The organism is Streptomyces sp. NPDC093801 (genome assembly GCF_040701585.1).
GTDB lineage: Bacteria > Actinomycetota > Actinomycetes > Streptomycetales > Streptomycetaceae > Streptomyces.
The window spans coordinates 1-57,365 of the sequence record NZ_JBFBDP010000012.1 but is presented as its reverse complement, the minus strand read 5'-3'; the positions used below and the strand labels follow the sequence as shown (position 1 = coordinate 57,365).

49 protein-coding genes and 1 pseudogene (1 of these 50 running past the window's edge) are annotated in these 57,365 nt (G+C 72.5%); 33 read left to right on the top strand and 17 right to left on the bottom strand.

Annotated features, from left to right (window positions below):
• From gatA to AB0469_RS15735, 4 genes are all read left to right on the top strand, one after another.
• A protein-coding gene (gene gatA, locus AB0469_RS15750) for an Asp-tRNA(Asn)/Glu-tRNA(Gln) amidotransferase subunit GatA (RefSeq protein WP_366452094.1) crosses the window boundary here: on the top strand, positions 1 to 746 show its final stretch. It extends 760 nt beyond the left edge of the window; only the last 746 of its 1,506 coding nucleotides appear in the window; the start codon falls outside the window, past its left edge; it ends in the stop codon at positions 744 to 746.
• Positions 747 to 808: 62 nt separating this feature from the next.
• A complete protein-coding gene (locus AB0469_RS15745) occupies positions 809 to 988 on the top strand; it encodes a hypothetical protein (protein WP_344165909.1) in 180 nt (59 codons plus the stop codon).
• Between the two features lie 16 nt (positions 989 to 1,004).
• Positions 1,005 to 2,516: an Asp-tRNA(Asn)/Glu-tRNA(Gln) amidotransferase subunit GatB gene (gatB, locus tag AB0469_RS15740; RefSeq protein ID WP_079429905.1), complete on the top strand. Its 1,512-nt coding sequence runs from the start codon at positions 1,005 to 1,007 to the stop codon at positions 2,514 to 2,516.
• 83 nt (positions 2,517 to 2,599) lie between these two features.
• Complete coding sequence (locus tag AB0469_RS15735; RefSeq protein ID WP_366451947.1) at positions 2,600 to 3,121, top strand: hypothetical protein; 522 nt, start codon at positions 2,600 to 2,602, stop codon at positions 3,119 to 3,121.
• A gap of 12 nt (positions 3,122 to 3,133) precedes the next feature.
• Here AB0469_RS15735 and AB0469_RS15730 read toward each other — a convergent pair whose 3' ends face one another.
• The 3 genes from AB0469_RS15730 to AB0469_RS15720 are packed head-to-tail and all read right to left on the bottom strand — an operon-like array spanning position 3,134 to position 5,787.
• A complete protein-coding gene (locus tag AB0469_RS15730; RefSeq protein ID WP_366451946.1) occupies positions 3,134 to 4,663 on the bottom strand; it encodes a protein kinase in 1,530 nt (509 codons plus the stop codon).
• A gap of 60 nt (positions 4,664 to 4,723) precedes the next feature.
• Positions 4,724 to 4,966: a DUF397 domain-containing protein gene (locus AB0469_RS15725; RefSeq protein ID WP_366451945.1), complete on the bottom strand. Its 243-nt coding sequence runs from the start codon at positions 4,964 to 4,966 to the stop codon at positions 4,724 to 4,726.
• Positions 4,963 to 5,787 (bottom strand): helix-turn-helix transcriptional regulator, encoded by an 825-nt coding sequence (locus AB0469_RS15720; RefSeq protein WP_366451944.1) that lies wholly within the window; start codon positions 5,785 to 5,787, stop codon positions 4,963 to 4,965. The genes AB0469_RS15725 and AB0469_RS15720 overlap by 4 nt, the downstream gene beginning before the upstream one ends.
• A gap of 158 nt (positions 5,788 to 5,945) precedes the next feature.
• Between AB0469_RS15720 and AB0469_RS15715 the strand changes: the two genes are divergently transcribed.
• Positions 5,946 to 6,752, top strand: a complete 807-nt coding sequence (locus AB0469_RS15715) for an alpha/beta hydrolase (protein ID WP_366451943.1) — start codon at positions 5,946 to 5,948, stop codon at positions 6,750 to 6,752.
• Here AB0469_RS15715 and AB0469_RS15710 read toward each other — a convergent pair.
• From AB0469_RS15710 to AB0469_RS15695, 4 genes are all read right to left on the bottom strand, one after another.
• On the bottom strand, positions 6,727 to 7,314 hold the full coding sequence (locus tag AB0469_RS15710) for a GNAT family N-acetyltransferase (RefSeq protein WP_366451942.1): 588 nt from the start codon (positions 7,312 to 7,314) through the stop codon (positions 6,727 to 6,729). The two genes, AB0469_RS15715 and AB0469_RS15710, sit on opposite strands and share 26 nt — an antisense overlap.
• Positions 7,311 to 9,359 carry a penicillin acylase family protein gene (locus AB0469_RS15705; RefSeq protein ID WP_366452093.1) on the bottom strand — a complete coding sequence of 683 codons (2,049 nt, stop codon included), beginning with the start codon at positions 9,357 to 9,359 and terminating at the stop codon, positions 7,311 to 7,313. Before AB0469_RS15705 ends, AB0469_RS15710 begins: the two co-directional genes overlap by 4 nt.
• 85 nt (positions 9,360 to 9,444) lie before the next feature.
• A complete protein-coding gene (locus AB0469_RS15700; RefSeq protein ID WP_366451941.1) occupies positions 9,445 to 9,957 on the bottom strand; it encodes a DinB family protein in 513 nt (170 codons plus the stop codon).
• Positions 9,958 to 10,065: 108 nt separating this feature from the next.
• A complete protein-coding gene (locus AB0469_RS15695) occupies positions 10,066 to 10,857 on the bottom strand; it encodes a GNAT family N-acetyltransferase (protein WP_366451940.1) in 792 nt (263 codons plus the stop codon).
• A gap of 54 nt (positions 10,858 to 10,911) precedes the next feature.
• Between AB0469_RS15695 and AB0469_RS15690 the strand changes: the two genes are divergently transcribed.
• From AB0469_RS15690 to AB0469_RS15665, 6 genes are all read left to right on the top strand, one after another.
• Complete coding sequence (locus AB0469_RS15690) at positions 10,912 to 11,364, top strand: signal peptidase I (RefSeq protein ID WP_366451939.1); 453 nt, start codon at positions 10,912 to 10,914, stop codon at positions 11,362 to 11,364.
• Between the two features lie 115 nt (positions 11,365 to 11,479).
• Positions 11,480 to 13,711, top strand: a complete 2,232-nt coding sequence (locus tag AB0469_RS15685; RefSeq protein WP_366451938.1) for an MMPL family transporter — start codon at positions 11,480 to 11,482, stop codon at positions 13,709 to 13,711.
• A gap of 27 nt (positions 13,712 to 13,738) precedes the next feature.
• A complete protein-coding gene (locus AB0469_RS15680) occupies positions 13,739 to 14,293 on the top strand; it encodes a GNAT family protein (RefSeq protein WP_366451937.1) in 555 nt (184 codons plus the stop codon).
• A gap of 103 nt (positions 14,294 to 14,396) precedes the next feature.
• Positions 14,397 to 15,053 (top strand): hypothetical protein, encoded by a 657-nt coding sequence (locus AB0469_RS15675; protein ID WP_366451936.1) that lies wholly within the window; start codon positions 14,397 to 14,399, stop codon positions 15,051 to 15,053.
• 190 nt (positions 15,054 to 15,243) lie between these two features.
• Positions 15,244 to 15,408 carry a hypothetical protein gene (locus tag AB0469_RS15670; protein WP_366451935.1) on the top strand — a complete coding sequence of 55 codons (165 nt, stop codon included), beginning with the start codon at positions 15,244 to 15,246 and terminating at the stop codon, positions 15,406 to 15,408.
• Between the two features lie 80 nt (positions 15,409 to 15,488).
• Positions 15,489 to 18,527 carry an AAA family ATPase gene (locus tag AB0469_RS15665; RefSeq protein WP_366451934.1) on the top strand — a complete coding sequence of 1,013 codons (3,039 nt, stop codon included), beginning with the start codon at positions 15,489 to 15,491 and terminating at the stop codon, positions 18,525 to 18,527.
• On the opposite strand, the gene AB0469_RS15660 is transcribed toward AB0469_RS15665, so the two are convergent.
• From AB0469_RS15660 to AB0469_RS15650, 3 genes are all read right to left on the bottom strand, one after another.
• Positions 18,524 to 18,790: a DUF6191 domain-containing protein gene (locus AB0469_RS15660; RefSeq protein WP_366451933.1), complete on the bottom strand. Its 267-nt coding sequence runs from the start codon at positions 18,788 to 18,790 to the stop codon at positions 18,524 to 18,526. The two genes, AB0469_RS15665 and AB0469_RS15660, sit on opposite strands and share 4 nt — an antisense overlap.
• A gap of 30 nt (positions 18,791 to 18,820) precedes the next feature.
• Complete coding sequence (locus tag AB0469_RS15655) at positions 18,821 to 20,044, bottom strand: PQQ-dependent sugar dehydrogenase (RefSeq protein WP_366451931.1); 1,224 nt, start codon at positions 20,042 to 20,044, stop codon at positions 18,821 to 18,823.
• A gap of 129 nt (positions 20,045 to 20,173) precedes the next feature.
• A complete protein-coding gene (locus tag AB0469_RS15650; RefSeq protein ID WP_366451930.1) occupies positions 20,174 to 21,181 on the bottom strand; it encodes an aldo/keto reductase in 1,008 nt (335 codons plus the stop codon).
• 85 nt (positions 21,182 to 21,266) lie between these two features.
• Between AB0469_RS15650 and AB0469_RS15645 the strand changes: the two genes are divergently transcribed.
• From AB0469_RS15645 to AB0469_RS15615, 7 genes are all read left to right on the top strand, one after another.
• Complete coding sequence (locus AB0469_RS15645) at positions 21,267 to 22,214, top strand: 2-hydroxyacid dehydrogenase (RefSeq protein WP_366451929.1); 948 nt, start codon at positions 21,267 to 21,269, stop codon at positions 22,212 to 22,214.
• A gap of 282 nt (positions 22,215 to 22,496) precedes the next feature.
• Entirely contained in the window at positions 22,497 to 25,379 is a 2,883-nt protein-coding gene (locus AB0469_RS15640) for an EAL domain-containing protein (RefSeq protein WP_366451928.1), read from the top strand.
• 228 nt (positions 25,380 to 25,607) lie between these two features.
• The gene (locus tag AB0469_RS15635) at positions 25,608 to 27,494 is read left to right on the top strand and encodes an acetolactate synthase large subunit (protein ID WP_366451926.1); all 1,887 of its coding nucleotides are present in this window, start codon (positions 25,608 to 25,610) and stop codon (positions 27,492 to 27,494) included.
• Positions 27,495 to 27,526: 32 nt separating this feature from the next.
• Positions 27,527 to 28,051, top strand: a complete 525-nt coding sequence (ilvN, locus tag AB0469_RS15630; RefSeq protein ID WP_042816067.1) for an acetolactate synthase small subunit — start codon at positions 27,527 to 27,529, stop codon at positions 28,049 to 28,051.
• Positions 28,052 to 28,177: 126 nt separating this feature from the next.
• Positions 28,178 to 29,179 (top strand): ketol-acid reductoisomerase, encoded by a 1,002-nt coding sequence (gene ilvC / locus AB0469_RS15625; protein ID WP_042816069.1) that lies wholly within the window; start codon positions 28,178 to 28,180, stop codon positions 29,177 to 29,179.
• Positions 29,180 to 29,488: 309 nt separating this feature from the next.
• On the top strand, positions 29,489 to 31,078 hold the full coding sequence (gene serA / locus AB0469_RS15620; RefSeq protein WP_366451925.1) for a phosphoglycerate dehydrogenase: 1,590 nt from the start codon (positions 29,489 to 29,491) through the stop codon (positions 31,076 to 31,078).
• Between the two features lie 122 nt (positions 31,079 to 31,200).
• Positions 31,201 to 31,788 carry a TetR/AcrR family transcriptional regulator gene (locus AB0469_RS15615; RefSeq protein WP_366451924.1) on the top strand — a complete coding sequence of 196 codons (588 nt, stop codon included), beginning with the start codon at positions 31,201 to 31,203 and terminating at the stop codon, positions 31,786 to 31,788.
• 48 nt (positions 31,789 to 31,836) lie between these two features.
• On the opposite strand, the gene AB0469_RS15610 is transcribed toward AB0469_RS15615, so the two are convergent.
• Complete coding sequence (locus AB0469_RS15610) at positions 31,837 to 33,282, bottom strand: helix-turn-helix domain-containing protein (protein WP_366451923.1); 1,446 nt, start codon at positions 33,280 to 33,282, stop codon at positions 31,837 to 31,839.
• A gap of 199 nt (positions 33,283 to 33,481) precedes the next feature.
• Between AB0469_RS15610 and AB0469_RS15605 the strand changes: the two genes are divergently transcribed.
• Positions 33,482 to 34,408: a proline dehydrogenase family protein gene (locus AB0469_RS15605; protein WP_351890552.1), complete on the top strand. Its 927-nt coding sequence runs from the start codon at positions 33,482 to 33,484 to the stop codon at positions 34,406 to 34,408.
• Between the two features lie 30 nt (positions 34,409 to 34,438).
• Positions 34,439 to 36,070, top strand: coding sequence for an L-glutamate gamma-semialdehyde dehydrogenase (gene pruA / locus AB0469_RS15600; RefSeq protein ID WP_366451922.1), 1,632 nt, complete (start codon positions 34,439 to 34,441; stop codon positions 36,068 to 36,070).
• An 80-nt stretch (positions 36,071 to 36,150) separates the two neighbouring features.
• On the opposite strand, the gene AB0469_RS15595 is transcribed toward pruA, so the two are convergent.
• From AB0469_RS15595 to AB0469_RS15585, 3 genes are all read right to left on the bottom strand, one after another.
• A complete protein-coding gene (locus AB0469_RS15595) occupies positions 36,151 to 36,852 on the bottom strand; it encodes a nitroreductase family protein (protein ID WP_366451921.1) in 702 nt (233 codons plus the stop codon).
• A 477-nt stretch (positions 36,853 to 37,329) separates the two neighbouring features.
• The gene (locus tag AB0469_RS15590; protein WP_366451920.1) at positions 37,330 to 39,360 is read right to left on the bottom strand and encodes a phosphocholine-specific phospholipase C; all 2,031 of its coding nucleotides are present in this window, start codon (positions 39,358 to 39,360) and stop codon (positions 37,330 to 37,332) included.
• Between the two features lie 119 nt (positions 39,361 to 39,479).
• On the bottom strand, positions 39,480 to 40,493 hold the full coding sequence (locus tag AB0469_RS15585) for an NADP-dependent oxidoreductase (RefSeq protein ID WP_366451919.1): 1,014 nt from the start codon (positions 40,491 to 40,493) through the stop codon (positions 39,480 to 39,482).
• A 99-nt stretch (positions 40,494 to 40,592) separates the two neighbouring features.
• On the opposite strand from AB0469_RS15585, the gene AB0469_RS15580 reads away from it, so the two are divergent.
• From AB0469_RS15580 to AB0469_RS15560, 5 genes are all read left to right on the top strand, one after another.
• Positions 40,593 to 41,489 carry a LysR family transcriptional regulator gene (locus AB0469_RS15580; RefSeq protein WP_366451918.1) on the top strand — a complete coding sequence of 299 codons (897 nt, stop codon included), beginning with the start codon at positions 40,593 to 40,595 and terminating at the stop codon, positions 41,487 to 41,489.
• Between the two features lie 259 nt (positions 41,490 to 41,748).
• Positions 41,749 to 41,880: a hypothetical protein gene (locus AB0469_RS15575; protein WP_366451917.1), complete on the top strand. Its 132-nt coding sequence runs from the start codon at positions 41,749 to 41,751 to the stop codon at positions 41,878 to 41,880.
• Between the two features lie 83 nt (positions 41,881 to 41,963).
• Positions 41,964 to 43,004 (top strand): 3-isopropylmalate dehydrogenase, encoded by a 1,041-nt coding sequence (locus AB0469_RS15570; protein WP_366451916.1) that lies wholly within the window; start codon positions 41,964 to 41,966, stop codon positions 43,002 to 43,004.
• A 223-nt stretch (positions 43,005 to 43,227) separates the two neighbouring features.
• Positions 43,228 to 44,313 carry a branched-chain amino acid aminotransferase gene (locus AB0469_RS15565; protein WP_366451915.1) on the top strand — a complete coding sequence of 362 codons (1,086 nt, stop codon included), beginning with the start codon at positions 43,228 to 43,230 and terminating at the stop codon, positions 44,311 to 44,313.
• 256 nt (positions 44,314 to 44,569) lie between these two features.
• On the top strand, positions 44,570 to 45,001 hold the full coding sequence (locus AB0469_RS15560) for a hypothetical protein (RefSeq protein ID WP_366451914.1): 432 nt from the start codon (positions 44,570 to 44,572) through the stop codon (positions 44,999 to 45,001).
• An 88-nt stretch (positions 45,002 to 45,089) separates the two neighbouring features.
• On the opposite strand, the gene AB0469_RS15555 is transcribed toward AB0469_RS15560, so the two are convergent.
• Complete coding sequence (locus tag AB0469_RS15555) at positions 45,090 to 46,532, bottom strand: cytosine permease (RefSeq protein ID WP_366451913.1); 1,443 nt, start codon at positions 46,530 to 46,532, stop codon at positions 45,090 to 45,092.
• A gap of 156 nt (positions 46,533 to 46,688) precedes the next feature.
• Here AB0469_RS15555 and ureA point away from each other — a divergent pair, with 156 nt between their 5' ends.
• The 6 genes from ureA (at position 46,689) to AB0469_RS15525 (ending at position 54,282) form a co-directional block, all read left to right on the top strand.
• Positions 46,689 to 47,408 (top strand): urease subunit gamma, encoded by a 720-nt coding sequence (gene ureA / locus AB0469_RS15550; RefSeq protein WP_366451912.1) that lies wholly within the window; start codon positions 46,689 to 46,691, stop codon positions 47,406 to 47,408.
• 56 nt (positions 47,409 to 47,464) lie between these two features.
• Entirely contained in the window at positions 47,465 to 49,147 is a 1,683-nt protein-coding gene (locus tag AB0469_RS15545; protein WP_366452092.1) for an urease subunit alpha, read from the top strand.
• 35 nt (positions 49,148 to 49,182) lie between these two features.
• Positions 49,183 to 50,238 carry an agmatine deiminase family protein gene (locus AB0469_RS15540; protein ID WP_366451911.1) on the top strand — a complete coding sequence of 352 codons (1,056 nt, stop codon included), beginning with the start codon at positions 49,183 to 49,185 and terminating at the stop codon, positions 50,236 to 50,238.
• 39 nt (positions 50,239 to 50,277) lie between these two features.
• On the top strand, positions 50,278 to 50,892 hold the full coding sequence (locus tag AB0469_RS15535) for a TetR/AcrR family transcriptional regulator (RefSeq protein ID WP_366451910.1): 615 nt from the start codon (positions 50,278 to 50,280) through the stop codon (positions 50,890 to 50,892).
• 332 nt (positions 50,893 to 51,224) lie between these two features.
• The gene (gene cimA, locus AB0469_RS15530; RefSeq protein WP_366451909.1) at positions 51,225 to 52,847 is read left to right on the top strand and encodes a citramalate synthase; all 1,623 of its coding nucleotides are present in this window, start codon (positions 51,225 to 51,227) and stop codon (positions 52,845 to 52,847) included.
• A 67-nt stretch (positions 52,848 to 52,914) separates the two neighbouring features.
• A complete protein-coding gene (locus AB0469_RS15525; protein ID WP_366451907.1) occupies positions 52,915 to 54,282 on the top strand; it encodes a hypothetical protein in 1,368 nt (455 codons plus the stop codon).
• 20 nt (positions 54,283 to 54,302) lie between these two features.
• On the opposite strand, the gene AB0469_RS15520 is transcribed toward AB0469_RS15525, so the two are convergent.
• Positions 54,303 to 54,935 carry a YceI family protein gene (locus AB0469_RS15520; protein WP_366451906.1) on the bottom strand — a complete coding sequence of 211 codons (633 nt, stop codon included), beginning with the start codon at positions 54,933 to 54,935 and terminating at the stop codon, positions 54,303 to 54,305.
• A gap of 251 nt (positions 54,936 to 55,186) precedes the next feature.
• Between AB0469_RS15520 and AB0469_RS15515 the strand changes: the two genes are divergently transcribed.
• Entirely contained in the window at positions 55,187 to 56,770 is a 1,584-nt protein-coding gene (locus AB0469_RS15515) for an acyl-CoA carboxylase subunit beta (protein ID WP_351884198.1), read from the top strand.
• A gap of 24 nt (positions 56,771 to 56,794) precedes the next feature.
• Positions 56,795 to 56,995: an acyl-CoA carboxylase subunit epsilon gene (locus AB0469_RS15510; RefSeq protein WP_366451905.1), complete on the top strand. Its 201-nt coding sequence runs from the start codon at positions 56,795 to 56,797 to the stop codon at positions 56,993 to 56,995.
• Between the two features lie 154 nt (positions 56,996 to 57,149).
• On the opposite strand, the pseudogene AB0469_RS15505 reads toward AB0469_RS15510, so the two are convergent.
• Positions 57,150 to 57,365 (bottom strand): annotated as a pseudogene (locus tag AB0469_RS15505) (ATP-binding protein); the annotation flags it as partial.

Below are 57,365 nucleotides of genomic sequence, written 5' to 3'. Positions count from 1 at the left end.
TCGAGGCCGCCCGCAACGGCTCCGTCGCGGGCATGCGCGTCGGCGTGGTCAAGCAGTTCCGCGGCGAGGGCTTCCAGGCCGGCGTCACCCAGCGCTTCGACGAGTCGGTGGAGCTCCTCAAGGAGCTCGGCGCCGAGATCGTCGAGGTGGACTGCCCGTCCTTCGACCTCGCGATGGCCGCGTACTACCTGATCGCGCCGTCCGAGTGCTCCTCGAACCTGGCCCGCTTCGACGCGATGCGCTACGGCCTGCGCGTCGGCGACGACGGTACGAGGTCCGCCGAGGACGTCACCGCCCTGACCCGCGAAGCCGGCTTCGGCGACGAGGTCAAGCGCCGCGTCATCCTCGGCACGTACGCGCTCAGCTCCGGCTACTACGACGCGTACTACGGCTCCGCCCAGAAGGTCCGCACGCTCATCACGAAGGACTTCGAGAAGGCCTTCGAGCAGGTCGACGTGATCGTCTCCCCGACGACCCCGACGACCGCCTTCGCCATCGGTGAGCGCACCGACGACCCGCTGGCGATGTACCTCGCGGACATTTGCACCATCCCGACCAACCTGGCCGGCAACTCCGCCATGTCGCTGCCCTGCGGCCTGGCCCCGGAGGACGGTCTCCCGGTCGGTCTGCAGATCATCGCCCCGGCGATGAAGGACGACCGTCTGTACAAGGTCGGCGCGGCCGTCGAGGCCGCCTTCGTCGAGCGCTGGGGCCACCCGCTGCTTGAGGAGGCTCCGTCGCTGTGAGTTCGAGTGCGCTGTCCAAGGCCAAGGGCTTCAAGAAGTCGAAGACCGGGACCTACCTGTCGATGGGCACCACCGCCTTCGGTGCCTTCAGTGTGATCAAGCAGGTGCGCAAGGCCCGCACCGAGCACGACACGCTCCAGCTCGTCGACGCCGTCGTGTCCGCCGCCGCCATCGTCACCGGGCTCGCGATCCTGTACCGCGAGCTGAAGCGCCTGGGCGACGACGACGTCCTGCTGGGCTGAGAGGGAAAGTTTCACCGTGACCACCTTCACCGAACTGCTGTCGTACGAAGACGCCCTCGCGTCGTACGACCCCGTCATGGGCCTCGAGGTCCATGTCGAGCTCGGCACCAAGACCAAGATGTTCTGCGGCTGCTCCACCGAGCTGGGCGCCGAGCCCAACTCGCAGACCTGCCCCACCTGCCTCGGTCTCCCCGGCTCGCTGCCGGTCGTCAACGCGATCGGCGTCGAGTCCGCCGTCAAGATCGGCCTCGCGCTGAACTGCGAGATCGCCGAGTGGTGCCGCTTCGCCCGGAAGAACTACTTCTATCCGGACATGCCGAAGAACTTCCAGACCTCCCAGTACGACGAGCCCATCGCCTTCAACGGCTACCTGGACGTCCAGCTGGAGGACGGCGAGGTCTTCCGCGTCGAGATCGAGCGCGCCCACATGGAGGAGGACACCGGCAAGTCGCTGCACGTCGGCGGCGCCACCGGCCGTATCCACGGCGCGTCCCACTCCCTGCTGGACTACAACCGCGCCGGCATCCCCCTCATCGAGATCGTCACCAAGCCGATCGAGGGCGCCGGCGAGCGTGCCCCCGAGGTCGCCAAGGCGTACGTGGCCGAGCTCCGCGAGGTCATCAAGGCGCTCGGCGTCTCCGAGGCCCGCATGGACAAGGGCCAGATGCGCTGCGACGTGAACCTGTCGCTGCGCCCGAACGGTACGAAGGAATTCGGCACCCGTTCGGAGACGAAGAACGTCAACTCGCTGCGCTCCGTCGAGCGCGCTGCCCGCTTCGAGATCCAGCGCCACGCGGCGGTGCTCTCGTCCGGCGGCTCCATCGTGCAGGAGACCCGGCACTTCCACGAGGAGGACGGCTCTACCACGGCCGGCCGCATCAAGGACAACGCCGAGGACTACCGGTACTTCCCGGAGCCCGACCTGGTCCCCGTCGCCCCGGCCCGCGCCTGGGTCGAGGAGCTGCGCGCCGCCCTCCCGGAGATGCCGCGCGTGCGCCGCAACCGCCTCCGCGAGGAGTGGGGCGTCAGCGAGCACGACATGCAGTCCATCCTCAACGCGGGCGCGGTGGACTCCATCGTCGCCACGATCGAGGAGGGCGCCGACTCGGCGGCCGCCCGCAAGTGGTGGATGGGCGAGCTCGCCCGCAACGCCAACGAGCAGGGCGTCTCGGTCGACGAGCTGCCGATCACCCCGGCCCAGGTGGCCCGTGTCGCGGCCCTGGTCGCGGCCGGCGACCTGAACGACAAGCTGGCCCGCCAGGTCATCGAGGGCGTCCTCGCCGGCGAGGGCACCCCGGACGAGGTCGTCGAGAAGCGCGGCCTGAAGGTCGTCTCGGACGAGGGCGCGCTCGGCGCGGCCGTGGACGAGGCCATCGCGGGCAACGCGGCCATCGCCGACAAGATCCGCGGCGGCAAGATCGCCGCCGTCGGCGCCCTGGTCGGTGCGGTCATGAAGACCACCCGCGGCCAGGCCGACGCGGCCCGCGTCAAGGAGCTCATCCTGGAGAAGCTCGGCGTCTCCGAGTAGGTTCAGGCGGCTGTCAGGCGGCGGCCCGTACCGATCGACCCGATCGGTGCGGGCCGCCCCCGTTTGTGCGGAGGGGGATACGGGTGGAGATCGGAGCGATGGTCATCGCCGTGGTGGGTGTGGCGGGGACCCTGGGGGGTGCCCTGCTCACGCAGCGGGGCGCGGAGCGGACGAAGCGGCGGGAGATAGAACTCGTGCGCGCGCACGAGGACGTTCGGGAGAACCTGGCCCTGCGGCGCGGCTGCTACACGGCCCTCAACCGCGACTCCCGGCAGTTCACCACCGCCCTCAACCGCCACCTGCACGTCATGCGGGAGGGCGGGGTCGAGGACGCGGACCGGGAGGCGCTCGACGCGGCGAAGGCCGCCCACCGGGACACGTACTCCGAGGCGCAGATGATCGCCCCGGACGACGTCCTCGCTCCCGCGACCGACGCCAACCACGCGCTGAACCTGGTCTACGGCCAGGTCAAACGCCTGGAGCGGGGCGAGCCCGAGGCGGGCGAGACGATGGAGACGGTCTCCCGGGCCCAGCAGGAGGTCTGGGACCTGCTCCGGGAGATGCGCGCGGCCATGCGGGCGGACCTCGGGGTGGCGTCCGACTGAATCCGCCGCCCGCTACTTCTTCAGGGTGGGCGTGCCCAGGACGAGCCGGCCCATCCCGCAGGTGTTCCCCGGGTCGACGTAGGAGATGTCGAGGCGCTTGCCGTTCGAGACGTCGAGCGACAGGGGCTTCGGCGATCCGACGCGCAGGGTGCCGCTCCACACGGATTTCCCGTCCACCTCCACGGTGACGCGGGCGTTCGCGTGCGTCGAGGCGTCGTCGACGCCGGCGACCATGGTCAGCGTCTTCCAGCCGCCGCCCAGGTCGTAGGATGCCGCCCCGTCGCAGATCTTGTAGGGTCCGGCAGCCACCAGGGCGGAGTCGTAGCGCTGGGAACCGAGCGTGCCGTCGCCCGCCTCGAACCAGGCGTACTCGCTCTTGGCGACCGGTGTCAGGGTGGTGAGCGAGACTCCGCCCGGGTCGGACGCGGCAGGGGGCGGAGAGGGCGATCGGGAGGAGGACGGGGCACTCGGCTTCGTGCCTCCCGCGCCGTCCGGGCCGCCGTCGGTCCCACCCCCGCCCCCGCCCCCGAACAGCTTCATGCCGGTGAGTGCGAGGGCCGCCAGGAGCACCGCGCCCGCCGCCGCCATCAGTACCGGGCGCCGGTGTTCCGGCGTCCGCGTCGGCCGCGCGTCCTGGATCTCGCCCAGCGGGAGGGAGACCACGGCCTGGCGCACCTCCTGCACCCACCCGACCAGGCTCAGCGGCCGCTCCTCGGGGTCGGTGGCGCAGAGCGAGACGACCCGCGCCCGCCGATCGGCGCCCAGGGCCGCGATCTGCGGCAGCTCCGCCATCGCCTCGGCCAGCAGGCCCGGGGTGCGGGGCGGCGACTCCCCGCTCAGCAGGAAGTACGCGATGGCGCCGAAGGCGTACCGGTCCGTGGCCGGGGTGCGCCTGCCGTCGAAGACCTCGGGGGCCGCGTAGCCGGGGGTGAACCAGATCTCGGCCGTCCGGTGTTCGGCGGTCAGCTTGCTGAGGCCGAAGTCCACCAGCGTGGCCTGCCCGTCGGCGTCGACCATCACGTTGCCGGGGGAGAGGTCACCGTGGACCACCTGGCGCCCGGAGGGGGTGGCCTTCCCCGAGTGCAGCCAGTCCAGCACGTCGGCGAGCTGCTCCAGCGTCCGCATCACCTCGCGCCGCCCGGCGGGGGTGGAGAGGTCCCGCTCGGTCCGCCAGTCGCGCAGGTCGAGCCCGTCCACCTGGTTCATGACCAGCACCAGGGACCGCCCGGACAGGCCGGAGGCCTCACCCGCAGGGTGGATCGGCGGGCCCTCGAAGTGCTCCCGCACGCCGACGACCCCGGGCCGGTGGACGAAGCGCAGCAACTCCGCCTGCTCGTTCCACTTCTGGCTGATCCGGGCGAACTCCTCGGACGAGATCGTCGTCTTGGAGTCGAGCACCTTGACGACGACGGGCTCGGCCCCGCCCGCCAGCTCGATCTCCGCGAGATGGATCACGGCCTCGCCGCCGCGCCCGATGGACCGCAGCAACCGGTACCGGTCGGGTGCCGAGTCTGGGCCGATGTAGAGCTTCTGGCTGGTCAAGCCGCCCCCAGTGCCAGTCAGTTGAGTGGAGATCAGCTTGGCTGGCCGGAGCGGGCGGGGTCAATGGGAATCGGTGGTCCCGAGGAAGGCGGACCAGGCGGCGGGGGCGACGGTGAGGACGGGACCGCCGGTCACCTTGGAGTCCCGGACGTGGACGGCGGCGGGGTGGGCGGCCACCTCGACGCAGTCGCCGCCGGCGTCACTGCTGTGGCTCGACTTCCGCCAGTTGTAGGCGACTTCGAAGCAAGCGCCACCCGCGTCACTGCTGTAGCTCGACTTGAACCAGGCCAGTTGGTGGGTCATGACTCTCCTAGCAGGTCGTCCAGCAGGCTCTTGCTGTGCTCGATGGAGAGCGCCTGCGAACGCAGCATCCCATACTTGAGATGGAGGAGATGGACCTCGTCCGGGTCGTCCTGGAGGAAGCTGACGTGCTGTCCCTCCAGGTAGCCGAGCTGGTCGTGATCAGGGGTCTCCAGCAGCACCATGGGTCCCGCCAGCCCCGCATGAGTCTCACGGTTGGTGCGCATGATCTGGAGTCCTACGAAGGGGAGTTCGGCCATCTCGCGCAGGTGGCGCAGCTGTCCGCGCAGGATTCCCCGACCACCGATCGGACGCTCCACCAGGGACTGCTCGATCATGAAGTGCATGAGCGGCGGTTGCGGTTTGCGTTGGAAGAGGTTCTGGCGGGCGATCCGGTCTTCGGTCTGCTGGGTGATCTGGTCGGCGGGCATCGGCGGGTAGAAGTTCGAGAAGACCGCCTCCGCGTACTCCGGGGTCTGGAGCAGTCCCGGGATCGAGGCGTTCTGGTACGAGAGCAGGCTCAGCGCCTCTTCCTCGTGCTCCATGTACTCGCGGGCGAACGCCGGATATCGCTCCCGCCGAGGGATCGCGGCGGCCGCATGGTGCAGCACGCCGTTCGAGTCGAGGTGGTTGTCGAGGACCTCGGCCATCCGTACGGACAGCGGCCTGCGGCCCTGTTCAACGGAGGCGATGGACTCGACGTCGCAGAAGGCCAGTTCGGCCAGTTGTACCTGGGTGTACCCGGCGCGCTTGCGCTGATGGGCCAGCAGGACGCCGACGACCTTCCAAGAGGCGTTGCGCTGGGGCCTGTTGCTCTGGGGCATGCCGGACACTTTTCCCTCTCTCGGCCCGGCTGACCCGCGAACCGCCCGTACGCCACCCGTACAGAACCTGTGTACTGGCTATTTCTGTAGTGATCGCTAGTAAATCTATGTATCGTTCAATCAGTAACGACCGCTACAGAAATGTCGAGGGGACTGCCGTGTCCGTCATCACGACCGCCACCGCCACCTACGCCCGCACCGTCCGCAAGGAGAGCGGCGGTCCCGGTCTCCTGCTCGCCCACGGAGGCGGCGGCGCCGTCGAGAGCAACTTCGGGGCGATCCTCGACGAGCTCGCCGCCGAGCACAGCGTCGTCGGCGTCGACTACCCCGGCACCGGCGGAACTCCGAAGTCCAAGGAGCCGCTCCGGCTGGACGAGCTGGCCGATCAGCTGGTGGCCGCCGCCGATGACGAGGGGCTGGAGACGTTCGCCGTGCTCGGGTACTCCCTCGGCGGGAACGTCGCGCTGCGGATCGCCGCCCGGTACCCCGAGCGGGTGACCGCGCTCGTCCTCACCGCCACCTTCGTGCACGCCGGGAACCGGCTGAAGCTGGTCGGCGACCTGTGGTCGGGGCTGGCGGCGCGGGGTGAGAACGAGCTGCTGGCGCGGCTGATGGTGCCGCTGGCGCTCAGCCCGGCGGCGCTGGAGGGGCTGGCCCCGGAAGAGGTCGAGGAGTTCGTGCGGGCGACCGCCGCGTCCGTGCCCGCGGGCACGGTGGACCAGGTCGACCTGATCAAGGGGGCCGACCTGCGCGCGGAGGCGGCGGGAGTCTCCGTACCGGCCCTGGTGATCGCGACCACCGAGGACCGGCTCGTGCCCCTGGAGCTCCAGCGCGAGCTGGCCGGGGCCGTGCCGGGCGCCCGGTACGCGGAGCTGCCCACCGGGCACCTCCCCTTCGCCGAGCGCCCGGACGAATGGGCCGCGCTGATCACGGAGTTCCTCAGTGAGCGGCGGCAGGCCGGCTGAGGAAGGCCAGGCGGGCGGGCTTGGCCGGGAGGTGGACCTCGGGGAGGTCGATCTCCGGGAGTTCCACCTCCGGGCCGAGCTCGAAGCCGGTGCGCTCCAGCAGCGCGATGGCCTTGGCGTTGCGGGCGTCGGGCTCCCCGACCACCCGCAGCGCGCCCGCGTCGGTGAACAGGTAGGTCAGGAAGGCCTCCATCAGGGCGCCGGTGAAGCCGTGCCGGGCGGCGCCCCGGCTGGGGCCGAGCAGCAGGTGCACGCCGACGTCCCCCGGCCGGACCTCGTAGCACTCGCTGACCCGGTCCTCGGCGCAGTCGTACGTCTGGAACAGCGCGACCTGCTCCCCGTCCAGGCCGACCATGAACGCGTGGTGGGTGGTGCGGCGGTCCACGTCCTCGTAGATCTCCCGCACCAGCTCGCGGCTGGCTCCGCCCATGCCCCAGAAGCGGGCCCGCTCCTCGGTGACCCAGCTGTGGATCACCTCGGCGTCGGCGGCGGGGTCGACGGGGGTGAAGGAGACCGTGCCGAAGCCCTCGACGGGGTGGGTGTAGACGGCGGTGCGGGTCATGAGGGTTCCTTGGTGAGGCGGGTCCAGTCGGTGACGACCGGGACGAGTTCGCAGCGGGCCCAGAGCGGGAGCTGGTCGCGGTGGTGGGGGGAGCCGGTGACGCCGTCGGCGCCGAGCGGGACCGCCCAGAGGCTGTGGTCGCGGTCGGCGAGGTCCCAGACGTAGCGGGCCGCCGAGGCGCGGGCGACGGTGTCCGTGACGCCCGGGACGGAGGAGGTGGCGTTGACGCAGTCGTGGTCGCCGCCCAGGCCGGGCCAGACGGCCTCCGGGTCCGGGACGGCCTGCCAGGGGGTCAGCCGGTGCGTCCGCGACCACGGGGCTTCGGGGGCGTCGGCCGCCGCCGTCTCCTCCAGGGCGGCGCGGACGTGCGCCGCGCGGTCCAGCTCGGGCAGGAGGGGCGTGGCCAGCAGGCCTTCGAGGGCGTAGCCGACGCGGGGGACCAGGTACAGCCAGGGGCGGAACACCTCCGGGCCGCCGGGCGCGCCGGCCAGGTCCGCGAAGACGGGGTCGGCCGCCAGGCGGCGTACGACGGCCGTGCGGAAGGCCGCGAAGACGGCGGCGTCGGTGCTGTCCGCCTCCATGTGCCGGTCCCAGGCCAGCAGCCGCTCGCGGAGCCGGGCGGCGGCGGGGGAGAGGGTGCCCGGGCCGGGCAGCAGGGCGAGCAGCGGGGCGGCGGAGGCCAGGTGGGTGTCGCGGTGGACCTCGGCCATCGCCTTCGGGGACCAGTCGGCGGAGGCGTCGAGCAGGGCGCGGATCCGGTCGGCGCGGTGCGGGGGCGCGAACTCCACGCCGAGGGGGGAGGCGATGCCGCGCGCGTTCGCCATCACGGCGGGGCCCCGGACGGGTTCGGCAGGGGTCTCGGCCCAGCCCCGCCAGGCGTGGCGGGCGTCCCAGGCGGGCACCGGGCGCAGCCGGTTGGCGGCCTCGCGCAGCGGTACGGCGCCGGCGACGCGGTGCAGCAGGCCGCCCCCGGTGTCGGCGGCGTGCACGACGTTGACGGGCTCGGCCCAGCCGTCGAGGGCGCGGTCCACGTCGGCGACCGTGCGGGCGCGCAGCAGCGCGGGCAGGACGGCGAAACCCAGGTCGGCGCGGACGCGGGGCGGGTAGCGCAGGGAGAGGACGGCGGAGCCGTCGTTGACGATCACCGGGCCGCGGGCGGTCTCCAGGACCTCGACCTCGACGTCCTCGCCGCCGGCCACGGTGATGGTCTCGGTGTGGCGGGCGACCGGCTGCCAGTCGCCGTCGGGTCCCAGTGCCTCGACGCCGTAGGCCGCGGGGCGCAGCCGCTCGGTGTACAGGTCCTGGTAGTCGGCCATGGCGTTGGTGATGGCCCAGGCGACGGATCCGGTGTGGCCGAAGTGGGCGAGGCCCGGGACGCCGGGGACGGCCAGGCCGAGGACGTCGTACTCCGGGCAGGCCAGGCGGATCTGCTGGTAGACGCCCGGGTCCTCGATGAACCGGTGCGGGTCGCCCGCGATGATCGCCGCGCCGCCGGCGGTGCGGTCGCCCGGGACCAGCCAGCCGTTGCTGCCGGCGGTGCCGGGGCCGTCGGTGGCGAAGAGGGTGGCCGCGTCGTCGCCGAGGGCGCGGGCGACGCGGTCGCGCCAGAGCTTGGTGGCGAAGCCCGCGAAGAGGATGTGGGTGCCGGTCCAGATCGAGAGCGGGACCCACGGTTCCCAGGGGGCGGGGGTGTGGCCGGCCGCCGCGAAGCGGTCGTCGCGGGCCGTGCCCTCGGCCAGGCCCGCGTTGACCCCGTCGACGTAGGCGCCGACCCAGGCCGCCGTGTCCGCGTCCAGGGCCTCGAAGCACCGGCGGGCGGTGTCGTCGAGGCGGGCCTGGCGGGCGAAGCGGTCCCAGGGGACGCAGTCGGCCCCGAGGAAGGAGGCGCTGGAGCCCTGGGCGCGGTGCCGCTCCACCTCCAGCTGCCAGGCCCGGTCCCGGGCGGTGACCCGGCCCTGGGTGTAGGAGAGGCGGAGCGGGTCGGACGCGCGCAGGTGCGGGATGCCCCAGCTGTCGCGGTAGACCTCGTAGGCCTCGGTGGTCACAGCGCTCACGCTCTTCCCCCAGTGTCTTAGGTTAGGCTGACCTAACTATAAGGGTGTCCGGGGGAGTGCCCGCCGCCAGGTCCGGTCAGGCGCCGACGGTGCCGTCGATCGCCTCCCGCAGGAAGTCCGCGTGGCCGTTGTGGCGGGCGTACTCGTGGATCATGTGCAGCATCACCAGGCGCAGCGAGGCGTCCTCCTCCCACCTCGGCACGTACGCCGTCACCTCCAGGGACTCGGCCGCCGCCTCCACCGTGCGGGAGTGCGCCACCTCCGCCTCCCAGGCGGCGAAGGCCTCGGCGCGGGTCGCGCCGGAGGCGTCGTAGGCGGCCTGGAAGTCGCGGCTGTCCGACCACAGGTGGGGGACCTCCGTGTCCCCGCCGATCGTGCGGCGGAACCACTGGCGCTCCACCTCGGCCATGTGCCGGACCAGGCCCAGCAGGGAGAGGGTGGAGGGCGGGGAGGCCCGGCGGCGCAGTTCCTCGTCGGTGAGTCCGTCGCACTTCCAGGCGAGGGTGGCCCGGTGGAAGTCGAGGAAGGCGCGGAGGGTCTCGCGTTCGTCCCCGGTCAGGGGCGGTCCGATGCGTTCGGTGGTGTCCATGGGTGTGATCCTTCCGCCCTTTCGGCGGCCCGGGAAGCGAATTCCCGGCCCGGGCCGGCGGCCCGCCAGCGGGGGAGCCGTCCGCCCCGGCGGCGGCCGTACCCGTCCTCAGCCCTGCCAGATGTACGGGACGGTGACGCCCAGCACGCCGAAGCCCAGGCGCTCCAGGATCGGCCGGCTGTCGTCCGAGGCGTCGACCTGGAGGTAGGGGATCCCGCGCTCGGCCGCGATCCGGGCGCGGTGGGCCACCAGCAGGCGGTAGATGCCCCGGCCCCGCCAGTCCGGGTCGGTGCCGCCGCCCCACAGGCCGGCGAAGTCGCTGCCCGCCCGGACCTCCATCCGGGCCGAGCTGACCGGGACCTCCCCGGCCATCGCCACCACGACCTCGATCGACTCGGGGTCCTCCCGCAGCTGGGCGAGCACGTCCTCCTTGATCCGGGGCCGCTCGACGCCGAAGGCCCGGTCGTGCGCGGCCATCATCAGGTCCACGCCCGCCTCGTCCGTCACCCGCATCAGGGTGATCCCCTCCGGCGGTTCCACCGGCAGGGCGGCCAGGTCGGCGGTCCGGCCCACCATCAGCGTCTCGGCCGGCTCCGGCACGAAGCCCGCCGCGCGCAGCCGGTCGGCGAGATCGGCCGGACGGTCATGGGTGTACAGCTTCCACTCGAACACCGGCCCGCCCGCCGCCCGCGCGCCCGCGCCGAAGTGCGCCACCTGTGCCGCGATCTCCGCGTCCGCGGTGTCCTCGTCGAGGTCCGACCACACCACCCCGTTCCAGCCGGGCACGCTCATCCGTACGACCCGGCCCGCCCGCTCCACGTGCGGACCCTCCGCCGCGCGCCGCACCTCGCAGTCGTAGCGGTCGCGCACCTTCAGCAGCTCATCAAGATCAATCGTCATGCGCGCAGCTCATCAGCTGATCCTCCGCCCCCACAAGTGCAATAGCCTCGACCCGTGAACGACGACCGCACCATCTACACCGGCAAGGCCACCCCCGACGCCGCCGCGGACCGGGGCTGGCTCCTGGGGCACTTCAAGGAGCCGGGCGACCCCCGCCACAGTGAGGACGTCGAGATCAAGTGGGGCGTCCACCCCAAGGGCGAGGCGCGCGAGCGCTGGGTCACCGGGGAGCGGCGCACCGCCCTCCAGGTGCTGATCAGCGGCCGCTTCCGGCTGGAGTTCCCCGGCCGCACCGTCGTCCTCGCCGAACAGGGCGACTACGTCGTCTGGGGCCGCGGCGTCGACCACTCCTGGTACGCGGAGGAGGACACCGTCGTCCTCACCGTCCGCTGGCCCTCCGTCCCGGGCTACCGGGCCGACGGAGACGCCGGAGAACGGGCCTGTGACGATGCACACGAAAGCGACCGACGATCACGAAACGCTGCGATCGTGTCGACTGAGGTGTAGACCCCCGTACCTTTCACAAGTCCACGACCCACCCGTCCACGACTTCACGAGTTCAAGCGTTCTTTGCGTCGGGCCGACTCCCGCTGAAGATCCGAACCACCAGGGAGCACGTCCGTTGGCAGCAATCGCGCGGTGGTGCATGCGCCACCGGCTGGTCACCGTCCTGATCTGGCTGCTCGCACTCGGCGGGACCGCCGCCGCGGCCGCGGCCGCCGGAACGGCGTTCTCCAACGACTACGAGGTCCCCGGCACGCAGTCCAGCAGGGCCAACGCCCTCCTGCGCGACGGCTTCCACGGCCAGGGCGGCGACACCGACACCATCGTCTGGCGGACCCCGGACCACCAGACGGCCCGGACCCCCGAGGTCGAACGCCGGATGAGCCGGGCCCTGGACGCCGTCGCCGCCCTCCCCGGCGTCGGCTCCGTCAGCGGCCCGTACGGGCCCGGCCCCGGCGCCGCGGCCCAGATCAGCCCCGACGGCCGCACCGCCTACGCCGTGGTCACCTTCGACCGGCAGGCCGACTCCGTGCCCAAGGCCCAGGCCCGGGCGGTCGTGGAGGCGGCCAAGAACCCCGACACCGAGGCCGGCGGCCTCCAGGTCGAACTCGGCGGCCGCGCCATCGGCCTGACCGAGGCCCCCAGCCCCCACCTCGCCGAGGTCATCGGCGTGGCCATCGCCGCCCTCGTCCTCTTCCTCGCCTTCGGCTCCCTCGCCGCGAGCCTGCTGCCCATCGCGACCGCCCTCGTCAGCGTCGGCAGCGCCTACTTCGGCATCACCCTCCTCGGGCACGCCATGGCCGTCGCCGACTTCGCCCCGATGCTCGGCACCCTCGTCGGCCTCGGCGTCGGCATCGACTACGCCCTCTTCATCGTCACCCGGCACCGCAAGGGCCTGGCCCGCGGACTGGACGTCGGGGAGGCCGCCGAGAACGCCGTCGCCACCACCGGACGGGCCGTCGTCTTCGCCGGGGCCACCGTCTGCATCGCCCTGCTCGGCATGCTGGTGCTGCGGCTCGACTTCCTCAACGGTGTCGCGATAGCCGCGTCCCTCACCGTGGTCCTGACCGTGGGGGCCTCCGTCACCCTCCTGCCCGCCCTCCTCTCGTACATCGGCGTGCGGGCCCTGTCCCGCCGCGAACGCCGCAGGCTCGCCGCCGAGGGCCCCCGGGCCGAGGCGCCCACCGGGTTCGCGGCGCGCTGGTCGGCCTTCGTCGAACGCCACCCCAAACTCCTGGGCCTGGCCGCCGCCCTCGTCATGGCCGTCCTCGCGCTGCCCACCCTCTCGCTCCACCTGGGCACCTCCGACCAGGGCAACAACCCGGCCTCCTCCACCACCCGCAAGGCCTACGACCTGCTCGCCGACGGCTTCGGCCCGGGCGTGAACGGCCCGCTCACCGTCGTCGCCCGGCTCGACGGCGCCGGCGACCGGGTCGCCGTCGAGCGGCTGGCCGACGCGCTGCGCACCACCGACGGCGTCGCCTCCACGGGCCCGGCCGTCTTCAACCGCAGCGGCGACACCGCCGTGCTGACGGTCGTCCCGGACTCCGCCCCGCAGTCCCGGGCCACGAGCGCGCTCGTCGACCGCCTCCGCGAGGACGTCATCCCGCGCGCCGGACACGGCACCTCCATGGAGGCCCGCGTCGGCGGCGTCACCGCCGGCTACGACGACTTCGCGGACGTGATCGTCGGCAAACTGCCGCTCTTCGTCGGCGTGGTCGTCGCCCTCGGCTGCCTGCTCCTGCTGCTGGCCTTCCGCTCCCTCGGCATCCCGCTCAAGGCGGCCGCCATGAACGTCGCCGCCGTCGCCTCCTCCTTCGGCGTCGTCGTCGTGATCTTCCAGTGGGGCTGGGGCAGCGAACTGCTGGGCCTGGGCAGCGCCGGCCCCATCGAGCCCTTCCTGCCGGTGATCATGGTGTCGGTGCTCTTCGGGCTCTCCATGGACTACCAGGTCTTCCTGGTCAGCCGGATGTACGAGGAATGGCTGGAGACCGGCGACAACCGGCGGGCCGTGCGCGTGGGCCTCGCCGAGACCAGCCGCGTGATCAACTCGGCCGCGGTCATCATGATCTCGGTCTTCCTGGCCTTCGTGCTCAGCGGCGACCGGATCATCGCCATGTTCGGCATCGCGCTCGCCGCCGCCGTCGCCCTCGACGCCTTCGTCCTGCGCACCCTGCTCGTCCCCGCGCTCATGCACCTGCTCGGCGGGGCGAACTGGTGGATCCCCGGCTGGCTCGACCGCCGGATGCCCAGGATCAGCATCGAACCCCCGGAGTGCCGCCCCCGTGCGACACTTCCGGCGCAGCGGCCGGACGCGGACCACGCGGAACCGGCCGAGTTGTCCCGCTGACCGGTTACGAGCCGTAAGGAAGCACGCATGTTCGCGATAGACCTGGCCGAGGACGCCCAGCTCTTCCCGCTGGAGGTCTGGCACGCGGAGGAGTTCCTCGCGCACATCGACCGGGGACGGGAGTTCATCGGGCAGTTCATCGGCTTCCCCGACCGCACCACCGACCTCGACTCGGCCCGGCAGCTCCTGCGCTCCAACGCCGAGAAGTCCGCCGCCGACGGCGCCCGCCTCTACGGCATCCGGCTCGGCGGCACCCTGGTCGGCGGCGTCCTCTTCCCGAACTTCGACGCCGCCGCCGGCACCTGCGAGGTCGGCTGCTGGATGGAGCCCGCCGGTACCGGCCGGGGCCTGGTCACCAAGGCCTGCCGGGTGCTCATCGACTGGGCCTTCGACGTGCGCGGCATGCACCGCGTCGAATGGCACGTCGCCAGCGGCAACGGGAAGAGCATCGCCGTCGCCGAGCGCCTGGGCCTCACCCGCGAGGGCGTCCTGCGCCAGAACCACCTGCACCGCGGCGTCCGCCAGGACACCGAGGTCTGGTCGGTCCTCGCCGCCGAATGGGCCGCCGCCCGCACCGCGTAGCCGCCACGGCCGCGGGCCCCGCCGGGGACCCGCGGCCCACCGGGCCCGGCGGGCCGCGGGGCCTCTCAGGAGCCTCTCAGAAACGCCGCCTACGGTGCGCGCCATGGACACCACCAAGACCGCCGCCCCGACCGCTCCCGAGACGGACGCCGCCGAGGACAAGCCGGTCACCGGCACCCCGGCCGCGGCCGGGGACACCGCCGCCCCCACCGCCGGAACCGACCGGCCGGACGCCGAGCCCGCCCCCGACGCCGCCGACGGTGCCGCCGAGGACCTCGCCGACGAGCAGACCGGCGAGGACGTGGGCGACGACGGGGACGACGACGGGGACGACGACGGGGCGGACGCCCTCCCCGAGCGGCCCACCGGCGTCGGCTCCGCGGCCGCCGCCCTCACCGCCGCCGGCCTCGGCCTCATCGCCCTCAGCGGCAGCTGGGTCGCCCGCGTGATCGGCGAGCGCCAGACCCTCATCGGCCAGATCGAGTCGGCCAACGCCACCACCGCCAAGGAGAAGATCGCCGCCCTGTACGGCGACGCCTGGCACATGACCGCCCTCGTCAACGGCCTCCTCTCCTCCCTCGCCCTGCTGCTCGCCGCCGTCGTCCTCGCCGCCCCCGCCTTCGGCGCCCCCGGCCGGGTCCACCCCGCCTGGGTCCGCTCCGTCTCCTGGGCCGCCGTCGCCCTGGGCGTCCTCGGCGTCCTGCTCTTCGGACTCATGTACTTCGACCTCCTCGTCCCCCTCCCGACGGCCGCCGAGTAGGCACCGCCTTACCCCCCGCCTTAGGCCGCCCCCGGGCGGCTCCAGGACTTCTCAGGACCCCGGGCTCCCGCCCTAAGGACCCCGGGGCCCCACAGATGAGGCATGAGCCCCATGTGCCGCACCCCTCTGGGACGCGAATCTTGGATCACACCGAACGAGGTGCCCGAGAACGCCCACCAGGGAGAACGAGATGTTCGAGTACGAGATCGCCACCGCCCGCCGCACCGACCTCATCCGCGAGGCCGACCGGTACCGGATGGCCCGCGAGGCCAAGAAGGCCCCCCGCACCCCTCGCGGCCAGGAAGGCGAGAGGACGGTGAGCCGCCACCGGAGCCTCTTCACCCGCGCCGCGTAACCCGCGCCACGCACCCCGTGGAATGACGCGAGATGACGAGCGCACCGATAACGACTGCCGCCCGACCGGACCCGTGTGCGATGCTCGGCAGCGTGGAAACCAGATCTGTCAGCCCGGTGTTCGTCGGCCGAGCCGACGAACTGGCCGTACTCGTCGACGCCTTGGCCCGCGCCGCGGACCAGGAGCCGCAGGCCCTCCTCATCGGGGGTGAGGCCGGAGTCGGAAAGACCCGGCTGACCGAGGAGTTCCTCGGCGAGGCCGCCCGCCGCGGAGCCGTGGTGGCCGTCGGAGGCTGTATGGAGATCGGGGCGGAGGGCCTTCCCTTCGCCCCTTTCTCGACCGCCCTGCGCACCCTGCTCCGCCTGCTCCCCGGCGAACTCGCCGCCGCGGCCGCCGGCCAGGAGGACGAACTCGCCCGCATCCTCCCCGAACTCGGCGAGACCCCCCGCGGCCCCCACGACGAGGAGAGCACCGCCCGCCTCTTCGAACTGACGGCCCGGATGCTGGAGCGCCTCGCCACCGACCGCACCGTCGTGCTCGTCCTGGAGGACCTGCACTGGGCGGACACCTCCACCCGGCACCTGCTCGCCTACCTCTTCCGCAGCCTCGGCCGGGGCCGGCTCGTCCTCGTCGCCACCTACCGGGCCGACGACGTCCACCGCCGCCACCCGCTGCGCCCCCTGCTCGCCGAACTCGACCGGCTCCGCACCGTCCAGCGCCTCGAACTGGCCCGCTTCAACCGCGGCGAGGTCCGCCGCCAGCTCGCCGGGATCCTCGCCTCGCAGCCCGAAGAGGCCTTCGTCGACTCCGTCTTCGACCGCTCCGACGGCAACGCCTTCTTCGTCGAGGAACTCGTCGCCTCCCACGAGAGCGGCTGCCGCACCGGGCTCACCGAATCCCTGCGCGACCTCCTCCTCGTCCGCGTCGAGGTCCTGCCCGACGCCGCGCAGCGCGTGGTCCGCATCGTCGCCGAGGGCGGCTCCACCGTCGAATACCCGCTGCTGCTCGCCGTCTCCCGGCTCGGCGAGGACGAACTCATCGAGGCCCTGCGCGCCGCCGTCGGCGCCAACATCCTCCTCGCCACCGCCGACGGCGACGGCTACCGCTTCCGCCACTCCCTGGTCCGCGAGGCCGTCAGCGACGACCTGCTGCCCGGCGAACGCGCCCGCGTCAACCGGCGCTACGCCGAGGCGCTGGAAGCCGACGAGACCCTGATACGCGCCGAGGAGCGGCTCATCCGGCTGGCCAACTACTGGTACGCCGCCAACGACCCCGCCAAGGCCCTGCCCGCCGTCCTCGCGGCCTCCGTCACCGCCCGCCGCCGGCACGCCTACTCCGAGCAGCTCAGCCTGCTCGAACGGGCCATGGACCTGTGGGAGAGCGTCCCCGACGAGGTGCGGGGCGAACTGCGCCCCGCCGACTACACCGAGGTCTACCCGCCCTGCGGCTGCGACCCGGTCACCACCCCGCTCCAGCGCGTCGACCTCCTCGCCGAGGCCACCGTCGCCGCCCGCTACGGCGGCGAACGCGAACGCGCCCTGAAGCTCACCAAGCTGGCCCTGCGCATCCTCGACGAGGACGGTGGCGACCCCCTGCGCGCCGCCTGGTTCTGGACCGAGCGCTCGCGCCTCATCGCCAACCTCGGCCGCGGCGACGGCTGGCACGAGATCGCCACCGCCCAGGAACTGGTCAAGGGGCTGCCCCCGTCCCAGGTGCACGCCGACGTCCTCGTCCGGGTCGCCGGCTGGGGCATGCTCCACAACCCGGGCCCCGGCAACCTCGCCGCGGCCGAACGGGCCGTGGAGTACGCCCGCATGATCGGCGCCGAGGAGACCGAGCTCAACGCCCGCATCACCTACGGCTGCCTGCTCATGGACTCCGGTGACGGCACCACCGGCCTCGCCGAGCTCCACACGGTCAAGGACCGCGCCACCCGGCTCGGCCACACCGTCGTGGCGGGCCGCGCCCATATCAACATCACCTCCCAGCTCGAATCGATGGGCCGGTCCCGCGAAGCGGTGGAACTGGCCGAACAAGGGGTCGAACTCGTCAGCGGGGCCCGGCTCCTGGACACCGAGGCCTGGGTCCGCGGGAACATGGCGGAGAGCCTGTACAGCCTCGGCCGCTGGGACGAGGCCGCCGAAGCGGCCCGGCACACCCTGCGCGTCGGCCGCGGCGCCGCCCCCCGCGGCTCCGCCTCGGCCCGCCTGGCCTACCTGGCCCTGGGCCGCGGCGAACTCGCCGAGGCCGCCGCCCAGCTCGCCGCCGCCCACGCCCACTTCGGCACCCACGACAGCCAGCCCCAGCACCGGATCCCGCTCTTCCGGCTCGCCGTCGGCGTCGCCGAGGGCGAGGGCCGCATCGCCGACGTCCGGGCCGAGACCGCGCAGGCCATCGCCTACGGCTTCCCGCTCGGCCAGCACCGCTACGCCTGGCCCCTCCTGCTGGCCTCCGCCTCCGCCGAAGCGGACGCCAGGGGCCTGCCCGGCACCGACGAGGGCCGGGCCGCCGCCCTGGAGGCCCTGCGCACCGCCGCCCGCTCCCTGGCCACCCCGGCCCCCCTGTGGAGCGCCCACTGCGAGTACCTCAGGGCCGAGCTGCTGCGCGCCGAGGGCCGCGACACCGTCGCCGACTGGACCGCCGTCGAGGTGGCCGTCAGCCCCCTGGAGCGCCCCTACCTGCTGGCCCGCGCCCGTCACCGGCTCGCCGAGGCCCTGCTGGGCTCCGGCGGGGACCGCGAGACGGCCGCCGCGCTGCTCGTCGACGCCCACGCCACCGCCGACCGGCTGGGCTCCCGCCGGCTCCGCGAGGAGCTGGCCCTGCTCGCCCGGCGCGCCAGGCTCCCGCTGACGCCCGAGGAGACCGGCCCGGTCGCACCGGCCCCGGACACCGACCCGATCGAGGCCCTGGGCCTGACCAGCCGGGAACGGGACGTCCTGCGCCTGGTCGCGACGGGCAGCACCAACCGCCGGATCGCGGAGGAACTGTTCATCTCCCCGAAGACGGCCAGCGTGCACGTCTCGAACATCCTGGCCAAGCTGGGCGTCGCCAGCCGGGGGGAGGCCGCGGCGCTCGCCCACCGACTGCGCCTGTTCACCCCCCTGGCGCCGCAGCCCTAGGCAGTCCGGGCGGCGTCGCCCCCGCCCGGGGCGGGGGCCTCCCCGGATCCCGGGGCGCCGCCTGCGGCGCCCTCCGCCTCGGGCGGCGCGCCGGCTGCCGGGCGTATGAGCACCGTGCCGGAGTCGAGGTCTATCGGCCCCCGTCCCGGATCGCCGTCACCGACGTCGGTCCGGGACAGCTCCAGCCGCTTCTTCTCCTCGTCCGTGTGCCGCCGCCCCGGGTTGAACAACTCCTCGATCATGTTGAACACCGCGCCCACCATGCCTTCCGCCCCCCGCGGGGGCTCCGTCGGTCACCGCACCGTCAGGCGCAGGATCCTGTCGTCGCCCGCCTGCGGCGACCCGCGCCCGTCCGTCTCGCTCGTCACCAGCAGCAATCTGTCCCCGCCGAGCGCCACGACCGTCCGCAGCCGGCCGTACTTCCCCGTCAGGAAGGCCTCCGGCTCCGCCGCCGGCACGGCCCCCTTCAAAGGGATCCGCCACAGCCGCTCACCCTTCAGCGAGGCCATCCAGATCGAACCCTCCGCCCAGGCGATCCCGCTGGGCGAGGCCTCGTCGGTCTTCCAGACCGCCACCGGATCCCGGAAACCCGCCCTGCCGCCCTTCCCCTCCACCTCCGGCCAGCCGTAGTCGACCCCCGGCTCGATGAGGTTCAGCTCGTCCCAGGTGTGCTGGCCGAACTCCGAGGCCCACAGCCTCTTGTCCTTGTCCCAGGCGAGGCCCTGCACATTGCGGTGCCCCCAGGAGTAGACGACCGAGCCCGGCTCGGGATTCCCGGGCGCCGGCCTCCCGTCGGGGGTCATCCGCAGGATCTTGCCGCCCAGCGACTTCCGGTCCTGCGCCAGCGCCGTGTTCCCGGTCTCGCCCGTCCCGGCGTACAGCATCCCGTCCGGGCCGAAGGCGATCCGCCCGCCGTTGTGGATGAGCCCCTTGGGAATGCCCCGCAGCACCGTGTCCGGCGCGCCCAGCTGCTGCCCGGGAGGTCTCTGCTCGTCCCAGCGCATCCGGGCGATGCGGTTGTCGGACTCCGTCGTGAAGTAGGCGTACACCAGCCGGTCCGAGGCGAAGGCCGGGGACAGCGCCAGCCCCAGCAGCCCGCCCTCCCCGCCCGGCGCCACCCCGGGCACCTTCCCGATCTGAGAGACCGCGCCCGTGTCCGTCCGGACCCTGCTGATCGTGCCCTTGTCCCGGGAGGCGACCAGCAGGTCCCCTCCGGGCAGCGGGGCCACGCCCCAGGGGGAGTCCAGCCCCTTCGCCACCTCGCCCGCGACCGTCACCGAGCCCTTGGCCGCAGGCCCCGGCACCTGCGCCCCCGACGAGGCGCCCGGGGACGCCGCGGACGCCCCCGGCGGGGAGCCGCCCGCCCCGGGCGGCGCCCCGCCCGGCGGGGAACAGCCCGCCGCCAGCAGCGCACCGCACCCCGCCAGGGCGAGCCCGGCCACCACCCCGCGGCGCCGCCCGCCCCCGGCCCCCCGGAACCCCGCACCGCACCGTCCGCGCCGCACTCCGTACCGCATCGTCCCGCTCCCCTCCGGTCGGTCCTCCGGTCCTGCCCTTCACAAGACCCAACAGATCCGGCGGGTGCCCGCGTTCCACCCCTCGTACACCCGATCGAGTGGTTGTCGAGCCGGCCCGGGCCCCGGAACTCAGTCCCAGGCCCCCACCGCCGCCGGCAGCGCCGCGAAACCGGCCAGTTCCCCGGCCGTCAGCCGCACCTCCGCCGCCCGCGCGTTCTCCGCCGCCCAGTGCGCCCGGTCCGCCCCCGGCACCGGCACCACGTGCGGCCCCTGGGCCAGCACCCACGCCAGCGCCACCTGCGCCGCCGTGACCTCCGGCCCGTGCCGCCGCGCCACCCGCCGCAGCTCCGCCACCAGCACCTGGTTCGACGCCATCGCGTGCGCCGTGAACCGCGGGTGCCGGGCCCGCACGTCCGCCTCCTCGAACCCCTGCCCCGGCGTCAGCGTCCCGGTCAGGAACCCGCTGCCCAGCGGCATCGCCGCCAGCACCCCCACCCCCCGCGCCGCGCACCACGGCAGCAGCTGCCACGCCGCCTCCGGCGACCACACCGACAGCTCGGCCTGGACCGCCGTCACGGGGAACACCTGCTGCGCCCGCTCCAGGTGCCGCAGCGTCGAGCGGTACGCCCGGTCCCCGCGCCGCCCCGCGCCCGGCCCGGCCCCCGCGCCCAGCGCGCAGAACCCCAGCGCGCGCACCTTCCCCGCCTGCACCAGCTCCGCCATGGCCCCCCAGGTCTCCTCCACCGGGACCTCCGGGTCCACCCGGTGCAGCTGGTACAGGTCGATGACGTCGGTCCGCAGCCGCCGCAGCGAGGCGTCGCAGGCCCGCCGCACGTAATCCGGCCGCCCGTCGGCCACCACGTGCCCCTCACCCGCCCGCAGCCCCACCTTCGCCGACACGAAGGCCTCGGCCCGCCGCTCGCGCAGCACCCGCCCCACCGCCAGCTCATTGGTGTACGGCCCGTACAGGTCGGCCGTGTCCAGCAGGTTCGCCCCCAGGTCCAGCGCCGTGTGGAGGGTCCGCAGCGACTCCTCGCCCCGGCGGCGCGACGGCGCGTAGGCCCAGCTCATCGGCATGCAGCCGAGCCCGATGGCCCCCACCGTCAGCGGTCCCGTCCCGATCGACCTGCGCTCCACCCCTGCGTCCCCCCTCCCGGCCCTGTCCCGGTCCGGCCCTCAAACTAACGGCTTGATCACGTTCCCTTCGCATAGCCTCGGGATCATGACTGCAACGACCGCGGACGTCTGGCTCCCGTTCCCGCCCGGGGAGATCGACGGCCTCCCCGACTCCTTCCGCTACCGGCACTGGGACGGCGAGGACGCGTTCCCGGCCGACCCGGCCGCCTGCGTCTTCTACGTCACCCCGTACATGAAGTCCCAGGCCGTGACCCTGCGTCCGCTCCCGGACATGCCCGCCCTGCGCGTCGTGCAGACCCTCACCGCCGGGATCGACCACGTCCTGCCCGGCCTCGGCCACCTGCGCCCCGGCGTCCGGCTGTGCAACGCCCGCGGCGTCCACGAGGCCAGCACCGCCGAGCTCGCCCTGACCCTCGTGCTCGCCTCCCTGCGCGGCATCCCCGGCATGGTGCGCGGCCAGGACCGCGAGGAGTGGCACGGCGGCTTCTACGAGGCCCTCGCCGACAAGTCCGTCCTGATCGTCGGCTACGGATCGATCGGCGCGGCCATCGAGGACCGGCTCCTGCCCTTCGAATGCGGGCGGATCACCCGCGTCGCCCGGTCCGCCCGCACCGCCCCGCACGGACCGGTGCACGCCCTCGAAGACCTCCCGGGCCTCCTCCCGGACGCGGACGTGGTCGTCCTCTCCACCCCGCTGACCGAGGAGACCCGCGGTCTGGCGGGCGCCGGCTTCCTCGCCCGGATGAAGGACGGCGCCCTCCTCGTGAACGTCTCGCGCGGCCCCGTCGCCGACACCGCGTCCCTCCTGTCCGAACTGGAGTCCGGCCGGCTGCGCGCCGCCCTCGACGTCACCGACCCGGAGCCGCTGCCCGCGGGCCACCCCCTCTGGCACGCCCCGAACGTCCTGATCACGCCTCACGTGGGCGGCAGCAGCTCGGCGTTCGAGCCCCGGGCGAAGCGCCTGGTGGCCCGCCAGCTCACCCGGTTCGCCGCCGGGGAGCCGGTCGAGAACACCGTCCTGATCACGGACTGAACCAGACCGCACACTCTCCGCGTCTCTCCATGTGCGGGCGGTTGCCGCACGGCTGTCGATGGTGACGGAGAGTAGAGGAGCTATGTCGCTGAGTGACGAAAGTGGTGTATCGTCCGGAACAAGGGGCTGCGCCACGTACGTATGGCGCTGGGGAGTGATCGGACACTTTGGGGGGCGACGGGCGATGCACGGCCAATGGACGAAGGATCCGATGCGGCAGAACCGCCGCAGGCGACGCTGCCGAGACTGGGCTGCACCGGAACCAGCCGGCGAGGGGGACCGGTGAGCGCCCCGGGGGCGGCGCTCCTGACCCGGCCGCCGGTCGCCGGCGGCGGGGGCAAGGGCCTGGGGGCGCAACTCCTCCTCGCGGTGGTCAGCGGCGGCTACGCCGTCGGGGCCGCCCTCGGCTGGGGCTCGGAAGAACTCGCCAAGATCATGGGCGACTTCGGGCTCAGCACCGCCGGATTACTGGCCGCCGTCTCCTGCTACCACTACGCCCGCGCGATCGGCCGGCGCGAGCGCCCCGCCTGGCTGATGTTCGCGTTCTCCTCGCTCATGGGGGCCCTGGGCAACGGCGTCTGGGGCTGGTACGAGGTCGTGCTCGACCGGAAGGTGCCCGAGCCCTCGCTCGCGGACTTCGCCTTCCTCTGCTTCGCCCCGCCCGCCATCGTGGGACTGCTCGTCCTCGCCAAACGCCCCGTCACCCGCGCGGGGTGGGTCTGCCTCGCCCTCGACTCCTGGCTCATCGGCGGCTCGCTGCTGACCCTCTCCTGGAGCCTGGCCCTCGCCAACGCCGCGCGCACCGTCCAGTCGGGGGCGCCGGGCAGCGTCCCGCGCGCCGCGCTCTCGCTCGCGTACCCGCTCCTCGACATCGCGCTCGTCTCGATGGTCCTGGTCCTGCACTTCCGGCGCTCGGCCAACAACCGCTCGGCGATCAACACGGCCATCGCGGCCCTCGCCCTGACCGTCCTGAGCGACGCCCTGTTCACCTCGCCGCTGCTCAACACCACCTACCGCTCGGGGGAGATCCTCGACGCCGGCTGGTTCGCGGGGTCCCTGCTGCTCGCCTACGCCCCCTGGGCCGCCGGCCGCAGCCCGGAACCCGTCCCGCGCCCCGCGCCCCCGCGCGCCGAACGGCCGCACAGCCGCCCGATCACCGGCTCCCTCCCCGCCCTCACCCCGTACCTGGCGGCCGCGGTCTGCACGCTCGGGATCCTCTACAACGTCGTGGACGGACGGAAGGTCGACCGGATGGTGGTCTTCACCGGCTGCACCGTCGTCCTCGCCCTCGTCGTCCGGCAGGGCATCATGCTCCTCGACAACATCGCGCTGACCCAGGAACTGGCCCAGAAGGAGAACCACTTCCGCTCCCTGGTCCAGGGATCCAGCGACGTCATCATGATCGCCGCGCCCACCGGGACCCTGCGCTACGTCAGCCCCGCCGCCGCCGGCGTCTACGGCCGGGAGGCGGAGGAGCTGGTCGGCACCGAGCTCGCGGCCCTGATCCACCCCGACGACCTCGGCCGCGTGGTCCACGAGGTGCGCCGCTTCCTGGCCGCCCCGCCCGCCGAGGAGCCCACCACCCGCATCGAATGCCGCTTCAAGTCGGGCGGCGGGGAGTGGCTCAACGTGGAGTCCACCGTCAACCGGCACCAGGGCGGACTCATCCTCAACAGCCGGGACGTCACCGAGCGGGTCCGCCTCCAGGCCCAGCTCCAGCACAGCGCCGAGCACGACCCGCTCACCGACCTGCCCAACCGGGCCCTGTTCACCCGCCGCGTCCGCAAGGCGCTGACCGGCCGCCGCGCGGGCGACCACAGCACCGCCGTGCTCTTCATCGACCTCGACGGCTTCAAGGCCGTCAACGACAGCATCGGCCACCAGGCGGGGGACGAACTCCTCGTCGAGGCCGCCCACCGCCTCCAGGACGCCGTCCGGGCCGGGGACACCGCCGCCCGGCTCGGCGGCGACGAGTTCGCCGCCCTCATCCTCGGCGACGGCAGCCGCGACCGCAGCGCCCGCGAGTACCAGGTCCACGAGATCGCCGACCGGCTGCGCGCCACCCTCTCCCAGCCGTACCGCGTCGCCGGCAGCGAGGTCCGGGTCGCCGCCAGCATCGGGGTGGCCTTCGCCGACCCCGGCATCACCCCTTCGGACCTCATGCGCAACGCCGACCTCGCGATGTACCGGGCCAAGGCGGGCGGCAAGGACCGCGTCGAGCTGTACGCGCCGCAGATGCAGGCGGAGGTGGTCGTCCGGAAGGCCGAGCCGGCCGGAAAGCCGCGCACCGCGCTGCACGAGGGCGAGTTCGCACTGCTTCACCAGCCCGTGGTCTCCCTGGCCGAAGGAGAAGTCACGGCCGTGGCCGCGCAGGCCCGCTGGCGCTCCGCCCAGGGGATCCTCTTCACGCCGTCCGAGTTCCTCCGGGTGGCCGAGCGGGGCGAGGGCGGGCCCGGGGGCGGCCCGGACCCCTCCCGCGCCGCCGAACTGGGCCGATGGCTCCTGGAGGAGGCCGTGGCGGAGGCCGCCGAGCGCCATCTCGCGGGACACCGCGTACCAGTGGTCGTCCGGATGACCGCCCAGCGGCTGCTCGACCGCTCGGTGCCCGGCGGCTCCGTCGAGGCCCTGCTCGGCCGGCACGGGCTGCCCTCCGGCGGCCTCGTGCTCGAACTGGCCGCCTCCGACCCCAGGGTCCCCTTCGACGAGCTGGAGCGCCGTCTGACGGCCCTGCACCGGCTCGGCGTACGGATCGCCCTCGACGGCTTCGGCAGCGGCTACGCGGCCATCAGCGCCCTCCGCCGGCTCCCGGTGGACCTGCTCAAGCTGGACCGGGGCCTGGTCGAGGGCGTCGTCGAGTCCGCCCGCCTGCACAAGATCACCGCGGGATTGTTGCGCATCGCAAACGACCTGGGCATGCAGTCCGTGGCCGACGGGGTCGACCTCCCCGAGCAGGTCATGGCCCTGCGCGCCATGGGCTGCACGCACGGACAGGGAATGGCGTTTTCCGGCCCGCTCGACGAATACAGGCTGCGCCGCGCGCTCGTGAGGGGTACGTTCCCAGTACCGGGCGGTACGGCCCAGCCCGCCTTGGCCGGGGGCTCGTCCGGTGGCTCGATGGTCATCCATAGAGGCTCAAATAATGAGACGCCCGTCCCACCCGCTTGACATCGACCTCCCGCCGGAGGGAGGGTCAATGCCATGCGCACCCGAATTCTCGTACTTGGAAAGCGCGTCGGCTGAAGCCGGGACCTGCATGTCCCCGCTCCACACCGCCGACGCGCTCCCCTCGCTTGCCTCCTGGCACGAGGGGTTTTTTGTTGCACTGGCACACGCACTCCGGACGAGAACCGGGGCACCCCCGCTCCTCGTAAAACCCTCAGCTTCGAGAAGAGAATGCCGATGACCGAGCAGGCCTCCGGGGCCCACCATCCGCAGCCGCGGCCCCGTACGGGTGGGCAGCAGCCCACCGCAGTTGAGCACGTCACGGGTGCGCAGTCCCTCATCCGCTCTCTCGAAGAGGTGGGGTGCGACACCGTCTTCGGCATCCCGGGCGGCTGCATCCTCCCGGCGTACGACCCGATGATGGACAGCAAGAAGGTCCGTCACATCCTGGTCCGCCACGAGCAGGGGGCCGGTCACGCCGCCACCGGCTACGCGCAGGCCACCGGCAAGGTCGGCGTCTGCATGGCCACCTCCGGCCCGGGCGCCACCAACCTGGTCACCCCGATCGCCGACGCCCACATGGACTCCGTCCCGCTCGTCGCGATCACCGGCCAGGTCTCCTCCAAGGCGATCGGCACCGACGCCTTCCAGGAGGCGGACATCGTCGGCATCACGATGCCGATCACCAAGCACAACTTCCTGGTGACCAAGGCCGAGGACATCGCGAAGACCATCGCCGAGGCCTTCCACATCGCCTCCAGCGGCCGCCCGGGCCCGGTCCTGGTCGACATCGCCAAGGACGCCCTCCAGGCGAAGACCACCTTCTCCTGGCCGCCGGCCCTGGACCTGCCCGGCTACCGCCCGGTCACCAAGCCGCACGCCAAGCAGATCCGCGAGGCCGCCAAGCTCATCGTCCAGGCCAAGCGCCCGGTCCTGTACGTCGGCGGCGGCGTCATGAAGTCCGGTGCCACGGCCGAGCTGAAGGTCCTCGCCGAGCTGACCGGCGTCCCGGTCTGCACCACCCTGATGGCCCTGGGCTCCTTCCCCGACAGCCACCCGCTGCACGTGGGCATGCCCGGCATGCACGGCTCCGTCACCGGCGTCACCGCGCTGCAGAAGTCCGACCTGCTGATCGCGCTCGGCACCCGCTTCGACGACCGCGTCACCGGCAAGCTGGACAGCTTCGCCCCCTTCGCCAAGGTCATCCACGCGGACATCGACCCGGCCGAGATCGGCAAGAACCGCGAGGTCGACGTCCCGATCGTCGGCGACGCCCGCGAGGTCATCGCCGACCTCGTCCAGGCGGTCCAGGCCGAGCACAACGAGGGCCACGTCGGCGACTACACCGCCTGGTGGAAGGACCTCAACCGCTGGCGCGAGACCTACCCCCTGGGCTACGACCTGCCCGAGGACGGCTCGCTCTCCCCGCAGCAGGTCATCGAGCGGATCGGCGAGCTCGCCCCGCAGGGCACGATCTTCACGGCCGGTGTCGGCCAGCACCAGATGTGGGCCTCCCACTTCGTGAAGTACGAGGAGCCCCGCACCTGGCTGAACTCCGGCGGCGCCGGAACCATGGGCTACGCGGTCCCCGCCGCGATGGGCGCCAAGGTCGGCATGCCGGACCGCGCGGTCTGGGCCATCGACGGCGACGGCTGTTTCCAGATGACCAATCAGGAACTCGCCACCTGCGCGCTGAACAACATCCCGATCAAGGTCGCCATCATCAACAACGGCGCCCTCGGCATGGTCCGCCAGTGGCAGACGCTGTTCTACAACCAGCGCTACTCCAACACCGTCCTGCACGCCGACGAGACCGGCCACGCCACGGTCGGCTCCCAGCTCGGCGAGTCCTCCGCCCCCCGCCAGGGCACCCGCGTCCCGGACTTCGTCAAGCTGTCCGAGGCCATGGGCTGCGTCGCCCTGCGCTGCGAGGACCCGGCGGACCTGGACAAGGTCATCGCCGAGGCCAACGCGATCAACGACCGCACGGTCGTGATCGACTTCATCGTCCACGAGGACGCCATGGTGTGGCCGATGGTCGCCGCCGGCACCTCCAACGACGAGGTCATGGCAGCCCGGGGCGTCCGCCCCGACTTCGGCGACAACGAAGACGACTGAGCCGAGAGAGCCTGAGAGAGAGAACGACTCACATGTCCAAGCACACGCTCTCGGTCCTGGTCGAGAACACCCCCGGCATCCTCGCCCGGATCGCCGCCCTGTTCTCCCGCCGCGGGTTCAACATCGACTCCCTCGCGGTCGGCGTCACCGAGCACCCCGACATCTCCCGCATCACCATCGTCGTGAACGTGGAGGACCTCCCGCTGGAGCAGGTGACCAAGCAGCTCAACAAGCTGGTCAACGTGCTCAAGATCGTCGAGCTGGAGCCGTCGAACGCCATCGAACGCGAACTCGTCCTGGTGAAGGTCCGCGCCGACAACGAGACGCGCTCGCAGATCGTCGAGATCGTCCAGCTGTTCCGCGCCAAGACCGTCGACGTCTCCCCGGAGGCCGTCACCATCGAGGCCACCGGCGGCAGCGACAAGCTGAGCGCCATGCTCAAGATGCTGGAGCCCTTCGGCATCAAGGAACTGGTGCAGTCCGGCACCATCGCCATAGGGCGCGGCGGCCGGTCCATCACGGACCGCAGCCTGCGCTCCCTCGAGCGCAGCGCCTGACACGCGCCTGACGCCACGCCTGGACCGGGCGGGACACGCCCGGTTCGCATGGCGAGACCGACAAACTCTTATTCCGTTCCCCGCCGTACGGTGGGTGCAACATCAGCGCACCAAGGAGATATCCCAGTGGCCGAGCTGTTCTACGAGAACGACGCCGACCTGTCCATCATCCAGGGCCGCAAGGTCGCGGTCATCGGTTACGGCAGCCAGGGCCACGCCCACGCGCTGTCGCTCCGTGACTCCGGCGTCGACGTCGTCGTCGGCCTCAAGGAGGGCTCGAAGTCCAAGGCGAAGGCCGAGGAGCAGGGCCTGAAGGTCCTCCCGGTGGCCGAGGCCGCCGAGTGGGCGAACGTCATCATGATCCTGACCCCGGACCCGCTCCAGGCCGAGATCTACGAGGAGTCCATCAAGGACCACCTGAAGGAGGGCGACGCGCTCTTCTTCGGCCACGGCTTCAACGTCCGCTACGGCTTCATCAAGCCCCCCACCAACGTCGACGTCGCCCTGGTCGCCCCGAAGGGCCCGGGCCACCTGGTCCGCCGCCAGTACGAGGAGGGCCGCGGCGTCCCGTGCATCGCCGCCGTCGAGCAGGACGCCACGGGCAAGGCCTTCGACCTCGCCCTGTCGTACGCGGCCGGCATCGGCGGCACCCGCGCCGGCGTCATCAAGACCACCTTCACCGAGGAGACCGAGACCGACCTGTTCGGTGAGCAGGCCGTCCTCTGCGGTGGCGCCTCCGCCCTGGTCAAGGCCGGTTTCGAGACCCTGACCGAGGCCGGCTACCAGCCGGAGATCGCGTACTTCGAGTGCCTGCACGAGCTGAAGCTCATCGTCGACCTCATGTACGAGGGCGGCCTGGAGAAGATGCGCTGGTCGGTCTCCGAGACCGCCGAGTGGGGCGACTACATCACCGGCCCCCGCGTCATCACCGACGCCACCAAGGCCGAGATGAAGAAGGTCCTCGCCGAGATCCAGAGCGGCAAGTTCGCCGAGGAGTGGATGGCCGAGTACAAGGCCGGCCTGCCGAAGTACAACGAGTACAAGAAGGCCGACTCCGAGCACCTGCTCGAGACCACCGGCAAGAAGCTGCGCAAACTGATGAGCTGGGTCGACAGCGACGAGAGCTGATCTCCTGCGCGGCGGGGCCGGGACGCGAGGTCCCGGCCCCGCCGCGCATCGGCCCCCGGCCGGCCGTCCTCCGCCGCGGACCGGTCGAAAATCGACGGAATGTAGACCTCGAATCAAGCGGATTGTCCACCCCGGCCAATCACGGACGGGTGATCCTTCCGTACAGGCGGAATTCCGCGCCGCAGGCGCCACTACACTGCTCAACACAACGCGTCAGGCCCACAGTGTCGTGCGTCTTCCACGCGGCTACCCCCTCCACCGCCTGCGGCCGTCGGGACGGCCGTCCGCACTGGACTTGTGAGGACCCACGTGAGCTCGAAACCTGTCGTACTCATCGCCGAAGAGCTGTCGCCCGCCACGGTGGACGCGCTCGGTCCGGACTTCGAGATCCGGCACGTCAACGGCGCCGACCGCGCGGAGCTGCTGCCCGCGATCGTCGATGTCGACGCCATCCTGGTCCGCTCCGCCACCAAGGTGGACGCCGAGGCCATCGCCGCCGCCAAGAAGCTGAAGGTCGTCGCCCGCGCCGGTGTGGGCCTCGACAACGTGGACGTCTCCGCCGCCACCAAGGCCGGCGTGATGGTCGTGAACGCCCCGACCTCCAACATCGTCACCGCCGCCGAACTCGCCTGCGGCCTGCTCGTCGCCACCGCCCGCAACATCGCGCAGGCCAACACCGCGCTGAAGAACGGCGAGTGGAAGCGCAACAAGTACACGGGCGTCGAGCTCAGCGAGAAGACCCTCGGCGTCGTCGGCCTCGGCCGCATCGGCGTCCTGGTCGCCCAGCGTATGTCGGCCTTCGGCATGAAGGTCGTCGCGTACGACCCCTACGTGCAGCCCGCGCGCGCCGCCCAGATGGGCGTCAAGATGCTGACGCTGGACGAGCTGCTCGAGGCCGCCGACTTCATCACCGTGCACCTGCCCAAGACCCCCGAGACCGTCGGTCTCATCGGCGACGAGGCCCTGCACAAGGTCAAGCCCTCCGTCCGCATCGTCAACGCCGCCCGCGGCGGGATCGTGGACGAGGCCGCGCTGTACTCGGCCATCAAGGAGGGCCGCGTCGCCGGCGCCGGCCTCGACGTGTACGCGAAGGAGCCCTGCACGGACTCCCCGCTGTTCGAGCTCGACCAGGTCGTCTGCACCCCGCACCTCGGCGCGTCCACGGACGAGGCCCAGGAGAAGGCCGGCATCGCAGTCGCCAAGTCGGTGCGCCTGGCCCTCGCCGGGGAGCTCGTCCCGGACGCGGTCAACGTCCAGGGTGGTGTCATCGCCGAGGACGTGCGCCCCGGCCTGCCGCTCGCCGAGAAGCTCGGCCGCATCTTCACCGCCCTCGCGGGCGAGGTCGCGGTCCGCCTCGACGTCGAGGTCTGCGGCGAGATCACCCAGCACGACGTCAAGGTGCTCGAACTCTCGGCCCTCAAGGGTGTGTTCGAGGACGTCGTCGACGAGACGGTCTCCTACGTCAACGCCCCGCTGTTCGCGCAGGAGCGCGGCGTCGAGGTGCGCCTGACCACCAGCTCGGAGTCCCCGGACCACCGCAACGTGGTGACCGTCCGCGGCACCCTGGCGGACGGTCAGGAGGTGTCGGTCTCCGGCACCCTCGCCGGTCCGAAGCACCTTCAGAAGATCGTGGGCGTCGGCGAGTACGACGTGGACCTGGCCCTGGCCGACCACATGATCGTGCTGCGCTACACCGACCGCCCGGGCGTGGTCGGCAAGGTCGGCCTGCTCCTCGGCGAGGCCGGCCTGAACATCGCGGGCATGCAGGTGGCCCGCGCGGAGGAGGGCGGCGAGGCCCTCGTCGTCCTCACCGTCGACGCGGAGGTCCCGGTGGACGTCCTCGCGGCCATCTCGGCGGAGATCGGCGCCGCGTCGGCCCGTACGGTCAACCTCGTCTGACCGTCGCGCACGTGCGGAAGGGCCCGGGGCGCTCACCCCGGGCCCTTTCCCTTGTCCGGCCGGCCGCCCGCGCCTTATACGTCCGTATGGGACGATTGTATGGGCCTTGCTACGGTGTCCGCATGGGACACCGCGAAGATCTGCTCGAAGGCGCCAAGAAGTGCCTGGCCGAGAAGGGGTTCGTGCGCACCACCGCGCGCGACATCGTCAGCGCCTCCGGGACCAACCTGGCCTCCATCGGCTACCACTACGGATCCAAGGACGCGCTCCTCACCCAGGCGTTCATCGCCCTGATCGAGGAGTGGGGCCAGGGCCGGCAGGCCGGGCTCGCCGGCGCCGACGGCTCCCTGGAGCGGCTGCGCGCCCTGTGGGACGGGGTCGTCGCCGACCACGAGACGGCCGGCCCGGTCTGGGCGGCCAGCCTGGAGGTCGCGCTGAGCCGGGACCAGAAGCCGGAGCTGAAGGCCATGCTCGCGGCCTCGCAGACCGAGGGCCGCCGGGGCCTTGTCCAGATGATGACGGGCACCCCCGAGGAGCGGCTGACCGAGCGCGACGAGCGCACGCTCGGGGCGGTCTACCAGGCGCTGCTCAACGGCCTGATGATCCAGTGGCTGTTCGACCCGGCCAGCGCCCCGTCGGGCGAGGAGTTCGCGGAGGGGCTGCGCAGGCTCGCGGAGGGCATCTCGTCCGCGGAGCGGCCCGCGCGGTAGCCGCGCGGCCCCGTACGGGATCCGGGGCCGCCGGGCCGCGGCAGGGGTTCAGCCGTTCAGCCGGGCGGCCTTGAGGGCCATGTGGAGGAGCAGTCGGTCCTCGCCCGCGTCCAGGTCCAGCCCGGTCAGCTGTTCCACCCGGCCCAGCCGGTAGTACAGGGTCTGGCGGTGCACGCCCAGCACCGCCGCCGCCCGCCCGGCCTGCCCGGCGCAGTCGAGGAACACCTCCGTGGTGCGGGCCAGTTCCCGGTGGGCCGGGCTCAGCAGGGCCCGCGTCGCGGGGTCGTCCACGGGTCCGGCGGCCAGGGCGGCCAGCATCCGGTAGGGCCCGATCCCCGCCCACTGGGCCACCGGCCCGAGCTGTGGCTGCGCGGCGGCCGCCCGCGCCGCGGCGACGGCCTGCCCCCAGGCGGCGGGCACCTCCCCGAGCCCGCGCACGGGATCCGACACGCCGGCGGTCACCCCGGACGCCGCCCCGGCCCCGGCGCCCGCCCCGGCCGTCTCGGCCCCGGGCGCCGCCGTGCGCGCCGTGCGCGACGTCCCGGACGCTGCGGTGGCCCCCGCGACGCCGCCGGCCACGGAGGCCCCGGCCGTCGCCCGGGCCGACGCGGCCCGTGAGGTCCCGGCTCGTCCGCCGGTGGTGGCGGCGCGCTGCGTGCGAGCCGTCCCGGCCGCCGCGGAGGCCGCCGCGGCACCCTCGGCCGCCGCCGGAGCGCGCGCCGTCCCCGCCGCCCCGGAGGCCGCCGCGGCGGCCTCCGCCGTCCCCGTGGCCCGCGGGAGGAGGCGGCCCAGGGCCGTCAGTGCCGGGGCCAGGGCGTCCGTCGAGCGCAGCCGCAGGAGGACCGCCAGCCGGTCCGGGCCCGCCGCCCCCGCCGCGTCCGCCGGCACCACGCACACCGCCGCCGCCCCCGGCACCGACGAGGGCGCCTCCCCGGACCACGGGGCCACGCACACCGCGGCGTGCAGCCCCTCGGCCCCGGCCCCCAGGGCCAGCCGCAGCGAGGCCACCGCCATGTCCTGCTGCCAGCCCCGCCCGGCGGTGAGCACCGCGAGGAACTCCCGCGAGAGGTCGGCGCCCGCCTTGGCCTCCTCGGCCAGCAGCACCCCGATCCGCTGGGCCACCTCCATCGCCGCCTCCAGGGCCTCCGGCGCCGGCCCCGGGTCCCGGTCGAGCAGCCACACGTACCCCTGGACGATGCCCCGGTACCGCACGGGCAGGCAGATCCGACCCCGGAAGACCCCCGCGTCCGGCGCCGCCGGGATCCGTACCGGGCCGGTGGCGCGGGCGATGCCGAAGCCCTCGAACCAGGACCGCACGGCCGCAGTGGACTGCCGGGTCAGGATCGAGCGGGTGCGCACGGGGTCCATGGCGAGGTCGTCCTCGCTGTCGTGCGCGCCGAAGGCGATCAGGCGGAAGTCCCGGTTCTCCAGCGTCGCCGGGGCGCCGAGCAGCGCCGAGATCTCGTCCACCAGGTCCTGGTAATCGCCCTTCACGGGCACATTCTCCCACCCCCGCCGCGCCTCTTCAGACAGATGTATGAGATCGCGGACACGGATGCGTGACAGCTGTCGATGGCCGAGGATCGTGGAGATCCATAGGTTTCACGGTGGTTTCACTTGCGTTTTCCCTACGGTCGCAGCACACCCCCGCGGTGGCCGTACGTCCGCTTCTGCCACCCGTTGGAGGTGCCCCGTGCTGGGTCCCGCGATCCTCGCCGCTTCGCGCAGCGACAAGATGCGCCGAATCGTCTCTGCCGCCCCGGTGACCAAGCCGGTGGTCAACCGGTTCATCCCGGGTGAGACGGTCGGCCAGGTCATTCCGATCGTCGAGGAGCTCACCCGCAAGGGCCTGGAGGTGACCCTCGACGTCGTCGGCGAGGACATCACCGCCGTGGAGCAGTCGTACGCCGCCCGGGACGCCTACCTGGAGCTCATCGAGCGCCTCAAGGAGCTGGGTCTGGGCGAGGCCGTCGAGATGTCCGTCAAGCTGTCGATGTTCGGCCAGGCGCTGGAGGGCGGCCACGAGCTCGCCCTCGCCAACGTCCGCCCGGTCGTCGAGGCCGCCGCGGCCATCGGCACCACCGTGACGCTCGACGCCGAGGACCACACCACCCTCGACTCGATGTTCGCCATCCACGAGGAGCTGCGCCGGGACTTCCCGCAGACCGGCTGCGTGATCCAGGCCTACCTCTTCCGCACCGAGGCCGACGCCCGCCGCCTGGCCGCCGCCGGCAGCCGCGTCCGGATCGTGAAGGGCGCCTACAAGGAGCCCGCCGAGGTCGCCTACCAGGACAAGGCCGAGATCGACAAGGCCTACGTCCGGATCATGCGGATCCTCATGGAGGGCGAGGGCTACCCGATGATCGGGTCGCACGACCCGCGCCTGATCTCCATCGCGCAGGAGCTCGCCCGGCAGGCGGGGCGCAAGCTGGACGAGTACGAGTTCCAGATGCTCTACGGCATCCGCAGCGAGGAGCACCTGCGGCTCGCCTCCGAGGGTCATCGAATGAGGGTCTACACGGCCTATGGCACCGACTGGTACGGCTACTTCATGCGCCGCCTCGCGGAGAAGCCGGCCAACCTGCTGTTCTTCCTCCGCTCGATGATCACCAAGAACTAGCCAAGAACCAGGTCAAGGAGTTATCGCCCCATGGATGCTGTGACCCAGGTCCCCGCGCCGGTCAACGAGCCGGTCCACTCGTACGCCCCGGGCAGCGCGGAGCGCGCGCGCCTCGAGATCCAGCTCAAGCAGCTGTCCGAGAACCCGATCGACCTCCCGATGACGATCAACGGCGTCAAGCGGATGGGTGGCGGCGAGCGCTTCGACGTCGTCCAGCCGCACGACCACAAGTCGGTCATCGGCACGTACGCGAACGCCACGCAGGCCGACGCCCAGGAGGCCGTCGACGCCGCCCTGGCCGCCGCCCCGGCCTGGCGCGCGATGTCCTTCGACGACCGCGCCGCGATCATCCTGCGCGCCGCCGAGCTGCTGGCCGGCCCGTGGCGCGAGAAGCTGGCCGCCTCGACCATGCTGGGCCAGTCGAAGACCGCTCAGCAGGCCGAGATCGACACCCCGTGCGAGCTCGTCGACTTCTGGCGCTTCAACGTCCACTTCGCCCGCCAGATCCTGGCCGAGCAGCCCGCCGCGAACTCGGCCGGCGTGTGGAACCGCAGCGACCACCGCCCGCTCGAGGGCTTCGTCTACGCGATCACGCCGTTCAACTTCACGGCCATCGCCGGCAACCTGCCGACCGCCCCCGCCCTCATGGGCAACGTGGTCGTGTGGAAGCCGTCCCCCACGCAGACCCACTCCGCGGTCCTCCTCATGGAGCTCCTGGAGGCGGCCGGCCTGCCCAAGGGCGTCATCAACCTGGTGACCGGCGACGGCATCGCCGTCTCCGAGGTGGCCCTGAACCACCCCGAGCTGGCCGGTATCCACTTCACCGGCTCGACCAAGACCTTCCAGTACCTGTGGAAGACGGTCGGCAACAACATCGAGAACTACCGCTCGTACCCGCGCCTGGTCGGCGAGACGGGCGGCAAGGACTTCGTCGTCGCGCACCCGTCCGCGGACCGCGCGATCCTGAAGACCGCCCTGACCCGCGGCTCCTTCGAGTTCCAGGGCCAGAAGTGCTCGGCCTCCTCGCGCGCCTACGTCCCGGCCTCGATCTGGAACGACGGCTTCAAGGAGCAGTTCGCGGCCGAGGTCGACGGCATCACCATGGGTGACGTCCGCGACCTGTCGAACTTCATCGGCGCGGTCATCGACGAGCGCTCCTTCGCGAAGAACAAGGCCGCGATCGACCGTGCGAAGGCCGACCCGACCTGCACGGTCATCGCGGGCGGCACCTACGACGACTCGGAGGGCTACTTCGTCCGCCCGACCGTCATCGAGTGCACCGACCCGGAGAACGAGGTCTTCACGACCGAGTACTTCGGCCCGATCCTCGCGGTCCACGTCTACGACGACGCCGACTACGACGCGATGCTGGCCCAGATGGAGAACGTCTCGGCGTACGCCCTGACCGGCTCCGTCATCGCCCAGGACCGCTACGCGGCGGCCGACACGATGGAGAAGCTCCGCTTCGCGGCGGGCAACTTCTACATCAACGACAAGTCGACCGGCGCCGTCGTCGGCCAGCAGCCCTTCGGCGGCGGCCGCGCCTCGGGCACCAACGACAAGGCGGGCGCGGCGTCCAACCTGCTCCGCTGGACCTCGACCCGCTCCATCAAGGAGACCCTGGTCCCGCCGACCGAGTACGGCTACCCCCACATGGGCTGACCGCCCCCAGCTGAACCCCGCCCCCGCTCCGGTACCCCCAAGTCCGGAGCGGGGGCGGTCCCAGTTGCGGGGGCGGGCGCTCAGACCTCCACCAGGACCTGGTCCAGGGACTTGCGGATCAGGTCCGGGACCTCGCAGTCCTCCGCCGGGTAGCCCACCGGGATCACCGCGAAGGCCTTCTCGTTCTCCGGGCGGTGCAGGACGTGGCTCAGGAAGCGCATCGGGCTGGGGGTGTGGATGAGGGCGGCCAGGCCCGAGAGGTGGAGGGCCGACAGGAGCATGCCGACCGCGATGCCGACCGACTCGTCCACGTAGTAGTGCTTGCGCCTGTCGCCGTCCGGGCCGAGCCAGTAGCGCTGCTGGAAGACCACGATCAGGGCCGGCGCGTCGGTCAGGTGGGTCTTGACCGCGTCGGTGCCTATGGGGCGCAGGGCCGCCAGCCATTCGTCGCCGAGGCGGCCGTCGTAGGAGATCTGCTCCTCCTGCTCGGCCGCGGCGCGGATCTGCCGGCGGATGGCCGGGTCCTTGACCAGCACGAAGGTCCACGGCTGCTGGTGCGCCCCGGACGGGGCGGTGGCGGCGCAGGCGATGGCGTCGCGGACGGCCTGTTCGGGGACGGGGTCGGAGGAGAAATGGCGCACGGTGCGCCGCTCGTCCATCCGGGCCCGCAGCTCCGCCGCGCGGGTCAGGGTTTCGGCGCTGGGCATGCGCTCGGGACGGTAGGAGACGGGCCGGTAGGGCTGGCCATGGGTGGGGGTCCACTGCTGGGTCTCAGGCGACATGCGCAGATCTTCACGCGGTGGAACCCCTGAGGCCAGGGTCGCGGCAGGAATCAATGTCCGTTGTGCCGGGGAACGGGTGGTATGGCCCTGGCGAACGTCGGTCGATTCCCGGAAGGGGAGAGCCGGTCCGGCGGGCGCGGCTCCGGCGGGCCGGGGAGCTCCGGCCGGGGGCGCCGGGCCGTTGCGGAGGCCTCGGCGGGCGCACCGCCCCGGCTCGGGCCGTCCCGGCCGGCGACGGGGCGCGGACCGTCGCCGACCTGCGGGGCGGCGGCGGGCGGGGGCCGGAGCGGGCCGTCCGGCCGGCCGGGCCCGGGCCCCGCGGAGAGCGCCCGGCGGCCCCGGGCGCCGCGGTCCGGGGGAGACCCGGCGCAGCCGTGCGGGCTGCGGCGCTCCCGTGCGTTTCCGGACTTTCCCGCTGCGGTGGCCCGGCGTGCCGCCCCGGGGCGGGAGCCGGGAGGCCCCCCGCCCCGCGGGCGGTCAGCTGCCCGTGATGCTCGCCGCGCCCGTTTCGATGTGGCCCGTGTAGCGGCGGGACCAGGTGCCGTCGGAGTCGGCCAGGACCGTGAAGTCGTACCAGCCCTTGCTGTAGGCCACCGCGTTGAAGAAGTCCTCGCGCGAGGAGTTCGCCGGGACCGTGTACGTCCAGGGGCCGTCGGAGCGGTAGGCGTTGGAGCGGATCGTGAAGGTGACCGGGGAGGCCGAGGCGTTGGTCATCTTGAACCAGATCGCCATCTTGCCGGTGCCGGACTCCACCGCGTAGCGGGCCGCGACCTCCAGGGACTTGCCGGCCTTGGTCGCGTCGCCGATGAAGCGGCGCAGGAACCGGTTCGGGCCGTACATCGAGATGTCGTACTTGCCCGAGCCGGCGCCCAGGCCGATGGAGAACCAGTCGCTGGAGGCGGCCCCGGGATCCACCGTGTACTGCCAGGCGGCCGTGTCCCGGTACTGGTGAGGGTGGATCGAGAAGTGCGCGGCCTGCCTGGCCTGCGGGCCCTGGTTGGTCATCGAGAACCAGGCCAGGATCTTCCCGGCCGGCCCGAACTCGAAGCGGTCCAGGTTGCCGTTGACCTGGTACGGGAGGGCGCGGGCCGGGCGCGTCCCGGCCTCCTGGACCGGCAGGGCGTTGTCCTGCGGCACCGGGTTGGGGAGGGGGCCGCAGGTGGACTGGCCTATGACCTTCGCCGTGGAGGGGAGGCCCGCCGGGACCCCGTACACGGGGTGCGCGAAGTCGAAGACGCCCGTCAGGTCGCCGGCCACCTTGCGGCGCCAGGCGCTGATGTTGGGGCAGAGGGCGGGGGTGCCCAGGGCCGTCGTCCACGTCTCCATGAAGCGCAGGACGGAGGTGTGGTCGAAGACCTCCGAGCTGACCCAGCCGCCCCGGGTCCAGGGGGACATCACCAGCATGGGCACGCGGAAGCCCAGGCCGATCGGCGCGCCGTCGATGTACTCGTCGGGGGTGCCGGGCGGGGCGACCGGCGGTGCGACGTGGTCGAAGAAGCCGTCGTTCTCGTCGTAGTTGAGGAAGAGGACCGTCGAGTCGAAGACCTCCGGGTTCGCGGCCAGCGCGCGGTAGACCAGGTCCACGAAGTGCGCGCCGTCGCCGGGCGGGGCGTACGGGTGCTCCGAGAAGGCCTCGCTCGCCACCACCCACGACACCTGGGGCAGGGTCCCGGCGACCACGTCCGCGCGGATCGCGGCGGCGATGTCGTCGGGGGTGGAGCCGGTGACCCTGGGGACGGAGGCCATGCCCCGGTCCCACAGCGGGCTCCCGGGGGCGGCGTCCGTGAACTTCTTGAAGTAGGCCAGGCCGTTGTCCCCGTAGTTGTCCTGGGCGTTCTGGTAGACCTTCCAGGTCATCCCGGCCCGCTGGAGGGCCTCCGCGTACGTCTCCCAGGTCAGCCCGGACTCCTCGCCGCCGTCCTTGCTGCCCGCGTCGACCTTGCCGCTCCACAGGAAGGTGCGGTTGGGGCCGGTGGCGCTGAGGGTGGAGCAGAAGTAGGCGTCGCAGATCGTGTAGTTGTCCGCGAGCCCGTAGTGGAAGGGGATGTCCCCCCGGTCCAGGTGGCCCAGGGTGTGCGTCTTGCCGACGCCGAGCACCCAGTTGTCCATCCGGCCGTTGTTCCAGGCCGCGTGCTGCGAGGTCCAGCTGTGCGGGAGGTCGCCGGTGCACTGGGCCAGGGTCTCGCTGTCGGCCCCTCCCGCCGCCGGGGTGGCGGAGAGCTTCCACGGGTACTGGCGGCCGCCCCAGTTGGGCTGGTTGAAGGTGCCCCAGCCGCCGGGGATGTTGCCGCAGGCGCGGTCGCCGAAGCCGCGGACGCCCTTCAGCCTGCCGAAGTAGTGGTCGAAGCTGCGGTTCTCCTGCATCAGGATCACCACGTGCTTCACATCGGTGATCGTACCCGTCGCGGTGGCCGCGGCCGCCGACGCGGGCAGGGCGGCGGGCAGGGCCGCTCCCGCCACGAGCCCGGCGCCGATTCCCACGAAACCCCTGCGGCTGATGGGTGTCACTGGCTGCTCGCCTCCAACTCGGGTGCCCCGCTGGCACATCGTCGGCAAGCGTGGCGGCGGCCGCCGCAAAGGTCTACATCCGTGCGGTAAGAAAACGGTGAACATCCGGTTGGCCGGTGTCAACTGGCCGTGCGCACCAGCATTTTGCCCAGATTGTCCCCGTGCAGCATGCCCAGGAAGGCCTCCACCGTGCGGTCGAAGCCCTGTACAACGGTGGTGTCGGTGCCCACCCGTCCGCTGCGCAGGTGCGGCACCACGAAATCCTCCAGTTCGTCCTGGAGATTGGTGTGGTTTCGAACCAATACGCCTTCCAGACGCAGGGACTTGTGCACCACCTCGAAGAGGTTGCGGGGCGCGGCCGGGGAGCGGTCGCCGTTGTACATCGAGATCGCGCCGACCCAGGCGATCCGGCCGTACTCGCGCAGGGAGTCGATCGCGCCCTCCAGGTGGTCGCCGCCCACGTTGTCCACGTAGACGTCGATCCCGTCCGGGGCGGCCTGCGCCAGCTGCTCGCCGACCGGGCCGTCGTGGTAGTCGAAGGCGGCGTCGAAGCCGAGGGTCCCGGTGAGGTGGGCGACCTTCGCCGCCGAGCCCGCGCTGCCGATGATCCGGCGGGCGCCGAGCAGCCGGGCGAGGTGCCCGGTGGCGGTGCCGACGCCGCCCGCCGCCGAGGAGACGAACAGGTCCTCGCCCTCGCGCAGCGCCGCCGTCCGGGTGAGGGCGGCGTAGGCGGTCAGGCCGGTGCCGCCCAGGATCGACAGGTACGCGTCCAGCGGGACGCCCTCGTGGTCCCGGAGCCTGCGCGTGCCGTCCACGCCCAGGGTGACCAGGGCGTGGGTGCGCCAGCCCGCCCGGTGGAAGACCAGGTCGCCCTCCGCCAGGCCGGGGTCGCGGGAGGCGAGCACCCGGCCCACCGCCCGCCCCTCCAGCGGGGAGTCCAGCTCGAAGCCGCCCTCGCCGCCGTCCATCAGGCCGCGGTGGTAGGGGTCCACGGAGAGGAGCAGGTTCTCCACCAGCGCGGTGCCGGGGGCGGGTTCGGGGACCGGGGAGGAGACGTAGGCGAAGTCGGAGGCGACGGGGAAACCGGTCGGGCGGGCGATCTGGTGCACGGCGTGGGCGGTGTGGGTGTTCATGGCGACGACCGTAGGAAGGAATCACCGCGCCGGGCAGGGGGTTGCCCTCATGGAAGCCGCACATCCATGAAAGCCGCTCATACACCGAGGTGGGAACCCTTGTCCGAGCTCGTCCCGCAGGAACTCCGGGTGCTGGTCGCCGTCGCCGAGACGGGCGGGTTCTCCGCCGCGGCCGGGGCGCTCGGCATCAGCCAGTCCGCCGTGTCGCACTCGGTGCGCGGCAGCGAGGGCAAGGTCGGCGCGGTGCTCTTCGAGCGCGGCCGCTCCGGCGCCCGCCCCACCCCGGCGGGGGAGCGGGCCGTGGCCCTGGGCCGGCGCATCCTGCGGCTGTACGAGGTCCTCGGCGCGGAGGCCCGCGCCGCCGGACGGGCCGCCTCCGGCTCGGCCGCGGCGGGCGGCGGGCTGGAGGGGACCCTGCGCATCGCGGCCTTCCGGAGCGCGGCCCTGCACCTGCTGCCGCCCGCCCTGGAGCGGCTGGCCGCCCTGCACCCCGGGATCCGCCCGGAGGTCCGGGTGGTGCGCGAGCTCGGCGCCGGGACGGCCGGGGAAGTGGCCGCCGGCCGGGCCGACCTGGGCATCGCGACCCTGGGCGCGCCCGCGGACGTACCGCCCGGGCTGCTGACCGGGGTCCTCACCCGCGAGGCGTACGCGCTGGTGCACCCCGCCGGGCACCCCGACCCGAGGTCGCTGCCCCTGCTGGACTGGGACGAGAACTGCGGCTCCTACACCCGCGCGTGGTGGGCGGCCCAGGACTGGATCCCGGCGGCCACGGTCAAGGCGGAGGACGACGCCATGGTGCTGACGATGGTCGGCCGGGGCCTGGGCATGGCGATCATGCCCGAGCTGTCGCTGCGCGAGGCCGGGGACGCCGTCGAGATCGCCGGTCTGGGGCCGCAGGGACCCGTGAGGAGGGTGGGATACGTCACCACAACGGAATCCGCCTCCACCCTCGCGGTCAGGGCTCTGATCAGGGAACTCAGGGCGGAATCGGCCTGAAAACGGAGACCCGTGGGAGGGCCTTCCGGGGGGATGCGCATCTCAGATAGTAGGAAGTCCGAGTAATTGCGGAGACAGACGGCCGCGGCTGCCCTAGCTTGGTAGGAGCCGAACGTCTCGCACATCCAGCGAATGGCGGTCGTGAGCGCGCGCCCCCTGGCAGGCAACCCCTGCGGCGCACGGCTCCCCGCCTCTTCCGGCGCCTTGAAGGAACCCCTCATCCGTGGCCCCGCCACGCCGTGATCTCAAGGAGTCGATCATGACCCCCAGCACCGCCGCCTCCCGCCGCGTCCGCCACACCTCCCCGGCCGACGCCGACCGCAAGAACGCCGCGGCCGCCCTCCAGCGCGCCCTGGACCGCCGCGACAACGGCGGCTCCACCGGCCACTGAACGAGTCCGGGCCCTCAGGCGCGGCTCGTCCATATGGTGGACGGGATATGTCTGAGGGCTGGGACACGGAGTACGGTTCCGACATGTCGACCAGCATCAATCTCGCAGTGATCCCCGGTGATGGCATCGGCCAGGAAGTCGTGGCTCAGGGCCTCAAGGTCCTGACCGCGGTCCTGCCGCAGGATGTGAAGCTGGAGACCAAGGAATACGATCTCGGCGCCCAGCGCTGGCACCGCACCGGCGAGACCCTCCCGGACGCCGAGCTCGAGGCGCTCAAGCACCACGACGCGATCCTCCTCGGCGCCATCGGCGACCCGTCGGTCCCGTCCGGCGTCCTGGAGCGCGGTCTGCTGCTGAAGCTCCGCTTCGCCTTCGACCACTTCATCAACCTGCGCCCCTCGAAGCTCCTCCCCAACACGGCCACCCCGCTCGCCGGCCGTCCGGACATCGACTTCGTCGTGGTCCGCGAGGGCACCGAGGGCCCGTACACCGGCAACGGCGGCAGCCTGCGCACCGGCACCCCGGCCGAGGTGGCCACCGAGGTCAGCATCAACACCGCCTACGGTGTGGAGCGCGTGGTCCGCGACGCGTACGAGCGGGCCAACTCCCGCCCGCGCAAGAAGCTGACCCTGGTCCACAAGAACAACGTCCTCGTGTACGCGGGCCACATGTGGAAGAACATCTTCGACAAGGTCGGCCGCGAGTACCCCCAGGTCACCACCGACTACCTGCACGTCGACGCCGCGACGATCTTCTTCGTCACCCAGCCGGAGCGCTTCGACGTCATCGTCACGGACAACCTCTTCGGTGACATCCTCACCGACCTGGCCGCCGCCGTCACCGGCGGGATCGGCCTCGCCGCCTCCGGGAACATCAACCCGACCGGCGCCTTCCCCTCGATGTTCGAGCCCGTCCACGGCTCGGCCCCGGACATCGCGGGCACCGGCAAGGCCGACCCGACCGCGACGATCCTGTCCGTCGCCCTCCTGCTGCGCCACCTCGGCCACGAGGAGCAGGCCGTGCGCATCGAGGAGGCCGTCTCCGCCGACCTCGCCGAGCGCGACGGCACCTTCCGCTCCACCGACGCGATCGGCGACGCCCTCGCCGCGCGAGTAGCCGGCTGACCCGGCAGCTCCACCACGAAGCCGCCGGGTACGCACCATCACCCGGCGGCTTCTCCTGCACGGCCCCGGGTGCCACCATCTCCCGTGGGCCGCATCACCCCGTTTCACCGAAGACCCCGCGCGCGCGATAATCGAACGCGAGGCCGCGGTATACGGGGAAGCTCGGACGTCCTGGTACGCATGAGCGCGGTCCGCCATACACAACGGTGAAGGACAAGCACTCATGACGACGCCCACGATCGAGCTCAAGCCCTCCTCGCACCCGCTGTCCGACGCGGAGCGAGAGGCGATCCTGGCCAGCCCCGGTTTCGGCCGCCACTTCACCGATCACATGGTGACGATCAAGTGGACCGAGGGCCGCGGCTGGCACGACGCCGAGCTGGTCCCGTACGCGCCGCTGTCGATCGACCCGGCCAACATGACCCTGCACTACGCGCAGACGATCTTCGAGGGGCTCAAGGCCTACCGCCAGCCCGACGGCACCGTCGCCACCTTCCGCCCCGAGGCCAACGCCGAGCGCTTCCAGGCCTCCGCCCGCCGCATGGCCATGCCGGAGCTGCCGACCGAGCTGTTCATCGAGGCCTGCGACGCCCTGATCAAGCAGGACAGCGCCTGGGTGCCGAACTCGGGCGAGGCCTCGCTGTACCTGCGGCCGTTCATGTTCGCGTCCGAGGTCGGCCTGGGCGTCCGCCCGGCCAACGAGTTCCTCTTCATGGTCATCGCCTCGCCCGCCGGCGCCTACTTCCCCGGTGGCGTCAAGCCCGTCTCCGTCTGGCTGTCCGAGGAGTACGTCCGCGCCGTCAAGGGCGGCACCGGCGCCGCCAAGACCGGCGGCAACTACGCGGCCTCCCTCGTCGCCCAGGCCCAGGCCGCCTCGCACGGCTGCGACCAGGTCGTCTGGCTGGACGCCGTCGAGCACCGCTGGATCGAGGAGATGGGCGGCATGAACCTGTACTTCGTGTACGGCGACCGCATCGTCACCCCGGAGCTGACCGGCTCGCTCCTGCCCGGCATCACCCGCGACTCCCTCCTCACGATCGCCCGCGACCTCGGCTACACCGCCGAGGAGGGCCGCATCTCCACCGAGGACTGGAAGCGCGACAACGAGAACGGCACCCTGACCGAGGTGTTCGCCTGCGGCACGGCCGCCGTCATCACCCCCGTCGGCTCGGTCAAGTCCGAGCGCGCCAACTGGACCCAGGGCGACGGCGAGCCCGGCGAGGTCACCATGAAGCTCCGCAAGGCGCTCCTCGACCTCCAGACCGGCCACCGCGCCGACACCCACGGCTGGATGCACCCGCTCGGCTAGTCCGCGCCGGATCCGCCCGCGCAACGGGGTCCCCGCCTTCCGGTGGGGACCCCGTTGGCATGTCCGGGCCCGGTCGGGGCGGCGGGTCCGGTCCTACCCGTACGGGTGCGGCGGACGTGCGGGGGGTGCACCGGCGTGGGACGTTGACGGTGCCCGCCGATCCGGCGCCCGCACCGGCCCGGGCGGTGCGGCGCACCCCACCGGGGGTGGTTCTCTCGTGCGCCGGCCGCTGGGGCCGGCGGAAAGGCGGATCCCCATGAAGCGGTTCGTTGCCTCCGGCCTGCTCTGCGCGGCCGTCGTGCTCGGGGCCTCGGCGTGCTCGAGCAACGACACGACTCCGGAGGAGGAGGCCTCGAAGGCCGCCGCCCAGCTGTGCACCAACCTGGTCCAGCTGAAATCGGACAACGCCGCGCTCAAGGCGCTGAACCCGGCGACGGCCACCAAGGACCAGATCCAGAAGGCGGTCGACGCCGTCCAGACCGACTGGAAGAACGTCAAGGAGAGCAAGCAGACGATGAAGTCGGCCGAGCGCGAGGCCGTCCAGGAGGCCACGGACAACCTCAAGAAGAGCTACGACAACCTGCCCGGCGACACCACCGGCAAGGACGCGCTGACCCAGCTCCAGCCGCAGATCCAGGCGGTCGACACGGCGGTCCAGCAGTCGGCCGACTCGCTGAAGTGCCGCTGACGCGGCGGACCCCGGGGCATGGTGCCCCGGGGTCCGTGGTGGGTGGCGGGTGGTGGCCGGTCCGCGGCCGCTTCCCCGTGCGCCGCCGTCAGTCGGCGGCGACCGTGACCCTGTCGGCCGCGGGTGCGGCCGTGCGCCCGGTCCCGGACGCGGTCGCGGTCCGGAACGTCAGCGCCGCGTAGACCACTCCGCCGACCAGCCCCGACAGGACGAAGCTGCAGTCCACACCGCCGGTCAGGGCCAGCAGCGGGCCCTCGTACAGCGGTGTCGAGACGGCGGCCAGGCCCGCCAGCGCGCCCAGCGCCCAGGACGCCGTCGCGCGCAGGTTCCACCCGGCGCGGTACCAGTAGACGCCGCCGCGGGCCCGGCGGTTGAACACCTGGAGCGCGTCGGCGTCGTACACGCCGCGGCAGCGCACGTAGCCGATGAGGGTGATCACGGCCCAGGGGGTGCCGATCGCGGTCAGCAGCAGCACGAACGAGGTCATGGCCGACTGCACGTCCCACTCGAAGGAGCCGAAGAAGACGAAGGCGGTGGCGACGGCCGCGGCGATCACGGTGGCCTTGGTCCGGGTGGCCTTGGGCACGATGGCGTCCAGGTCGAGGCCCATGGAGTAGAGCATCAGGCCGGCGTTGCCCACCGAGCCGGCCGCGGCGGCGAAGAGCAGCGGCACGAGGTACCAGAAGGGCGCGGCGGCGACGAGGGGCCCGGCGTAGTCGGCCCCGGCGCGGGCGGCCAGCGCGGTGTAGGTGCCGAAGAGCTGCGGGACGAGCAGGCCGAACAGCAGGCCGACGCAGGTGGCCCAGTAGACCGTGCGGGAGCTGTGCCGGCGGGGGGATATGTAGCGGGTGTAGTCGCCGAGCAGGGTGATGAAGGCGACGGGGCCGCTCAGGCCGGCGGCGACGACGGCGAGGATCCAGGTCGGCCAGAAGGAGCCGAGCAGGTACGGGGTGTCCGGCGGGGCGGCGGTGGTGAAGCCGGGGGCGTAGGCGTACAGGCCGACCGCCAGCAGGGCCACCATCACGATCGAGAGCGCCTTGCTCATGCGCAGCAGCAGCCGGTAGCCGAACACGGCCCCGACCACGGTGAACGCGGCCAGCACCCCGTACATCAGCGAGTGGGTGAAGCCGCTGTCCGGCAGGCCCGTGAGGCGGGCCAGGGTGCCCACCATCACGTCGCCGCCGATCCACAGGGTCAGCGCGGTGTAGCCGAGCGCGAGCAGCAGGCCCACCACCGAGCCCACCAGCCGCCCGCGTACGCCGAACTGGGCGCCGCTGGAGGTGGACAGGTTGGTGGCGGTGCGCAGGGAGACCAGCGCGAGCGGCGCGGTGAAGGCGATGCCGGCCAGGGTGCCGGTCACGATGGCGGTGACCGAGGGGACCAGCCCCAGTCCGAAGGACGGGGGGAGCCAGCCGAAGACGATCACACCGAGGCAGAGGTTGGAGCCGAGCAGGATCGACATCAGGTCACGGGGACCGCTCGTCCGCTCCTCCTCCGGGATGGTGTCGACTCCGCGCTGTTCGATGGGCATGGGGGGACTCCCTTGGCACGGCGGGGGTGGGTGCGTATTCGTTTGAGCGACACTCAATGTGACTCAGCCCCTGCCCCCAGGTCAATGATTCCCAGCGAGGAAATGAAGAGTTAGAGTGATGCTCTAACCCATCGACTCAAAAGGTGGTGGATCGGCGTGCGGCTGACCCCTACGGAGCGCGACCGGCTGCTGCTGCGCAGCGCCGCGGAACTGGCCAGGGCCCGTCGGGCCCGGGGCCTGCGGCTCAACGTCCCGGAGGCCACGGCGCTGATCGCCGACACGGTCTGCGAGGCCGCACGCGACGGCAAGCGCCTGGCGGAGGCCATCGAGGAGGCCCGCAGCGTCCTGGGCCCCGGCGATGTGCTGCCCGGCGTGGCCGACGTGGTCACCGAGGTGCACGTGGAGGCCGTCTTCGACGACGGATCCCGCCTCGCGGTGGTCTCCTCCCCGATCCGGGGCGCGGTCCGGCTCGGCGCGGACGCCCCGGGCGCGGTCGTACCGGGCCCCGGTGCCCCCCAGCCGGAGCCGGTCGTGCACCTGCGGGTGCGCAACACCGCCTCCGTGCCGGTCAGCGTGACCTCCCACTTCCACTTCTTCGAGGCGAACCCCCGCCTCGACTTCGACCGCGCGGCGGCCTACGGCATGCGGCTGTGCGTCCCGGCCGGCTCCTCGGTGCGCTTCGACCCGCACGGCGAGGGCGAGGTGGGCCTGGTCCCGATCGGTGGTGCGCGGATCGCGATCGGGTTCGCGGGCCTGGTCGACGGCCCGCTCGACGCCCCCGGCGCCAAGGAGCAGGCCCTGGCCCGCGCCGGTGCCTGCGGCTACCTGGGCGCGGGCGCCACCCCCGCAGGCGCCCCGGAAGGAGACCGGGCGTGAGCCGCCAGACCCCCCACACCGACCACAGTGCCCACTGCGCTCCCGGCAGCCGGCACATCGACCCCCACGAGTACGCCTCCGTCTTCGGACCCCGCGCGGGCGACCGGGTCCGGCTCGGCGACTCGGGGCTGACCGTCCGGGTGGAGTACGACGCCCAGAAGCCCGGCGACGAGTTCCTGGCCGGCTTCGGCAAGACCGCCCGCGACGGCCTCCACCTGAAGGGCGCCGCCGTCCGCGAGACCTGCGACGTGGTCATCAGCAACGTGCTGGTGATCGACGCCGTCCTCGGGATCAAGAAGGTGTCCATCGGCATCCGCGAGGGCCGGATCCACGCCATCGGCCGGGCCGGCAACCCGGACACCCTCGACGGGGTCGACGTCGTCGTCGGCACCGGGACGAGCATCGTCTCCGGCGAGGGCCTGATCGCCACCGCCGGAGCCGTGGACACCCACGTCCACCTCCTCTCCCCGCGGATCATGGAGGCCTCGCTCGCCGCGGGCGTCACCACGGTCATCGGCCAGGAGTTCGGCCCCGTCTGGGGCGTCGGCGTCAACTCCCCGTGGGCGCTCAGGCACGCCTTCGACGCCTTCGACGCGTGGCCGGTGAACATCGGCTTCCTCGCCCGCGGCTCCTCCTCGGACCCCGCGCCCCTGGTCGAGGCCCTGGCCGAGGGCGGCGCCTGCGGCTTCAAGGTCCACGAGGACATGGGCGCCCACACCCGCGCCCTGGACACCGCGCTGCGCGTGGCCGAGGAGCACGACGTCCAGGTCGCCCTGCACAGCGACGGCCTCAACGAGTGCCTGTCGGTCGAGGACACCCTGCGCGTCCTGGAGGGCCGCACGATCCACGCCTTCCACATCGAGGGCTGCGGCGGCGGACACGTCCCCAACGTCCTGAAGATGGCGGGCGTGCCGAACGTGATCGGCTCCTCCACCAACCCCACCCTGCCCTTCGGCCGGGACGCCGTCGCCGAGCACTACGGCATGATCGTCTCCGTGCACGACCTCAAGCCGGACCTCCCCGGCGACGCCGCCATGGCCCGCGACCGCATCCGCGCCGGGACGATGGGGGCCGAGGACGTCCTGCACGACCTGGGCGCCATCGGCATCACCTCCTCCGACGCCCAGGGCATGGGCCGCGCCGGCGAGACCGTCCGCCGCACCTTCGCCATGGCCGCCAAGATGAAGGGCGAGCTCGGCCCCCTGGAGGGCGACGGCGAGGGCGACGACAACGCCCGTGTCCTGCGCTACATGGCCAAGCTGACGATCAACCCGGCCATCGCCCACGGCCTGGCCCACGAGATCGGCTCCATCGAGGTCGGCAAGCTCGCCGACATCGTGCTCTGGCGCCCCGCGTTCTTCGGCGCCAAGCCCCAGCTCGTCCTCAAGTCGGGCTTCCCGGCCTACGGCGTCACCGGCGACCCCAACGCCGCCACCGACACCTGCGAACCGCTGGTCCTCGGACCGCAGTTCGGCTCCTACGGGGCCACGGCCGCCGACCTCTCCGTCGCCTTCGTCTCGGCGGCCGCCGCGGCCCTCGGCTCCGACGGGATGCCCACCCGCCGGCGCCGGGTGGCCGTGCGCGGCACCCGCGGCATCGGCCCCAAGGACATGCTCCTCAACTCCCGGGTGGGCGCGGTCGACGTGGACGCGCGCAGTGGACTCGTCTCCCTCGACGGGGAACCGCTGCGCTCCGAAGCGGCCGAATCGGTCTCCCTCAACCGCCTGTACTTCTTGTAAACGGCACAGCCTGTAAAGCCCGTTAGGACCCCACCATGACTGCACAGCCCGCGCACCCCGCCAAGCCCGCCGACCACGGTTTCCGGATGCCCGCCGAGTGGACGCCCCACGAGCGCACCTGGATGGCCTGGCCCAGCCCCAACCCGACCTTCACCAACGAGCAGGAGCTCGCCGAGGCCCGCCGGGCCTGGGGCGCCGTCGCCCGCGCCGTCCGCGCGTACGAGCCGGTGACCCTCGTGGTCTCCCCGGGCGACGCCGACGGCGCCCGCGCCGTCGTCGGCGACGACGTCGACCTGGTCGAGCGCGACCTCGACGACGCCTGGATGCGCGACATCGGCCCGACCTTCGTCACCAACGACGCGGGCGAGCTGGCCGCCGTCGACTGGACCTTCAACGGCTGGGGCGCCCAGGAGTGGGCCCGCTGGGACCACGACTCCAAGATCGCCCGGCACGTCTCCGACCTCGTCGGCACCCGTACCTTCAGCACCCCTCTCGTCAACGAGGGCGGCGCCATCCACGTCGACGGCGAGGGCACCGTGCTCCTCACCGACACCGTGCAGCTGGGCAAGGGCCGCAACCCCGACTGGACCCGCGAGGAGGTCGAGCGGGAGGTCCACGCCCACCTCGGCACCACCAAGGCCATCTGGCTGCCCTACGGCCTGGCCGGCGACTACGGCACCTACGGCACCCAGGGCCACGTCGACATCGTCGCCGCCTTCGCCCGCCCCGGCGTGGTCATGGTCCACACCCAGCCCGACCCGGCCCACCCGGACCACGAGCGCTGCAAGACCATCGCCGCCATCCTGCGCGCCTCCACCGACGCGCAGGGCCGGCAGCTCCGGGTCGTCGAGGTCCCGGCGCCGACCGTCCTGGAGGAGGACGGCGAATGGGTGGACTACTCGTACATCAACCACTACCTCTGCAACGGCGGCGTGGTCCTGTGCGCCTTCGACGACCCGCGCGACGAGGAGGCCGCGGAGATCTTCCGCGGACTGTTCCCCGGGCGGACCGTGACCCTCGTTGACGCACGTACGATTTTCGCCGGGGGTGGCGGTATCCACTGCATCACCCAGCAGCAGCCGAAGGTCTGAAGCCGAGGCTGCGCTCGTGACCTGACGAAGGAGTGACCCATGGCGGCGGGCGGAGTACCGGTACGGGCGGCGCGCAAGAACGCGCCCCCGCGCGAGGACGTACTCGTCGCCGCCATGGCCACGATCGCCGAGCGCGGGCTCGACGGGCTGACCATGGCCGGCCTCGGCCGGCAGGTCGGCATGAGCAGCGGCCACCTCCTCTACTACTTCCGCAGCAAGGACGAGCTCCTGCTGCAGACCCTGGAGTGGAGCGAGGCCGCGCTCGGCGCCCGGCGCCGGTCCCTGCTCTCGCGCCGCGAGCCGGCCGGCGAGCGGCTGCGCGCGTACGTGGACCTGTACGTCCCCGACGGTGCCCGCGACCCGCACTGGACCCTGTGGCTGGAGGTCTGGAACCGCTCCCAGAACGCGGGTCCGGGCGAACGCGACCGGCAGGCCGCGATCGAGGGCGCCTGGCACCGCGACCTGGTCGCCCTGCTCGCCGAGGGCATCTCGCGCGGGGAGTTCCGCGCGGTCGACCCCGACCGCTTCGCCGCCCGGCTGCGGGCCCTGCTCGACGGGTTCAGCATCCAGGTGGCCGTCGGCCTGCCCGGAATAGGGCGCGAGGACATCCTGGAGCACGTACGGGAGTTCCTCGCCGACGCCCTCTCCGCCTAGCGGTCCCGAACATGCGGGCCGCCTGCCGGACGGTGACTGCCCGCATGCTGAGACCGGCGTCCAGGAACGCCGGAGCGTGTGACACACTGCGAGCGTGTCTGCTCGGCTCATGATTATGGACAGCAGCGCGCCGGTCCTCTGTGACCGCTGAACCGTGGAAGACCTTCGCGGCTGCGGCCACCGTGCCCCAGACCCGCGCGCAGACCTCTCGCACCCGCGAGGGGTCTTTTCGTTTAACGGCCCAAATCATGCCGGAAACGGGCAGCGCGCGATGATGGGGGCAGTGGATCCCCGGTCTCCGGAACCACTCATCCGACAGGAGTCAGATCAGCATGACGACGACAGAGGCGACTGCGCCGGCAGGGGCGCTCGACGACGGCTTCCACGTCTTCGACACCACCCTGCGCGACGGTGCCCAGCGTGAGGGCATCAACCTCACGGTCGCGGACAAGCTGACCATCGCGCGGCACCTGGACGACTTCGGGGTCGGCTTCATCGAGGGCGGCTGGCCGGGCGCCAATCCCCGCGACACCGAGTTCTTCGCCCGCGCCCGGGCCGAGATCGACTTCAAGAACGCCCGGCTGGTCGCCTTCGGCGCCACCCGCCGGGCCGGCGGCTCCGCCGCCCAGGACCCGCAGGTCCGCGCCCTCCTGGAGTCCGGCGCACCGGTGATCACCCTCGTCGCCAAGTCCCACGACCGGCACGTCGAACTCGCCCTGCGCACCACCCTGGACGAGAACCTGGAGATGGTCCGCGACACCGTCGCCCACCTGGTCGCCCAGGGCCGCCGCGTCTTCGTCGACTGCGAGCACTTCTTCGACGGCTACCGCGCCAACCCCGAGTACGCCAAGTCCGTGGTGCGCACCGCCCACGAGGCCGGCGCCGACGTGGTCGTCCTCTGCGACACCAACGGCGGCATGCTGCCCGCGCAGATCACCGCGGTGGTCTCCACGGTCCTCGCCGACACCGGCGCCCGCCTGGGCATCCACGCCCAGGACGACACCGGCTGCGCCGTCGCGAACACCCTCGCCGCCGTCGACGCGGGCGCCACGCACGTCCAGTGCACCGCGAACGGCTACGGCGAGCGCGTCGGCAACGCCAACCTCTTCCCCGTCGTGGCCGCGCTGGAGATCAAGTACGGCCGCACGGTCCTCCCCGAGGGCGCCCTCGCCGAGATGACGCGCATCTCGCACGCCATCGCCGAGGTCGTCAACCTCACCCCCTCCACCCACCAGCCGTACGTCGGCGTCTCCGCCTTCGCGCACAAGGCGGGCCTGCACGCCTCGGCGATCAAGGTCGACCCGGACCTGTACCAGCACATCGACCCCGAGCGGGTCGGCAACACCATGCGCATGCTGGTCTCCGACATGGCCGGCCGCGCCTCCATCGAGCTCAAGGGCCGGGAACTCGGCGTCGACCTCGGCGGGGACCGGGCGCTGATCGCCCGCGTGGTCGAGCGGGTCAAGGAGCGGGAGCTGGCGGGCTACACGTACGAGGCCGCCGACGCCTCCTTCGAGCTGCTGCTGCGCGCCGAGGCCGAGGGCCGGGCCCGCCGGTACTTCCGTACGGAGTCCTGGCGCGCGATCGTCGAGGACCGCCCGGACGGCACCCACGCGAACGAGGCCACCGTCAAGCTGTGGGCCAAGGGCGAGCGCATCGTCGCCACGGCCGAGGGCAACGGCCCGGTCAACGCCCTGGACCGCGCGCTGCGGGTGGCCCTGGAGCGCTTCTACCCCCAGCTGGCCAAGTTCGAGCTGATCGACTACAAGGTCCGCATCCTGGAGGGCAAGCACGGCACGGAGTCCACGACCCGCGTCCTGATCTCCACCACGGACGGCACCCGCGAGTGGAACACGGTCGGCGTCGCCCCGAACGTCATCGCGGCCTCCTGGCAGGCCCTGGAGGACGCCTACACCTACGGCCTCCTGCACGCGGGCGTGGAACCGGCGGAGTAGACCCTGCGGGCCGGGCGCTTATGTCCGGCTCACACAGGAAAGTACCGGTTCGGGTAGCGTCGTCAGCATGAGGACCAGGCTGATGTGCGTACGTCTCGGATCGCTGCTGTCCGGTCTGCTGCTGGCCCTGTCCGTGGGCGCGCTCGGCGGCGCCCCGCCCTCGGCCGCGGCCGAGGGCGGTCCCGCCGCGGTGGCGGAGGCGCTCAAGAAGGGACCGGTCTACGTCGACCCCGGGGCGGCCGCGCAGCTGTCGCCGGCCCAGGCCGACGCCCTGGCCGCGAAGATCAAGGCCGCCGGCAAGCCGCTGTTCGTCGCCGTGCTGCCGGCCACCCCCGCCTTCCCCGCCGACAGCGTGCTGCGCACGGTGCGCACCGAGACGGGCGTCACCGGTCTCTACGCCATCCGGCTCGGCGCCGGCTTCGACGCCGGGGCCGACCGGAGCGTCATGCCGCGCAACGCCGTCCGCAACCTCACGGACGCGGTGAAGGCGGGCGGGCCGGTGGACGCCGCGACGCAGCTGAACGCCTTCGCCGACCAGGCCCTGCCGCAGATGAAGGGCCACGCCCCGGCCTCCTGGGGCGGCGCGACGACCGGCGGCGGGTCCTCGGCCGGGGCCCTGATCGCCCTCGGGGCGGTGGCCGTGGTCGGCGGCGGAGGCGGGTACCTGCTGGTCAAGCGCAACCGCAAGAGGAAGGAAGAGGCCCGGCGGGAGGCGCTCGCGCGGCTGAGCGTGGTCGTCGACGAGGACATCACCGCCTTCGGCGAGGAGCTCGACCGGCTCGACTTCCACCCCGGCGAACCCGGCGCCGACGACGCCATGCGCAAGGACTACGAGCAGGGCCTCGACTCCTACGAGCGGGCCAAGCAGATCATGGCCTCGGTGCGGCGGCCGGAGGAGGTCCAGGGGGTGACCCGGACGCTGGAGGACGGGCGGTTCGCGCTGGCCCGCCTGGACGCGCGGCGCCGGGGCGAGCCCCTGCCCGAGCGGCGGGCGCCCTGCTTCTTCGACCCGCGGCACGGGCCCAGCGCCGAGGACGCGCAGTGGGCCCCGCCCGGCGGGGCGGCGCGGACGGTGCCGGTGTGCACGGCGGACGCGGTCCGGCTGCGGGACGGCCTGGACCCGGCGGTGCGCACCGTGGACACCGAGTACGGGCCGCGCCCCTACTACGACGCCGGCCCGGCCTACGGACCCTGGGCGGGCGGGTACTTCGGCGGCGGCATGCTCCCCGGCCTGCTGGTGGGCACGATGCTCGGGTCGATGATGTCCGGCCCGGCCTACGCCTCCGACTTCGGGGGCGGGACGGGCGGGGGAGGGTTCGAGGGAGGGGACGTCTCCGGGGCCGACTTCAACCCGTCCGACTTCGGCGGCGGGGACTTCGGCGGCGGGGGCGGCTTCGACGGGGGCGGGGGCTTCGACGGCGGGGGCGGCTGGTAGCCGCCCCCGGGGGGCGCCGGTCAGGCCTGCTTGATCGCCGAGATGTCGAAGGTCAGCCTCACCTTGTCGCTGACCATCACGCCGCCGGCCTCCAGTGCGGCGTTCCAGGTCAGACCCCAGTCGGAGCGCAGGATCTCCGCGGAGCCCTCGAAGCCGACGCGCTCGTTGCCGTACACGTCGGTGGCGGAGCCGGTGAACTCCAGGTCGATGGAGAGCGGCCGGGTGACGTCCTTGATGGTCAGGTCGCCGCTGATGCGGTAGGTGTCACCGCCGACGCGCGCCGCCGAGGTGGAGCGGAAGGTCATCAGCGGGAAGGTCCCGGCGTCGAAGAAGTCGCCGCTCAGCAGGTGGGCGTCGCGGTCGGCGATACCGGTGCTCACCGAGGAGATGGTGACGTCGATGGAGGCGGTGGAGCGCGACGGGTCGGCGCCGTCCAGGTGCAGCGCGCCCTCGTGCTGCGCGAAGCCGCCGCGGACGTTGGTCACCATCGCGTGGCGCACCGTGAAGCCGATGCTGCTGTGGGCGGCGTCGATGACGTAGTCACCGGTGAGCGCGGCGAGCGCCGGGTCGGCGTCGAGCGTGGCCACCGCACCCTGCCGGGCGGCGGGGGCGGCGGGGGCGGCGGTGCGGTTGCGGCGGGAGAAGAGAGCCATGACGTCCTCCTGGGAGTCCTGCGGTTTTGTTCAACGTTCAACAAGAGAAACGCTAGAGCCATCCCGTTCAAATTTCAACTACATCACCCGTTCAGGGGTGGATTTATGGGAACCCCACAAAGGCCGAAGGTCCCCGCTGGGGGAGTCCCTGCATACTCCGGCGGTTCTGTCCGGCCCGCACAGCAGGAGGGGTCCGAGACTGTGCGGAACCAACGGAGGGTTTTGACGGCCCGGCTTCGTAAGGTCGGTACATGACCGTTGTGGACCAGACTCCGAGCGAGCCGACGGACGCCCGCGGGCGCGTGGCCGAGCTGCACTCCCTCCGCGAGGAGGCCCGGCGCGGCCCCAGCGACCGCGCGACCGAGGCGCAGCACGCCAAGGGCAAGCTGACCGCCCGCGAGCGCATCGCGCTCCTGCTCGACGAGGGTTCCTTCCGGGAGGTCGAGCAGCTCCGCCGGCACCGGGCGACCGGCTTCGGCCTGGAGGCCAAGAAGCCGTACACCGACGGTGTCATCACCGGCTGGGGCACGGTCGAGGGCCGCACGGTCTTCGTCTACGCGCACGACTTCCGCATCTTCGGCGGCGCGCTGGGCGAGGCCCACGCCACCAAGATCCACAAGATCATGGACATGGCCATCGCGGCCGGTGCCCCGCTGGTCTCCCTCAACGACGGCGCGGGCGCCCGCATCCAGGAGGGCGTCTCCGCCCTCGCCGGCTACGGCGGCATCTTCCAGCGCAACACCAAGGCCTCGGGCGTCATCCCGCAGATCTCGGTCATGCTGGGCCCCTGCGCTGGCGGCGCCGCGTACTCCCCGGCGCTCACGGACTTCGTCTTCATGGTCCGCGACACCTCGCAGATGTTCATCACCGGCCCCGACGTCGTCCGCGCCGTCACCGGTGAGGAGATCACCCAGAACGGCCTCGGCGGCGCCGACGTGCACGCCGAGACCTCGGGCGTCGCGCACTTCGCGTACGACGACGAGGAGACCTGCATCGCCGAGGTCCGCTACCTCATCACGATGCTCCCCTCGAACAACCGCGAGAACCCGCCGGTCCACGAGAACACCGACCCGGTCGACCGGCGCTCGGACGTCCTCCTGGACCTGGTCCCCGCCGACGGCAACCGCCCGTACGACATGCTCAAGGTCATCGAGGAGCTCGTCGACGACGGCGACGTCCTGGAGGTCCACGAGCGCTGGGCGCGCAACATCATCTGCGCCCTGGCCCGCCTGGACGGCCAGGTCGTCGGCATCATCGCCAACCAGCCCGGCCACCTCGCCGGCGTCCTGGACATCCACGCCTCCGAGAAGGCCGCGCGCTTCGTCCAGATGTGCGACGCCTTCAACATCCCGATCGTCACCCTGCTGGACGTCCCCGGCTTCCTGCCGGGCGTCGACCAGGAGCACGGCGGCATCATCCGCCACGGCGCCAAGCTGCTCTACGCGTACTGCAACGCCACGGTCCCGCGGATCTCGCTGATCCTGCGCAAGGCCTACGGCGGCGCGTACATCGTCATGGACTCCCAGTCCATCGGCGCCGACCTGACCTACGCCTGGCCCACCAACGAGATCGCCGTCATGGGCGCGGAGGGCGCGGCCAACGTGATCTTCCGCAAGCAGATCGCGGACGCCGAGGACCCCGAGGCCATGCGCGCCCGGATGGTCAAGGAGTACAAGGCCGAGCTGATGCACCCGTACTACGCGGCCGAGCGCGGCCTCGTGGACGACGTCATCGACCCCGCAGAGACCCGCGGGGTGCTCGTCAGCGCCCTCGCGATGCTCCGCACCAAGCACGCCGATCTGCCGTCTCGCAAGCACGGCAACCCGCCGCAGTAAACGAGCTGAGGAGACCTGCCGACGATGAGCACCGCCACCGACACCCTGCTGAAGGTCGAGAAGGGCAACGCCGCGCCCGAGGAGCTGGCCGCGATCACCGCGATCCTGCTCGCCCGCGCCGCCGCCACCCCCGAAGAGGCCGCCACCACCCGCCCCTCCAGCGCCGGATGGCGCCGGCTGGAGCGCAGCCGGGGCTTCCAGGCCCCGCACAGCTGGCAGGGCTGAGCAGCAGCGCACGTCCGAAAGGCCCCGCACCGTCCACGGTGCGGGGCCTTTCGGCGTGTCCGCGCCGTGTCCGCCCCGCGGCCGTGCGCGGCGTCCGGGTACGGCGAAGGCCCCCGTGCCAGGGCACGGGGGCCTTCCGCGGTATCCGCTCCGGTTACCGAAGCCGTGCCATGAGGGCGTGTTCGACGAGCGTGATGAGTGCGCTCTTGGCGTCGCCGCGGTGGCGGGCGTCGGTGGTGATGATGGGGGCGTCGGGGCCGATCTGGAGGGCCTCGCGGACTTCTTCGGGGGTGTAGGGCTGGTGTCCGTCGAAGCCGTTGAGGGCGATGACGAAGGGGAGGCCGCTGTTCTCGAAGTAGTCGACGGCGGG

What these genes read in the sequence shown, in the direction of transcription:
- AB0469_RS15745 (WP_344165909.1), top strand. Translation starts at nt 809, where the DNA reads ATGGGCACCACCGCCTTCGGTGCCTTCAGTGTGATCAAGCAGGTGCGC.
- AB0469_RS15725 (WP_366451945.1), bottom strand. Translation starts at nt 4,966, where the DNA reads ATGACCCACCAACTGGCCTGGTTCAAGTCGAGCTACAGCAGTGACGCG.
- AB0469_RS15720 (WP_366451944.1), bottom strand. Translation starts at nt 5,787, where the DNA reads ATGCCCCAGAGCAACAGGCCCCAGCGCAACGCCTCTTGGAAGGTCGTC.
- AB0469_RS15710 (WP_366451942.1), bottom strand. Translation starts at nt 7,314, where the DNA reads ATGACCCGCACCGCCGTCTACACCCACCCCGTCGAGGGCTTCGGCACG.
- AB0469_RS15700 (WP_366451941.1), bottom strand. Translation starts at nt 9,957, where the DNA reads ATGGACACCACCGAACGCATCGGACCGCCCCTGACCGGGGACGAACGC.
- AB0469_RS15695 (WP_366451940.1), bottom strand. Translation starts at nt 10,857, where the DNA reads ATGACGATTGATCTTGATGAGCTGCTGAAGGTGCGCGACCGCTACGAC.
- AB0469_RS15680 (WP_366451937.1), top strand. Translation starts at nt 13,739, where the DNA reads ATGTTCGCGATAGACCTGGCCGAGGACGCCCAGCTCTTCCCGCTGGAG.
- AB0469_RS15675 (WP_366451936.1), top strand. Translation starts at nt 14,397, where the DNA reads ATGGACACCACCAAGACCGCCGCCCCGACCGCTCCCGAGACGGACGCC.
- AB0469_RS15670 (WP_366451935.1), top strand. Translation starts at nt 15,244, where the DNA reads ATGTTCGAGTACGAGATCGCCACCGCCCGCCGCACCGACCTCATCCGC.
- AB0469_RS15665 (WP_366451934.1), top strand. Translation starts at nt 15,489, where the DNA reads ATGCTCGGCAGCGTGGAAACCAGATCTGTCAGCCCGGTGTTCGTCGGC.
- AB0469_RS15660 (WP_366451933.1), bottom strand. Translation starts at nt 18,790, where the DNA reads ATGGTGGGCGCGGTGTTCAACATGATCGAGGAGTTGTTCAACCCGGGG.
- AB0469_RS15655 (WP_366451931.1), bottom strand. Translation starts at nt 20,044, where the DNA reads ATGCGGTACGGAGTGCGGCGCGGACGGTGCGGTGCGGGGTTCCGGGGG.
- AB0469_RS15645 (WP_366451929.1), top strand. Translation starts at nt 21,267, where the DNA reads ATGACTGCAACGACCGCGGACGTCTGGCTCCCGTTCCCGCCCGGGGAG.
- AB0469_RS15635 (WP_366451926.1), top strand. Translation starts at nt 25,608, where the DNA reads ATGCCGATGACCGAGCAGGCCTCCGGGGCCCACCATCCGCAGCCGCGG.
- ilvN (WP_042816067.1), top strand. Translation starts at nt 27,527, where the DNA reads ATGTCCAAGCACACGCTCTCGGTCCTGGTCGAGAACACCCCCGGCATC.
- AB0469_RS15615 (WP_366451924.1), top strand. Translation starts at nt 31,201, where the DNA reads ATGGGACACCGCGAAGATCTGCTCGAAGGCGCCAAGAAGTGCCTGGCC.
- pruA (WP_366451922.1), top strand. Translation starts at nt 34,439, where the DNA reads ATGGATGCTGTGACCCAGGTCCCCGCGCCGGTCAACGAGCCGGTCCAC.
- AB0469_RS15595 (WP_366451921.1), bottom strand. Translation starts at nt 36,852, where the DNA reads ATGTCGCCTGAGACCCAGCAGTGGACCCCCACCCATGGCCAGCCCTAC.
- AB0469_RS15585 (WP_366451919.1), bottom strand. Translation starts at nt 40,493, where the DNA reads ATGAACACCCACACCGCCCACGCCGTGCACCAGATCGCCCGCCCGACC.
- AB0469_RS15575 (WP_366451917.1), top strand. Translation starts at nt 41,749, where the DNA reads ATGACCCCCAGCACCGCCGCCTCCCGCCGCGTCCGCCACACCTCCCCG.
- AB0469_RS15570 (WP_366451916.1), top strand. Translation starts at nt 41,964, where the DNA reads ATGTCGACCAGCATCAATCTCGCAGTGATCCCCGGTGATGGCATCGGC.
- AB0469_RS15565 (WP_366451915.1), top strand. Translation starts at nt 43,228, where the DNA reads ATGACGACGCCCACGATCGAGCTCAAGCCCTCCTCGCACCCGCTGTCC.
- AB0469_RS15560 (WP_366451914.1), top strand. Translation starts at nt 44,570, where the DNA reads ATGAAGCGGTTCGTTGCCTCCGGCCTGCTCTGCGCGGCCGTCGTGCTC.
- AB0469_RS15555 (WP_366451913.1), bottom strand. Translation starts at nt 46,532, where the DNA reads ATGCCCATCGAACAGCGCGGAGTCGACACCATCCCGGAGGAGGAGCGG.
- AB0469_RS15540 (WP_366451911.1), top strand. Translation starts at nt 49,183, where the DNA reads ATGACTGCACAGCCCGCGCACCCCGCCAAGCCCGCCGACCACGGTTTC.
- AB0469_RS15535 (WP_366451910.1), top strand. Translation starts at nt 50,278, where the DNA reads ATGGCGGCGGGCGGAGTACCGGTACGGGCGGCGCGCAAGAACGCGCCC.
- cimA (WP_366451909.1), top strand. Translation starts at nt 51,225, where the DNA reads ATGACGACGACAGAGGCGACTGCGCCGGCAGGGGCGCTCGACGACGGC.
- AB0469_RS15525 (WP_366451907.1), top strand. Translation starts at nt 52,915, where the DNA reads ATGAGGACCAGGCTGATGTGCGTACGTCTCGGATCGCTGCTGTCCGGT.
- AB0469_RS15520 (WP_366451906.1), bottom strand. Translation starts at nt 54,935, where the DNA reads ATGGCTCTCTTCTCCCGCCGCAACCGCACCGCCGCCCCCGCCGCCCCC.
- AB0469_RS15515 (WP_351884198.1), top strand. Translation starts at nt 55,187, where the DNA reads ATGACCGTTGTGGACCAGACTCCGAGCGAGCCGACGGACGCCCGCGGG.
- AB0469_RS15510 (WP_366451905.1), top strand. Translation starts at nt 56,795, where the DNA reads ATGAGCACCGCCACCGACACCCTGCTGAAGGTCGAGAAGGGCAACGCC.